General features: G+C 52.0%; 58 protein-coding genes and 1 pseudogene (1 of these 59 cut by a window edge). 45 read left to right on the top strand and 14 right to left on the bottom strand.

Translation table 11 applies throughout. The features are described 5' to 3' along the window. The 6 genes from KQX66_RS28080 to KQX66_RS28105 form a co-directional block, all read right to left on the bottom strand. Window positions 1-795 carry the start of a tyrosine-type recombinase/integrase gene (locus tag KQX66_RS28080; RefSeq protein ID WP_216796169.1) on the bottom strand. It extends 1,248 nt beyond the left edge of the window, so the window shows 795 of its 2,043 coding nt (coding positions 1-795); it begins with the start codon at window positions 793-795; its stop codon lies off the left edge, out of view. After that, on the bottom strand, window positions 792-1,892 hold the full coding sequence (locus tag KQX66_RS28085) for a phage lytic cycle repressor MrpR family protein (RefSeq protein ID WP_216796170.1): 1,101 nt from the start codon (window positions 1,890-1,892) through the stop codon (window positions 792-794). The genes KQX66_RS28080 and KQX66_RS28085 overlap by 4 nt, the downstream gene beginning before the upstream one ends. A gap of 386 nt (window positions 1,893-2,278) precedes the next feature. Then, a complete protein-coding gene (locus KQX66_RS28090) occupies window positions 2,279-3,643 on the bottom strand; it encodes a TcaA NTF2-like domain-containing protein (protein WP_216796171.1) in 1,365 nt (454 codons plus the stop codon). 184 nt (window positions 3,644-3,827) lie between these two features. Beyond that, on the bottom strand, window positions 3,828-4,412 hold the full coding sequence (locus KQX66_RS28095) for a LysE family translocator (protein ID WP_216796172.1): 585 nt from the start codon (window positions 4,410-4,412) through the stop codon (window positions 3,828-3,830). Between the two features lie 40 nt (window positions 4,413-4,452). Continuing rightward, a complete protein-coding gene (locus KQX66_RS28100; RefSeq protein ID WP_216796173.1) occupies window positions 4,453-4,893 on the bottom strand; it encodes an Lrp/AsnC family transcriptional regulator in 441 nt (146 codons plus the stop codon). Window positions 4,894-5,101: 208 nt separating this feature from the next. After that, window positions 5,102-5,611 (bottom strand): SRPBCC domain-containing protein, encoded by a 510-nt coding sequence (locus KQX66_RS28105; RefSeq protein ID WP_216796174.1) that lies wholly within the window; start codon window positions 5,609-5,611, stop codon window positions 5,102-5,104. A 260-nt stretch (window positions 5,612-5,871) separates the two neighbouring features. Here KQX66_RS28105 and KQX66_RS28110 point away from each other — a divergent pair, with 260 nt between their 5' ends. From KQX66_RS28110 to gloA2, 6 genes are all read left to right on the top strand, one after another. After that, complete coding sequence (locus KQX66_RS28110) at window positions 5,872-6,909, top strand: YkvI family membrane protein (RefSeq protein WP_216796175.1); 1,038 nt, start codon at window positions 5,872-5,874, stop codon at window positions 6,907-6,909. A gap of 262 nt (window positions 6,910-7,171) precedes the next feature. Then, window positions 7,172-7,615 (top strand): hypothetical protein, encoded by a 444-nt coding sequence (locus KQX66_RS28115; protein ID WP_216796219.1) that lies wholly within the window; start codon window positions 7,172-7,174, stop codon window positions 7,613-7,615. Between the two features lie 36 nt (window positions 7,616-7,651). Continuing rightward, a complete protein-coding gene (locus tag KQX66_RS28120) occupies window positions 7,652-7,924 on the top strand; it encodes a hypothetical protein (RefSeq protein ID WP_216796176.1) in 273 nt (90 codons plus the stop codon). Between the two features lie 65 nt (window positions 7,925-7,989). Next, window positions 7,990-9,273 (top strand): glutathionylspermidine synthase family protein, encoded by a 1,284-nt coding sequence (locus KQX66_RS28125; protein ID WP_216796177.1) that lies wholly within the window; start codon window positions 7,990-7,992, stop codon window positions 9,271-9,273. A 55-nt stretch (window positions 9,274-9,328) separates the two neighbouring features. Beyond that, window positions 9,329-9,763: a DUF350 domain-containing protein gene (locus KQX66_RS28130; RefSeq protein ID WP_216796178.1), complete on the top strand. Its 435-nt coding sequence runs from the start codon at window positions 9,329-9,331 to the stop codon at window positions 9,761-9,763. Between the two features lie 46 nt (window positions 9,764-9,809). Then, complete coding sequence (gene gloA2, locus KQX66_RS28135; protein WP_216796179.1) at window positions 9,810-10,199, top strand: SMU1112c/YaeR family gloxylase I-like metalloprotein; 390 nt, start codon at window positions 9,810-9,812, stop codon at window positions 10,197-10,199. Window positions 10,200-10,602: 403 nt separating this feature from the next. Here gloA2 and KQX66_RS28140 read toward each other — a convergent pair whose 3' ends face one another. Further along, the gene (locus KQX66_RS28140) at window positions 10,603-10,812 is read right to left on the bottom strand and encodes a YrzA family protein (RefSeq protein WP_063177809.1); all 210 of its coding nucleotides are present in this window, start codon (window positions 10,810-10,812) and stop codon (window positions 10,603-10,605) included. Between the two features lie 655 nt (window positions 10,813-11,467). Between KQX66_RS28140 and KQX66_RS28145 the strand changes: the two genes are divergently transcribed. The 5 genes and pseudogenes from KQX66_RS28145 to KQX66_RS28165 all read left to right on the top strand — a co-directional run bounded on the left by KQX66_RS28145 (window position 11,468) and on the right by KQX66_RS28165 (window position 15,915). Continuing rightward, window positions 11,468-12,814, top strand: a complete 1,347-nt coding sequence (locus KQX66_RS28145) for a lytic polysaccharide monooxygenase (RefSeq protein WP_216796180.1) — start codon at window positions 11,468-11,470, stop codon at window positions 12,812-12,814. Window positions 12,815-13,027: 213 nt separating this feature from the next. Next, a pseudogene (locus KQX66_RS28150) lies at window positions 13,028-14,294 on the top strand (lytic polysaccharide monooxygenase). A gap of 791 nt (window positions 14,295-15,085) precedes the next feature. Continuing rightward, a complete protein-coding gene (locus KQX66_RS28155) occupies window positions 15,086-15,286 on the top strand; it encodes a hypothetical protein (protein ID WP_216796181.1) in 201 nt (66 codons plus the stop codon). A 100-nt stretch (window positions 15,287-15,386) separates the two neighbouring features. After that, a complete protein-coding gene (locus tag KQX66_RS28160) occupies window positions 15,387-15,617 on the top strand; it encodes a hypothetical protein (RefSeq protein ID WP_216796182.1) in 231 nt (76 codons plus the stop codon). Between the two features lie 28 nt (window positions 15,618-15,645). Further along, entirely contained in the window at window positions 15,646-15,915 is a 270-nt protein-coding gene (locus KQX66_RS28165; RefSeq protein ID WP_216796183.1) for a YolD-like family protein, read from the top strand. 29 nt (window positions 15,916-15,944) lie between these two features. Here KQX66_RS28165 and KQX66_RS28170 read toward each other — a convergent pair whose 3' ends face one another. Continuing rightward, complete coding sequence (locus KQX66_RS28170) at window positions 15,945-16,223, bottom strand: hypothetical protein (protein ID WP_216796184.1); 279 nt, start codon at window positions 16,221-16,223, stop codon at window positions 15,945-15,947. A 41-nt stretch (window positions 16,224-16,264) separates the two neighbouring features. Here KQX66_RS28170 and KQX66_RS28175 point away from each other — a divergent pair, with 41 nt between their 5' ends. Beyond that, on the top strand, window positions 16,265-16,477 hold the full coding sequence (locus tag KQX66_RS28175) for an FCD domain-containing protein (protein ID WP_253957487.1): 213 nt from the start codon (window positions 16,265-16,267) through the stop codon (window positions 16,475-16,477). Between the two features lie 171 nt (window positions 16,478-16,648). After that, on the top strand, window positions 16,649-17,290 hold the full coding sequence (locus KQX66_RS28180; RefSeq protein ID WP_216796185.1) for a phospholipase D-like domain-containing protein: 642 nt from the start codon (window positions 16,649-16,651) through the stop codon (window positions 17,288-17,290). 95 nt (window positions 17,291-17,385) lie between these two features. Here the strand turns inward: KQX66_RS28180 and KQX66_RS28185 are convergent, their stop codons facing one another. Beyond that, entirely contained in the window at window positions 17,386-17,622 is a 237-nt protein-coding gene (locus tag KQX66_RS28185; RefSeq protein WP_216796186.1) for a hypothetical protein, read from the bottom strand. Between the two features lie 1,544 nt (window positions 17,623-19,166). Between KQX66_RS28185 and rsmD the strand changes: the two genes are divergently transcribed. Together rsmD and coaD are read left to right on the top strand one after the other, a co-directional pair. Next, window positions 19,167-19,736, top strand: coding sequence for a 16S rRNA (guanine(966)-N(2))-methyltransferase RsmD (gene rsmD / locus KQX66_RS28190; protein ID WP_216796187.1), 570 nt, complete (start codon window positions 19,167-19,169; stop codon window positions 19,734-19,736). 30 nt (window positions 19,737-19,766) lie between these two features. After that, entirely contained in the window at window positions 19,767-20,291 is a 525-nt protein-coding gene (coaD, locus tag KQX66_RS28195) for a pantetheine-phosphate adenylyltransferase (protein WP_216796188.1), read from the top strand. A 14-nt stretch (window positions 20,292-20,305) separates the two neighbouring features. On the opposite strand, the gene KQX66_RS28200 is transcribed toward coaD, so the two are convergent. Further along, window positions 20,306-21,574: a nucleoside recognition domain-containing protein gene (locus KQX66_RS28200; protein ID WP_216796189.1), complete on the bottom strand. Its 1,269-nt coding sequence runs from the start codon at window positions 21,572-21,574 to the stop codon at window positions 20,306-20,308. Between the two features lie 144 nt (window positions 21,575-21,718). Here KQX66_RS28200 and KQX66_RS28205 point away from each other — a divergent pair, with 144 nt between their 5' ends. Continuing rightward, window positions 21,719-22,792: a SepM family pheromone-processing serine protease gene (locus KQX66_RS28205; RefSeq protein ID WP_253957488.1), complete on the top strand. Its 1,074-nt coding sequence runs from the start codon at window positions 21,719-21,721 to the stop codon at window positions 22,790-22,792. A gap of 3 nt (window positions 22,793-22,795) precedes the next feature. On the opposite strand, the gene KQX66_RS28210 is transcribed toward KQX66_RS28205, so the two are convergent. After that, entirely contained in the window at window positions 22,796-24,031 is a 1,236-nt protein-coding gene (locus tag KQX66_RS28210; protein WP_216796191.1) for a nucleotidyltransferase, read from the bottom strand. A 153-nt stretch (window positions 24,032-24,184) separates the two neighbouring features. On the opposite strand from KQX66_RS28210, the gene KQX66_RS28215 reads away from it, so the two are divergent. The 21 genes from KQX66_RS28215 (at window position 24,185) to ylqF (ending at window position 42,931) form a co-directional block, all read left to right on the top strand. Beyond that, complete coding sequence (locus KQX66_RS28215; protein WP_054974199.1) at window positions 24,185-24,712, top strand: YceD family protein; 528 nt, start codon at window positions 24,185-24,187, stop codon at window positions 24,710-24,712. A 40-nt stretch (window positions 24,713-24,752) separates the two neighbouring features. After that, window positions 24,753-24,926: a 50S ribosomal protein L32 gene (gene rpmF, locus KQX66_RS28220; RefSeq protein ID WP_010501119.1), complete on the top strand. Its 174-nt coding sequence runs from the start codon at window positions 24,753-24,755 to the stop codon at window positions 24,924-24,926. Window positions 24,927-25,104: 178 nt separating this feature from the next. Then, window positions 25,105-25,713: a transcription factor FapR gene (fapR, locus tag KQX66_RS28225; RefSeq protein ID WP_010501116.1), complete on the top strand. Its 609-nt coding sequence runs from the start codon at window positions 25,105-25,107 to the stop codon at window positions 25,711-25,713. After that, window positions 25,697-26,692, top strand: coding sequence for a phosphate acyltransferase PlsX (gene plsX, locus KQX66_RS28230; protein ID WP_216796192.1), 996 nt, complete (start codon window positions 25,697-25,699; stop codon window positions 26,690-26,692). The genes fapR and plsX overlap by 17 nt, the downstream gene beginning before the upstream one ends. A 2-nt stretch (window positions 26,693-26,694) precedes the next feature. After that, the gene (locus KQX66_RS28235) at window positions 26,695-27,687 is read left to right on the top strand and encodes a beta-ketoacyl-ACP synthase III (RefSeq protein ID WP_216796193.1); all 993 of its coding nucleotides are present in this window, start codon (window positions 26,695-26,697) and stop codon (window positions 27,685-27,687) included. A gap of 104 nt (window positions 27,688-27,791) precedes the next feature. After that, the gene (gene fabD, locus KQX66_RS28240; protein WP_216796194.1) at window positions 27,792-28,733 is read left to right on the top strand and encodes an ACP S-malonyltransferase; all 942 of its coding nucleotides are present in this window, start codon (window positions 27,792-27,794) and stop codon (window positions 28,731-28,733) included. 27 nt (window positions 28,734-28,760) lie between these two features. Continuing rightward, window positions 28,761-29,501 (top strand): 3-oxoacyl-[acyl-carrier-protein] reductase, encoded by a 741-nt coding sequence (gene fabG / locus KQX66_RS28245; RefSeq protein WP_216796195.1) that lies wholly within the window; start codon window positions 28,761-28,763, stop codon window positions 29,499-29,501. 170 nt (window positions 29,502-29,671) lie between these two features. Beyond that, entirely contained in the window at window positions 29,672-29,905 is a 234-nt protein-coding gene (gene acpP / locus KQX66_RS28250) for an acyl carrier protein (protein ID WP_010501107.1), read from the top strand. A 134-nt stretch (window positions 29,906-30,039) separates the two neighbouring features. After that, window positions 30,040-31,278 carry a beta-ketoacyl-ACP synthase II gene (gene fabF / locus KQX66_RS28255; protein WP_216796196.1) on the top strand — a complete coding sequence of 413 codons (1,239 nt, stop codon included), beginning with the start codon at window positions 30,040-30,042 and terminating at the stop codon, window positions 31,276-31,278. A 105-nt stretch (window positions 31,279-31,383) separates the two neighbouring features. Continuing rightward, on the top strand, window positions 31,384-32,088 hold the full coding sequence (gene rnc / locus KQX66_RS28260; protein ID WP_216796197.1) for a ribonuclease III: 705 nt from the start codon (window positions 31,384-31,386) through the stop codon (window positions 32,086-32,088). 212 nt (window positions 32,089-32,300) lie between these two features. Then, window positions 32,301-35,876, top strand: a complete 3,576-nt coding sequence (gene smc / locus KQX66_RS28265; RefSeq protein WP_216796198.1) for a chromosome segregation protein SMC — start codon at window positions 32,301-32,303, stop codon at window positions 35,874-35,876. A gap of 32 nt (window positions 35,877-35,908) precedes the next feature. Then, window positions 35,909-36,913 carry a signal recognition particle-docking protein FtsY gene (gene ftsY, locus KQX66_RS28270; RefSeq protein ID WP_216796199.1) on the top strand — a complete coding sequence of 335 codons (1,005 nt, stop codon included), beginning with the start codon at window positions 35,909-35,911 and terminating at the stop codon, window positions 36,911-36,913. A 112-nt stretch (window positions 36,914-37,025) separates the two neighbouring features. Then, window positions 37,026-37,376, top strand: a complete 351-nt coding sequence (locus KQX66_RS28275; RefSeq protein ID WP_216796200.1) for a putative DNA-binding protein — start codon at window positions 37,026-37,028, stop codon at window positions 37,374-37,376. A 30-nt stretch (window positions 37,377-37,406) separates the two neighbouring features. Then, a complete protein-coding gene (gene ffh / locus KQX66_RS28280) occupies window positions 37,407-38,774 on the top strand; it encodes a signal recognition particle protein (RefSeq protein ID WP_054974209.1) in 1,368 nt (455 codons plus the stop codon). A 38-nt stretch (window positions 38,775-38,812) separates the two neighbouring features. Beyond that, window positions 38,813-39,085, top strand: a complete 273-nt coding sequence (gene rpsP, locus KQX66_RS28285) for a 30S ribosomal protein S16 (RefSeq protein WP_010501096.1) — start codon at window positions 38,813-38,815, stop codon at window positions 39,083-39,085. Between the two features lie 22 nt (window positions 39,086-39,107). After that, window positions 39,108-39,338, top strand: a complete 231-nt coding sequence (locus KQX66_RS28290) for a KH domain-containing protein (RefSeq protein ID WP_010501094.1) — start codon at window positions 39,108-39,110, stop codon at window positions 39,336-39,338. 78 nt (window positions 39,339-39,416) lie between these two features. Next, window positions 39,417-39,941, top strand: a complete 525-nt coding sequence (rimM, locus tag KQX66_RS28295) for a ribosome maturation factor RimM (protein WP_216796201.1) — start codon at window positions 39,417-39,419, stop codon at window positions 39,939-39,941. Continuing rightward, window positions 39,938-40,705: a tRNA (guanosine(37)-N1)-methyltransferase TrmD gene (gene trmD / locus KQX66_RS28300; protein ID WP_216796202.1), complete on the top strand. Its 768-nt coding sequence runs from the start codon at window positions 39,938-39,940 to the stop codon at window positions 40,703-40,705. The genes rimM and trmD overlap by 4 nt, the downstream gene beginning before the upstream one ends. Before the next feature lie 305 nt (window positions 40,706-41,010). Next, entirely contained in the window at window positions 41,011-41,352 is a 342-nt protein-coding gene (gene rplS, locus KQX66_RS28305) for a 50S ribosomal protein L19 (RefSeq protein ID WP_010501088.1), read from the top strand. A 74-nt stretch (window positions 41,353-41,426) separates the two neighbouring features. Further along, window positions 41,427-42,023: a signal peptidase I gene (gene lepB / locus KQX66_RS28310; protein WP_010501086.1), complete on the top strand. Its 597-nt coding sequence runs from the start codon at window positions 41,427-41,429 to the stop codon at window positions 42,021-42,023. 23 nt (window positions 42,024-42,046) lie between these two features. After that, window positions 42,047-42,931, top strand: a complete 885-nt coding sequence (ylqF, locus tag KQX66_RS28315; RefSeq protein ID WP_216796203.1) for a ribosome biogenesis GTPase YlqF — start codon at window positions 42,047-42,049, stop codon at window positions 42,929-42,931. 122 nt (window positions 42,932-43,053) lie between these two features. Here the strand turns inward: ylqF and KQX66_RS28320 are convergent, their stop codons facing one another. The 3 genes from KQX66_RS28320 to KQX66_RS28330 are packed head-to-tail and all read right to left on the bottom strand — an operon-like array spanning window position 43,054 to window position 45,913. Continuing rightward, complete coding sequence (locus KQX66_RS28320) at window positions 43,054-43,797, bottom strand: MOSC domain-containing protein (RefSeq protein ID WP_216796204.1); 744 nt, start codon at window positions 43,795-43,797, stop codon at window positions 43,054-43,056. Beyond that, entirely contained in the window at window positions 43,794-45,035 is a 1,242-nt protein-coding gene (gene nagA, locus KQX66_RS28325) for an N-acetylglucosamine-6-phosphate deacetylase (RefSeq protein WP_216796205.1), read from the bottom strand. The genes KQX66_RS28320 and nagA overlap by 4 nt, the downstream gene beginning before the upstream one ends. Window positions 45,036-45,061: 26 nt before the next feature. Further along, window positions 45,062-45,913, bottom strand: coding sequence for a MurR/RpiR family transcriptional regulator (locus KQX66_RS28330; protein WP_216796206.1), 852 nt, complete (start codon window positions 45,911-45,913; stop codon window positions 45,062-45,064). Window positions 45,914-46,035: 122 nt separating this feature from the next. Between KQX66_RS28330 and KQX66_RS28335 the strand changes: the two genes are divergently transcribed. The 8 genes from KQX66_RS28335 (at window position 46,036) to KQX66_RS28370 (ending at window position 54,707) form a co-directional block, all read left to right on the top strand. Then, window positions 46,036-47,955: a beta-N-acetylhexosaminidase gene (locus KQX66_RS28335; RefSeq protein ID WP_216796207.1), complete on the top strand. Its 1,920-nt coding sequence runs from the start codon at window positions 46,036-46,038 to the stop codon at window positions 47,953-47,955. Window positions 47,956-48,324: 369 nt separating this feature from the next. Continuing rightward, a complete protein-coding gene (locus KQX66_RS28340) occupies window positions 48,325-49,728 on the top strand; it encodes an MATE family efflux transporter (protein ID WP_216796208.1) in 1,404 nt (467 codons plus the stop codon). A 36-nt stretch (window positions 49,729-49,764) separates the two neighbouring features. Continuing rightward, complete coding sequence (locus tag KQX66_RS28345) at window positions 49,765-50,250, top strand: GNAT family N-acetyltransferase (RefSeq protein WP_216796220.1); 486 nt, start codon at window positions 49,765-49,767, stop codon at window positions 50,248-50,250. Between the two features lie 21 nt (window positions 50,251-50,271). Next, window positions 50,272-51,603, top strand: a complete 1,332-nt coding sequence (locus KQX66_RS28350; protein ID WP_216796209.1) for an FAD/NAD(P)-binding protein — start codon at window positions 50,272-50,274, stop codon at window positions 51,601-51,603. A gap of 86 nt (window positions 51,604-51,689) precedes the next feature. Continuing rightward, window positions 51,690-52,337, top strand: a complete 648-nt coding sequence (locus KQX66_RS28355; protein WP_216796210.1) for a polysaccharide deacetylase family protein — start codon at window positions 51,690-51,692, stop codon at window positions 52,335-52,337. Window positions 52,338-52,591: 254 nt separating this feature from the next. Then, complete coding sequence (locus KQX66_RS28360) at window positions 52,592-53,080, top strand: YhfM domain-containing protein (protein WP_216796211.1); 489 nt, start codon at window positions 52,592-52,594, stop codon at window positions 53,078-53,080. A gap of 32 nt (window positions 53,081-53,112) precedes the next feature. Continuing rightward, window positions 53,113-53,781, top strand: a complete 669-nt coding sequence (gene rnhB / locus KQX66_RS28365) for a ribonuclease HII (protein ID WP_284439855.1) — start codon at window positions 53,113-53,115, stop codon at window positions 53,779-53,781. A 134-nt stretch (window positions 53,782-53,915) separates the two neighbouring features. Continuing rightward, window positions 53,916-54,707 carry a TP0910 N-terminal domain-containing protein gene (locus KQX66_RS28370; RefSeq protein WP_216796213.1) on the top strand — a complete coding sequence of 264 codons (792 nt, stop codon included), beginning with the start codon at window positions 53,916-53,918 and terminating at the stop codon, window positions 54,705-54,707. The last annotated feature ends 25 nt before the right edge of the window (window positions 54,708-54,732 follow it).

Raw genomic sequence — 54,732 nt, forward strand, 5'->3', positions numbered from 1 at the left:
AATATCGGATCTTGAAAGATTCATTAGATCTGTCCAATCAGAATGTTTTTGTTTAATGAATCCAAAAAACAAACGAAGATGTATTAGATAATGAACAGCCGTTATCGGCTTCACAGCTTCTTTAAGAAATACACGTTCATAGATATATTTTTTACACAATTCTCTAAATGTAACCGGAATTGAAGTGAAATCTAGGTAATGTAATCCAGAGGTAATATTGAAGTCAATATTCAACTTACGTATATCCCATCGATCTTTCTCAAACTCCGGAACCTCGTCATACATTTCAGCAAAAAAAGAATAGATGGATCGAAAGGCTGTTAGCCGTGCATTTTCTGACGTACCATAAGATTGCCACCTTGAGTTCGAAGGGTTAAGATATCTTTTTTTTGTTACTGGCTTTCCAATTACCAACAGATATGTCCGAAAACGAGTAAGAAATTCCTCTAACGGTAATTCCGTAATGGATTCCATCGCAGGGAAATGACTTTTCAAGAAATTCCCAAGACATTTCAGCACACTGCAATAATTTCTCCAAACCGTAGTGACTGTCAAATCACCATTTAATAATTTATAGTAAAAATAATATTTAATTTCATTTTTTATTGCGTAATTTTGAATGTAACCAAAATTTATAACCCGAGGGGTCTCGATCCATTTTTCCTTTTCTTTTTCATTTAATAAAGGAAAATCAAGTACCGCCCAAATGTCATTTTCATAATAACTAGTTATCGCCGCATTAATTATTTGCAGATGTTTACTTGACGGTTTTAAATTATGAGTTGGACTTCTCATGATTGTTTTTTTCCTTGTTTTTTTTCTTGAGCTGCTTGATACTCCTGTCTAATTGTCTCATCCGATGGATGAATATACAGTCCAATCGTGGTTTGAACATGAGCATGACCAAGTAATTCTCGCAAAATCGCTACGTCGACTCCGTTTTTATGTAATTCAGTGGCGAAGGTATGTCTCAGCATATGGGGGGTAAAATCTATATCAGATTTCTTTTTAATTCTTTTTACAAAGGAACGTACTGCCCAATCCTTCAAAGGTTCACCCTTATTAGGTCCAGTTAGATTGATAAAAACAAAATTTGTATCGAAATCAGCAGCGTGGATATCAAAGATATACTCTTGAAATAAATTCATTGTATTTTCCGTAACATAAACGATTCTTCCTTCACCAGCTTTTGATTTTGAATCTCTTACTTTTATGCTGTTTCTACTTATATTGAAATCCTCGATCCATAGAGCAAGCGCTTCACCAATTCGTAATCCACCCTCGTATAATACGTGAATTAATAGTTTATCCCGAATATTACTACAGATATTATGTATGTTTTGTATTTGTGCCTGGGTCAATATCTTTACTGTTCGTCTAGGTGGCTTTACTTTTAAAATATTTTTAGCAATCTTTTTACCTTTTGTTATGTGATAGAGGAATGGTTTAAAAGTCACACCCCTTCTTGATGAGTCTTTGGTGACATCTTTCAAAATATCTTGGTTAATTTCATCTGTTCTCATTAAAAAATCATAGAAGCCCACAACACAGGTGATAATAGCATTCACTGTACTCTCAGATCTCTTAGACACAACAGGTATAATAGGTGAGACTTTGTCCGTCTTATAAGGATTTCTTAACCATCCAATAAATTGAGCAAGTAATCGAAGATTTACGTTTGTATATGATTGGTTGGTTTCATTTAAATACTCAAAATATAGTTTCAAATGATAACAATATGCTTTGAGGGTATTAGGTGCTCTACCGATATCATCGAGATATTTGAGATACTTGATTACTGGAATAACCGGAGATCCGTCAGAATCTAATAGCATATATCTAGTTTTACTTTCTCCATTAAAACCGGGAACAGATACTTCATGTACCTTCATAATTTTTCCTTCTCCTAACATAGAATATAAAATCAACTCCCGCGCCTTCGCTTGGGCTACACTCACCACCCTCAAATAGTTTCTATCATTATATACTATAAAAACTATAATGATTTAATATAATTAATAAAAATATGATGAAATAAAAAAGAAGTAATTACTAACGTTATATACGTTAATAACTACTTCTAATTATAGTCTAATTAAATCCGCCATAAGAACAGTTCGTTGCATTTCATCACCTGCGAATATATGTTCGTATGTGGATATTATATACCGAACACATGTTCTTTATGCAAAGGTAAATAATTGAAATTTCCTCACGCTGCATCGTCAAAAAACCTCCGGAATCAAAATCCGGAGGCTGGTATGATTGTCAAACAATCTCAGCTGTCTATGCTTTCCGTTTCTTTCGCTTCGAGCAATTCGTCAATCACGAAGTCATAATCGTCATAGTCGGTTTTCACGACTTTATATTTGGAAGTGAAGCTCTTGGTTTTGCGGCTGCCATCGCCATAGGAGATGTTATACTTTTCCGATGTCGTAACGATGAAGGCGGAATCGCCCGATTTTTCTACCGACTTGGCTTCGGCAAGGGTCATGGATTCCTTGATCCCTTTGCTTTTCAGGTATTGCATGTAATTGGCCTGTTCTTGGTATTTTTTTGAACTCAAATACGGCGTCACGACATGGATGTTGTCTGAGGCAAGGGCCCACATGTTTTTCGTCAGGAAAATCTCGACCATCATCTTGGCCTTTTCCTCATCGCCGGATGGCTTTGCCGGACTCTCAGGAAGCGGCTTGGGATTGATCTCGCTTTTCGTCAAATCGGCCGACTCGGCACCCGTCAATTCCAAATATTTAGCCAGCATGTTGGCGGCTTCGGTTGCATGACTTCTTTGCTCGGCCCCCTTTTTTTCTAAATATTTTCGATTGGACTCCGCGTTATCGGCCGCTTTGTAGGCAGCAGTAATAAATCCGTAGGAATACGTATTATTTTGCGCCAGCTGCTTGTTTTTCTTGATGTCGGCGATATTGCTTTCGTAACTGCTTTCGTTGTATTTATAACTCTCTGCAGCCTCATGCGCAGCTTGCATTTCGGTCAAATATTTGCCGCGGTAGGTCAGAGCATCGACGAACTTGGATTGAATATCTTTTAATTTCGGCGATAAAACTACGCTCAGCACTTCGTCCTTAAGCTTGTTGTTTTTTTCGATGAGAGAGTCAACGGTGCCATAAATGGCATACATATTGTCGTTGGGCTTCTTTAACTGTCTGATTTCCGAATCGATGTTATCGCTTCGCTGGATGACACTCTGAAGCTTTTCGATATCCTTCAACCGGTCTTTGTATTCCGCGATTGCAGTTTCCAAGTTAAGACTGGAGTAATCTTTCTTTTCCGCCGTAAGCGAAGCGTACTTGGGATTGCTATTCAATTCCTTGACTTGGGCTTCAAAATTGATCGTTGATTTGGAGCTTTCATAAAAACCGACGATTTCCTTAAGCGTTTTTTTGTCGACAGGAGGCGTTTCGATCTGTTTTTTGAATGCGGAGCCCGCCGCCTGAATCGACTCAAAATCCTGATTGTACTGCCTGACCAACGAATCGTATTTCATGTTATTCGTAAGCTTGTAGGCAATTCCACCGGTCGCTGCCAATACAACGAGAAGCGAGCTCATGATAATGATCAGCTTCTTATTTGATTTGTTGGCTGCCGTTCCCGCCCCCGGGTTGTTTGTCGCATTGTCCATACTCGTCATTACTCCCATTCCATCTTCCGATTAGTTTCTGTCAGGTTCATAAGTTATGGGAATTTCATGATGTCGGAACCTTCTTTAGAAACAATTTCAATATCAAGTGCAATTTTCCTTCATCATTCGACAAAAAAACTTAACGGATGGAGTATGGATAACGAATGGACAATGAATTTGAAACTCAATCCTTCTTTTGCAAAACCATTTTTAGGGCAAAATAAATAAAGGCTGCTCCTACGAATAGATTCAAAACTTGAAGTACGAAAGGCGAAATGAATTCGCGGGTCAAACTGCCCATGCCTGCGACCAGAGTTAAAAAGAATACAGCTGCAAACCATGCGCCGAAACCGAATACATAAATATCTTTCCGCGCCATATTTTCTTCGGCTACCTTGGTTGACAATACGCCTGCCCAAAAAATGACAGTCAGAGGATTCGATACCGTCAGAAGGAGTGCGTAGACAAATGCATTGGTTGTGTCCCCAAAGTCTGCAATACTTAAGCCGGGCAGGAGACGAATGTCAAGCAAGCTAAGCATCAGGTTTAACCCAAACATGACTAAGACGGCGGCCCCGAACAGTTTCAAGCCCCATCTCATATTTTGTTTCTCCATCACAGTTGCGATGCCGAGAATGGCGGCGACAATAAAGAGCCCGTCAATCAAAGTAACACCGAGTACGCCGGTCTCAGCCGCGAAAAATCCTCGTAAGGAAGCGATTTGAAATATAAAAATACAAATGGGGCCTATGGCCAATTGTAGCATCATTCCCAATTTGAACCCTTTTGCAAAAATATCTAGCACCTCTTCAAATATTTATATTTTCTTTCAAGGAAGAAAGAGTGATGATGGTATTGCTTTTAAGCACGCCCTTGATGTTCTTTAACGTATTGGAAATAAAATGTTCTAACGCCTGGGTATCTTCCACAAGGACTTTTAACAAATAATCATATTCACCGGCAACATGGTGGCATTCCAGGACAGACTTGCATTGAACAATACACTTTCTGAACTCCTCGATATGTTCGGTTTGATCAATATTGACAAAAATAAAGGACAATAGTCGGCAGTTCGTCTTCATCCGATTCATTTTTATGGTGTAGGCTTCAATGATTTCCGCTTCCTCCATTTTTCGAATTCGTTCCGATACGGCCGGAATCGACAGATTTACTCTTTTGCTTATTTCGGAAGCGGTCATCCTGCTATTTTCTTTTAGAGCATCAAGTATCGCAAGATCGATTGTGTCCAAAATAACCACCTCATCATTAAATTTATAAATATAATTATAATCATAGGTTTTATTTTTTAAATATTTTCATAAAAAACATTCGATTTTTAATAAATCTACAATTGGAGCTTTAGTTAATGAACTAAAACGAAGCGAATTTAATGCTTAACTTAAATAAATAAAGCCGCCGGCTCTGGGCCGAACGGCTTTGCTGATAACAAAATTTGTGTTATTGCATGGATTGCAAATGCTCGGCGAGACGATCCCAGGTTTCGGTGATCCCTTGCTCCATCCCCATGTCGATAACGGTTTTGAGCGCTTCGGCAGAAGGGTATTGGGCCCGGTTGACAAGCTTCGTTTTGCCTTCGAATTCTGTGAAAGTCATCGTAATGAGAGACGAGGGCATGCCTTCCGCTTCGTTGCCTTCGGCATCCGAGAAGTAATCCTTGTAGACGATTTTCTCCGCTTCGACGATTTCCTGATAGACGGCTTTGCCCCAGGATTCGAATCCGTAAAAATCGCCCTGATTCTGATCGATACATTTCATACAGTAATGCCAGATGCCGCCTGGACGAAAATCAACGTTGCAAACCGTGAGCGTCCAGCCGCGCGGTCCCCACCAGTGCTTGAGATGCTCGGCCTGTGAGAACGCTTTAAATACAAGCTCGCGCGGCGCATTGAACACACGCTCCAGAATAAGTTCCTGACCTTCCACCTTGATCGTCATTGGGTTCGACATCAAAATTCCTCCTAAATATTCGTTTCGGTACGCGTTACTCCGGTGTCTTGTTTCGGTTGCCGGTACCGTAATCTTGTTTAAAATATACCCCATTGAGAATATTCCTGTCAAGGAATATTTAAAGGGTAATTTTTATGCCCAAGGAAGCCGTAACAAAACGAAAAGTTTGTCCCAAGGAGTCGGACAAAGCGGGAATATACAAGCCTTCCGGACATAAAATGAAGCATAAGATTACTTTATGCGGTACCCCCGGAGGATTTATGGTTAAAAAATCGGTCTCGATCTTGCAAATTGCAGCCACATACGCTGGGACAGTGGTGGGAGCCGGATTTGCTTCCGGACAGTCGATTATGCAGTTTTTTACGGTTTACGGGACATGGGGAACCGTAGGCATCTTGATCAGTACGTTTCTTTTTATGTGGATTGGAACCAAGATGATGGTTTTGGCGCACAGAATTCAGGCGTTTTCTTATCAAGAGCTTAACACCTATCTTTTCGGCAGCGTGTTCGGGAAGGTCGCCAATGCTGCGACGTTCGCGATTTTATTCGGGATGACTTCGGTGATGCTGTCGGGCGCCGGCTCCATTTTTGAGGAACAGCTTGGTCTGCCGTATCAGTGGGGCATTGTGATCAGCATCGTCCTTTGTTATCTGGTCATGACCCGAGACATGCAGGGAATTTTGGCGGTAAACTCGGTGGTAGTGCCTCTAATGCTTGTTTTCATGCTGCTCATTGCCTTGCAGGTGCTCGGGGACAGCGGGACGGCTCCAAGCATCGGTTGGCGAACCTTGCCATGGTCCGATCTAACGTGGCTGATTAGCCCGTTTGCCTACGCGGCATTGAATTTTGCCTTTGTCCAAGCGGTGATGGTGCCTCTCGGCAGCGAGGTACAGGACGAAAGCGCCTTGAAATGGGGCGGCTTTTGGGGTGGCGCAGCTCTTGGATTCATGCTGCTCATCAGCCACTGGGCCATGAATTACAAGATGCCGGAAATTGCAGCGTTCGATATTCCGATGGCCGAAATTATTCGGGATCTGGGCGGAGCGGTTCATATTTTGTTCTTGCTGGTCATCTACGGGGAAATTTTTACGACGATCATCGGCAACGTATTTGGGATCGCGCGTCAAATTCAAAGCTTGTTCGTTCTCCCGACCCACTGGCTGGTGTTAGCGATTCTGCTCGGAAGCTTTCTGATCAGCCAGATCGGTTATACTCCGCTGCTTTCTTATCTTTATCCTCTGTTTGGCTATCTCGGGATGATCCTGCTTTTTTTCTTGGCGTTTAAAAGGATCCGCTGATAAGCGGCTTCAATTTACCACTTTCTCAACACTCTAAAGAGGCACAGGCCTCTTTTTTTTGTTGCTTCACCGAACCCGAGATAAATTTTGCTTGACGTACCGTGTCAGAAACCTATAATCGATGTTGGATGCAGCTTCCGGGCCGGTGAACAAACCGCAAGGGCGGACGGCGAATCCTTTTCCGCCGTTGTGCGTATATGTTTGGTGAATCTCCGTGAGAAGGGCCCGTTTCCGAGAGAGAGAAAAGGAGTGCTGAAGCATGATGACACGATTGGAATACCGTTTGTATGCCGAGGGCAGCGAGACGTTCCCGCTGCTGTATTATTATGACCGGATCGGCCGGGACGAGGTCGCTTTGCGTTTTGCGTGCGACTATTTTATTAAGGACGGCAAGGTGTACGAGAAAACCTCGTGCGCTGTGGAGCCGGAATGTTATGTCGTTTATGTGCAGGAAGCGCTTGACGAGCGGACGATGCTATGGAGCAAGCCGGAAGGTCCCCGCGGCGTTCGCATGGAGCTAAGGGAATACCGTGAATGGACGGCGGATTACCGGCTGGTGCATACGTTTACATTTCCCGATACGCTGGAGGCGATGTTGAACCTTCAGGCGACTTATTTGTATGCGGAGGGCCGGGAATGGCAGCGTACTTCCGCCGAGATCGACGAAGACCGGGAGACGTATGTATATTACGCCGTGCCGGTGTAGCCACAATTCAAACCGGGAAAACAGGAGTGACGAAAAATGGAACAGCAAAAAAGCAGCAGGACACGCAAACTGGTAGCGCTGTTCGTGGCGTCGACACTGGTGCTCGGCGGTACGGCGGGCTGCTCCGATTCGAAATGTACCGACCGTAACGGGGACGGTTACTGTGACGACGGCAGCGGCGGTTCGTCCTCCGGAGGACGTTACTATGGCGGCTCGGGGTCGAGCGGCAGCTCCTATAAAGGATCTTCGGGCAGCTCTTCCGGGATCAGCAAAGGCGGCATCGGCGGCAGCGGCAGCTCAAGCTCCTAGCGCCAGAGCTGCCATGGGCGGTCCGACGACGACAAAAAGCAAGATCAGAGAGGAGGCGTGCGGGCATGAGCATGGCAAAGACGCTGCGGCCGGACGCTTCTTATGCGGAACGCCGGGAAGCGATCTACGGGCCGCTGCGGCAAGAGGGGATATTTACATGGGACTGCTTATACGACCAGGAATACGCGCTCGCCGGCTTGTACCGGTTGGAGCGCACACAGCTGGAAGAAATGCGCAAAGCCGCCGAAGCGTTAGGACGCATCTATGCCAAGACCGTACGGATCATCCAGCAGGGCGAACCGGCGCTTTTGGCTGAATTGGGACTGCCTCCCGCATCGTTCGGCGCCATTCGTCTCCGGTTCGATGAAGACATTCCGACGCTGATCGGGCGGTTCGATTTTGCTTTGACGCCGCAGGGACTCAAGATGCTTGAGTTTAACAGCGATACGCCAACGGGGATCGTCGAAGCCTTTCATGCGAACGGCCGGGTGTGCGCAGCCTATGGCGAAGAGGATCCAAACGAAGGCTGCAGCGGGGCTTTCAGCGAAGGGTTTAAGCGGATGCTAGACCTCTACCGCGAAGCGGGCTATGCGTCCGAGCATGTCGTCTTCAGCTCGCTGGATTGGCATGAGGAGGATGCCGGAACGACTCGCTATCTCCTGAAGCAATCCGGGATTGCCGGCGCGGAATTTGCAGCGCTGTCCGACCTCCGCGTAGAGGGAGACCGGATATGGGCGCAGCCCAATGCCGATGACGAAGAAGCGGCGGGATGTCCGATCGATGTGTTGTACCGGCTGCATGCAATCGAGAAGCTGGCTGAAGACCGGGATACGGACGGCTATCCGACCGGCGAGCATGTGCTGGAATTAATCGCGGAGCGCAAGCTGGCGATCATTAATCCGCCCTCGGGGTTCGCCGCTCAGACGAAGGCGTTCCAGGCGCTGATCTGGAATTTGCATCAAGCGGGGGAGTTTTACACGGAAGAGGAGCATGAGACGATCGAAGCCTACATGCTGCCGACGTTTATGGAGCCGTGCTTCCCCGAAGGCATGCCTTATGTGGCGAAGCCGATTCTGGGGCGCGAAGGCAGCGGGGTCACGATCTATGCGGGAAGCGGAGATATTGCGGAGGCGAGCGGGGAGGACGAATACGGGGATCAGCCGATGGTCTACCAGCAATATGCCGAGCTGCCCCGCATCCGGGTGGAAACGTTAAACGGCCCGTATGACGGCCGGCTGCTCTGGGGCTGCTTTCTGATCGACGGCCGAAGCTCTGCCGTCATTGCGCGCGTCGGCGGGAGCATCACGAACAATTTGTCCTATTATTTGCCTTCGTCGGTCATAGGCTAGGCCTGCAATAAGAACAGCCTTACATAACAACATTTACTTGGGGAGTTGGAGTTCGTTGGATCAGTTCGGAAATATTCTTAACTTTTTGATGTATTTGGGCGTGACCGTCCCGCTTGTAGGGCTCGGCATTTTATTTTTCAACCTGACGACGCCGTACAATGAATTCGCGCTCATCCGGGAGGGCGGCGATTTGTCCGATCCCGCCAAAGCGGCTGCCGCCAAAGCTGCGGCTTACGATCTTGGGGGCAAAATTGTCGGTCAAGTGCTCGTTCTCGCGTCCGCCGTATATCATTCGGTCGGTCTAGTCGATTTAATCATCTGGGGACTCATCGGGATCGCATTCCAGATTATCGTGTTCTACTTGTTCGAACTGCTGACTCCGTTTAAAGTGCTGGCCGAAATTCCGAAGGGCAATGTGTCCGTTGGCATTTTCTCGTTTTGTTTGAGTCTGGCGTCGGGTCTTTTGCTGGCTTCGTTAATCAGCTATTGATCGGACTACATAAAGATTGGTTCCGAAGGAGGCTGTGCTCAACGTCATGCTAAAGCTGAACAACATTCACCATGCCGCGGTCATTTGCTCGGACTATGAGAAGTCGAAGCATTTTTACGTCCGCGTGCTCGGACTGACGGTCATCCGGGAAACGTACCGGGCGGAGCGCCAGTCGTATAAGCTCGATCTGCGGGTTGGCGACAGCCACCAGATCGAACTGTTCTCGTTCCCGAATGCGCCGGAGCGGCCAAGCTATCCGGAAGCAAGAGGTCTGAGGCACCTGGCCTTCGAGGTTGACGATATCGAAGCGGCCGTCAAGGCTTTGGAAGCCGAAGAAATCGCCGTGGAGCCGATTCGTGTCGATGAGACTACGGGAAAACGATTCACGTTCTTTTTCGATCCGGACCGGCTGCCCTTGGAGCTGTACGAAAAATAGATCAAGACTCGTGCGCTGCGCACGGGTCTTTTTTTGCAAGAAGTGGTTTGCTTGCAGATAAAAATGGGTAAAAAGTTGTAGGTTTGTTTCGACCTAGTTCAAAAAGCTCATTGAAATCTAACAAGGACCTAAAAGATTCCAAACATAACTTTGCTATGCTTGCCTTATCATCACAGAAGCTCTTGGGCGCAAGGGGACAATGATGGAGGTGCGGCGTATGGAAGGAAGATTTTCGATAGGAGTCATGTTCGGGGTACTGCTGAGCGTCCCGCTGTGGCTGTCGATGGTCGGTTGGTACAGACTGGTCATGGCGGGCATCGGATTGTTTATTTAAATTCTAGCCATCGGCCGGAGGGGCCGATGGTTTTTTGTGGGCATAAAGCTTTTGTCTTGGCGGGATTCGTTATTTTTTCACTTTAAAATGAACGACGGCGCTGTACAGCATTTTCCCGGCATTCGGATCGAACACTACTTGATGGCTGATCGAGAAAACATCCAGCAGCAGCGCTTTGTTATTCTCGATTTGCGCATCGATTTTGGCTTCGAGCGTTTTCAAATCGTAGGCTTCGAAAAATTCAATTTTATTCTCGATTCGGTCTAAAGTAAAACTCATCGTCATTCGCTCCCGGCTGCGTATTTTGGCTTAAACTAAATCTACCAAGCTCTGTCTTTGATTGCAACTGCGCAAGAGAGCTCCCTTTGCGTAAAGGGCTGGATAGCGCTCTTCGTTTATTAGGCAAATAGGACTTGAGTCTGTCGTTCGATGTTGTTGAATTTGTGGAGAAAAGTAATTTCGTGCTAAATCGTGAACTATATTGTAATTTTTTAAGTAATATATTATTATTACTATATATTTACTATTCATATAATTCCAAGTACTATGAGCGGATTACATAGTCGATCATTTTAACGCAATCGCTTACATCAAGTTCCCCGCATCGCGCCATAATATTTCGAAAGCTACCGGACATGGGAGACGTGCGCAAAGTGTCCGTTCCTCTACTTGACTCTTTCAATTCTACCGGCACCAAGATCGAACCTGGATGACATTCGCGGAATATAGGCATATATAGACTCTTTACGAGTTTATATAAAAACATGGGATAGAAAGGAGGATATGCAATACTTACAAGAGCTTCCACACACGGGATCACAGCTATATTTCAGGTGGAGAGGAGGTTTGATCGAGCTGACGATTGCGAACGATTGAATGGGTAATGTCTAATCGTAGTGTCCTTACCGACCCCAAAAATAAGGAGGTAACATATATGATACAGCTTCGTTTACCCCATCATTCCCTATCCAAATTGCTCGTTGCCAGCGGCATGATGCTGCTGATGGCCGTTATCATGCTGCTGTTCTCGGATCGGGCTTTTGCCCATGGTTATGTGGAATCGCCGGGCAGCCGCGCCTATTTGTGCAAGCTGGGGCAAAATAAGAACTGCGGAGCCATTGTTTATGAGCCACAAAGCTTGGAAGCTCCGAAAGGGTTTCCGCAAGCCGGACCGGCCGACGGCAAAATCGCCAGTGCAGGCGGAGCTTTTCCGGAACTTGACCAGCAATCGGCTACACGTTGGGCCAAGGTCCCGATGACGGCAGGTACGAAAACGTTTACATGGAAGTTGACTGCTGCTCATGCGACATCCACCTGGAAGTATTACATGACGAAGCAAAACTGGGATCAGAACGCCCCGCTTAGCCGGGCTTCGTTCGATCTCACGCCGTTCTGCTCGGTAAACTACGGCGGAAAGCAGCCTCCGAACACTTATTCCGATACGTGCAACGTCCCGAGCCGGACTGGCTATCAAGTCATTCTGGCAGTCTGGGAAATTGCCGACACGGCCAATGCGTTCTATAATGTCATCGACGTGGACTTCGGAGGAGGTTCTTCGGATACTCAGCCTCCTAGCGCACCGACGGGTTTAAGCGCTTCCAACCTTACAGCCACGAGCGTATCGCTGGCATGGAACGCATCGAGCGATAACGTCGGAGTTTCCGGCTACAAAATTTATAACGGCTCGACGCAGATTGCCGCCGTCTCCGGCTCGACTTTAAATTACAACGTCACGGGGCTGACCTCGAATACGTCCTATACGTTTACGGTTCGTGCCGAGGATGCCGCAGGCAACGTTTCCGGCGCAAGCAACGCCGTCACGGTTACGACTCCGGCCGTACCTGTAGACAATGAGGCGCCTACGGCTCCGACCGGCTTGCATGTGATGGGTACTCCGACTTCCTCCAGCGTTCATCTGATGTGGAGCGCATCGACGGATAATGTCGGGGTAACGGGCTACCGGGTATATAATGGAACCACTTTAGTAACTACGGTTTCGGGGACGACGCTCGAGTATACGGTTACTGGGCTGACGCCCGATACGTCCTATACGTTTACGGTTCGCGCAATTGACGCCGCCGGCAACGTATCGGCCGACAGCAATGCTGTAAATGCCAAGACGGCTTCCGGTCCGGCGGTTTCCGCATGGGCGCCGAATGTGGCGTATACGGTAGGCACGCTTGTTACGTACAACGGCAAAACGTACGAGTGCCGTCAGGCCCACACCTCGCTGGTGGGCTGGGAGCCGTCCAACGCAGCATCGTTGTGGTTGTTGAAGTAATCGGACACCTTTCAATTCTACCGACAGCAAGACCGAACATGGATGGCATCCGTATATAGACTAGTTATGAGTTTAAGAGCTTCCACACACGGGATCATAGCTATAATTTAGGTGGAGAGGAGGTTTGAATCGAACGGATAATTGCGAACGATTGAAAGGGTAATGCCTGATCATAGTGTCCTTACCGACCCCAAAAATAAGGAGGTAACATATATGATACAGCTTCGTTTACCCCGCCATTCTCTATCCAAACTGCTCGTTGCCAGCGGCATGATGCTGCTGATGGCCGTAGTCATGCTGCTGTTCTCGGACCGGGCTTTCGCCCATGGTTATGTCGAATCGCCCGGCAGCCGCGGCTATTTATGCAGTCTGGGGCAAAACAAGAACTGCGGGGAGATTATTTACGAACCGTACAGCCTGGAAGGACTGAAAGGGTTTCCGCAGGCCGGGCCCGCCGACGGCAGGAACGAAAACGTTTTCATGGGTTCTTAAAGTCCCTCATGCGACATCCAGCTGGAAGTATTACATGACGAAGCAAAACTGGGATCAGAACGCCCCGCTCAGCCGGGCATCGTTCGACCTCACGCCGTTCTGCTCGGTAAATTACGGCGGAAAGATGCCTCCTAAGACGTATTCCGATACGTGCAACGTTCCAAGCCGGACTGGATATCAAGTCATTCTGGCGGTCTGGGAAATTGCCGACACGGCCAATGCCTTCTATAATGTTATCGACGTGAACTTCGGAGGAGATCCTTCGGATAATCAGCCTCCTACCGCACCGACAGGTTTAAGTGCTTCCAACCTTACAGCCACGAGCGTATCGCTGGCATGGAACGCATCGAGCGATAACGTCGGAGTGTCCGGCTACAAAATTTATAACGGCTCGACGCAGATTGCCGCCGTCTCCAGCTCGACTTTAAATTACAACGTCACGGGGCTGACCTCGAATACGTCCTATACGTTTACGGTTCGTGCCGAGGATGCCGCAGGCAACGTTTCCGGCGCAAGCAACGCCGTCACGGTTACGACTCCGGCCGTACCTGTAGACAATGAGGCGCCTACGGCTCCGACCGGCTTGCATGTGATGGGTACTCCGACTTCCTCCAGCGTTCATCTGATGTGGAGCGCATCGACGGATAATGTCGGGGTAACGGGCTACCGGGTATATAATGGAACCACTTTAGTAACTACGGTTTCGGGGACGACGCTCGAGTATACGGTTACTGGGCTGACGCCCGATACGTCCTATACGTTTACGGTTCGCGCAATTGACGCCGCCGGCAACGTATCGGCCGACAGCAATGCTGTAAATGCCAAGACGGCTTCCGGTCCGGCGGTTTCCGCATGGGCGCCGAATGTGGCGTATACGGTAGGCACGCTTGTTACGTACAACGGCAAAACGTACGAGTGCCGTCAGGCCCACACCTCGCTGGTCGGCTGGGAGCCCTCCAACGCAGCTTCGTTGTGGTTGCTGAAATAATCGGACAAGATTTTCTTAAAAAGGATAGCCCGTCAGAGTTAACCTCTGACGGGCTATCCTTTTTCAATTTAACGAAACATCGTTAACAAAAAGAAGTTCCGCACCGGTAAATGTAAATAAGGAGATTATTGGATAACTTATATAGGAGGTGTTAAAATGACGCATCGATAGCGAATTCAAGCTTTGCTAAAGCAAAAAGGCCGAATTGAAGAAGAACAGGCCAAAGTAAAGGCAAGTCAAGAGCTGGATAGCAAAATAAAAGCGGAACGATTGAAGTCCTTGACAACGGAACAGTAAACGATTGAAGCCCAAATCGCGCAGATTCGAATGGAGCAAGCCCAAAACCGTAAAAACGGTGTTTCGCCAAGCGCGGAATCCCGAGACCCGAAACCGGGCCGTTCATCCGATTCTTCCATGAAGGACATTGTCCGAGCCGACTTCTTGCACCGCCGAGCAGTCGGTATTTAAGCCGAAATTGGAGCAAGAAACGGCTTTAAAAGCCCAAATTGCCGGCTTGGACGGGAAAATCGGGGAAACGATGGCCGAAGCGCAAAAAACTGACCGAAAGAAGGAAGAGACCGACAAAGCGGAAGACGGTCCCCGCCCGAGACCGTTGCGCCGAATCGGGACCCATTTCCTACTATCCACGCTTCGTTTTCGCAACCTCATTATCTCCTCTCCGATGTGCATCATTATGCTGTATTATCCAGTATAAACCAAATGGACTATTGCGTGTTCGCATTTTGTTCGTATATAATACAAACAAATGTTCTTATTTGGAGGCGAACGTAATGGAAAGATACATTGGCCATATTATTGAAGTTATTTATTTGGATATCGACAATAAGACCAAGCAGCGGAGAATTGAGGTCTTGATGGTTGAGAATGGTATCGTCAAAGCATTTTGTCATCAACGGCAAGCGCTGCGGGTGATTCGGATCGAAAATATTTTAGCGGTGAAGCAGGTTTCCGTGTCATCGAGGGTCTCATGAGTTAATTCCGGCAGACTGGCGAAATCGGATCATAGAAGAAAAATGAAGAACTAATGGCAGCTAATTGAGCTCGCAGACGTGAACGGGGTGGCATTCGTTGATGACAGATGTTGAAAAGAAAGTGCTTCGAATTCTGTGGAATTTATACAAAACCGCTTGGGTAAGGCCTGATGTCAAAAGGATTTCGTGGTTATCCGGGCGTACGGTGGAGCAACTGCGAAAAATTGTATTTTGCCTCGTCAAGGACGGTTATGTAGAAGTTCGCAGGGATGAGCTTCGGGTCATCCAAGGCTTGGAGCAAAGGGTACCGCAGTACACAGCGGTGGATTGAAGATGAATTCGAAGAGGAGAGGGAAATCTTGATAGGCTTACCGACGTTAAGCAAGAAATACGCTGCGCAACGCCCGGCAAGAGACGAATTTGAATTGGAGGAGCTGGGGAATCGGTTGTTCGAGGTTCATGAAGAGGGAGCCGAGATTTATTTGACCGTATGGGGAATGGACGAGCAGGTGCGGGGACGAATCACCAACATGGACCCGCGAACCCGGCTGGTACATATAGAGCGTGACGGCGATACGCTGAAAGTTCCTTATTTGGATATCATGAATGTGGAGAGCCCAAGGCATTGATCCTTGGGCTTTCGTGTATAAACGATCCGCTAAGCGATCGATGACTTGCCGGCCTCCCGAATCGATGCCCGCATTTTTTTATCGGAAGGAAGAAAGATCGTTAACAATCCGATCAATGGAAGATAGGCGCAGCAATAAATGACGAAGTCAATGCTGGTCGAATCGGCAAGATTGCCCAAGATGGCCGAGCCAATTCCCCCTAAGCCAAAAGCCAGCCCGAAGAAAATTCCGGAAACCAGACCAACTTTTCCTGGCAGCAGGTCATTCGCGTAGACCATAATAACGGAGAAAGAGGAGGCCAGGATCATGCTTATATCAGGCGGTCGAGTACGACGAGAAGCTTCATAACATGATTGTTGATATTTCGGACAATCCGTATATCGTTTCTTTCAGTTCTTCCTTACAAATGCATATTCGAAGATATAAGTACATTTTTCTAAAACGGCCGCTTGGAGAATCACAAGCCGCTGCCCAGGAACACCGGGAAATTATCCGCGCTCTGGAAGCACATGATGCCGAAGGTGCCGCACATTTGATGAAAAAGAATTTGTTAAGTCTTTGATAAAAGGTACAAAAGAAAAAAGCTCAGGAAACTCGACAATACGAGGTTTCTTGAGCTTTTTATATAGATTTCGATTTGTTTCCAGTAGGCGAAGTTTTTTACATAATGTCGAATTTGTGGAGATAGATGAGTTCGTGATACGATGTGTAAAAAATGTAAAGGAGACAGGCCATGAAGAAGTATCTCGGACTCCTCGCCCTGGTGACAATGATCGTGAATGCAGGCTGTACGCAAGCAGAACCTCCAAAAGCAACTGCAGCGCCTGAGCAGAATACCGCGCCGGCTACGACATCGCAAGATACACCAAAAGAAGCAGCTAAACAGCAAGTAACAATGAATGTAGAGTCTATTTTTACGAAAGCGGACCAGCATCCTGAAAAGGTTCTGATCGATGTCATTAGCTCGGCCAAGGAGACACTGGATGTTGCGATCCACAGCATCACGCATCCGGACATTGTAGCAGCGATCCGGGATGCTAAGAAACGCGGCGTAGCAGTGCGTGTGATTACGGACAAGACCCAATCCGAAGGGAAAGCGCAGGGAGAGGCATTGAAGATTCTTGGCAGCGCGGGGATTCCGATGAAGATCAACAGCCACAGCGGCCTGATGCACCTGAAGGTGACGATTGCAGATAAGAAGGTCGTAACCACCGGCTCGTATAACTATTCCAAGGCAGCAAGTACAACGAACGATGAAGTCCTGGTCGTGATCCGGGAAGAAGGGGCAGCAAAAACATTTTCAGATGAATTCGAGAAGATGTGGAACGATACGAAGGGATTTAAAACGATTGAGAAGAAAACCGCGAAAAAATAATTAACGAAACTCCCGACCTGAATTGTTTGGGAGTTTTGATTTAAAAACAATTTGTTTGATAAACCATAGCTCTGAGTAAGATAGCTGATGGTTGTTCAAGTTAGATCTAAAACTTTGAAAATGATGTCCATGACCAGACAAAAAACTCCCAAGAAGAATAGGATTATGCCATGCCTCTTAAGTTTTTTCCTTAGTCGCTGTTCGTATTGTTGGTCTGTTTCTCCGGGTTGCTGCAATCCTTTAACTACTTTAATATTGTAAGATTTTCTGAAAGAAAGATAAAAATACATAATGCCGGCAATTATTAATAACAAAGCAATAATTAATAACATGATGTACCTCCTCGTAGAATAAATACCAGCAATATAATATCGGCATCCAAAGAGTTTATATTTACCCTGTATTTTCAAAATAATGAGTAATTTATGCAAGATGCCTCGTTCCGTCAGCCTTATTATTTTAAAATTTTTCCGACGGTTGGTTTGAAACTATAAGCCTGCTCCCAGAGGCATATTTACTTATAAATATTGAAAGGTAATATTAAACTATAAATCCATAATTTACATTAAACATTCTCGGAACGCAGGAACACGGGCAAGGCGCCGTCCGTTTCCGATATAACGTATGCAGCTTAACGATTTCAAATCCGAATACGCGGGAGGGTTCCCGAAGGGAAAGTAATTTCATACCATTACAAGGATGATAGAACGGAAGAACCCTTTGATCATTCATACACGGAAATTATACTTTCATATCTCAATGATAAGGGTCAAGTAGAACAAGTTGCTTCTTTCAGTGTCCGTAGGGAGGACGAGGCCGGAGGAGAGCTGACTGCGCCGAAATCAAATTGGTATTATCTTACTATGCAATGTTATCATACAGCTTGGGACGAATGTAGCGGCTCAGGTTACTTACGCACATTGAAATGAAATGATACGCCTGGTAAAAGGGGTGCTCCGTTGTCTTTGATACGAAATGTATCTATTTGCAATATCTAAAATGGTTTTCAGTACGATCGTTCTTTCGTGTATACGGATGATATTACGGTCAGTTCATTCATTGTCTCCAAAACAAATGGATCATAAATATCATGCCGCTGCCAATACAGGCTGGTACAGTGTTCATCTTATATTTTAAATTGTCTATACATTATTTTTAGAAGGGAGATTTATATGAAAAAAAATATGTTTACACCGTAGAAGATGTATACAAGAACGAAAACGATGTTCCGGAGGAACTTGCATTCTGGTATGGTAAGTGTAGTGGTATTTTGAAAAAATATAAACAACGCTATGAGCCACAATATGGTGGCTGGGTTGGTAGTATAGAGGGTGGCTTTATTACCCGGAGATATGATCAGAGAGGGTATACATCCCACTGGTTGAGATCCGGAAGGCAGAACCCGTCTATCGTAATGTGGAAGAAGGACGACTGCGTCCTGCTGGAATTATTGAACTTGAGGTAACTTCAACTCTGGGACAGAAAAGAAGTAAAACGCCTTATCGGGACGATGCAGATTGCTGTTATTGCAGCAGTTTTGCGACGTCCTATTTTTATTATCTTATCTCGCTTCCTGAAGAAAGCGGCCAGATATTGAACAAACCCTTATTAATAAAGGGAATCAAAAATAAAATCGGGGCCCGTCTCACGACGAGCCCCTTTCATGGGAGAGGAGAAACCGGACGAAGAGCTTATGGGGAACGTAAGTCTTCTCCGCGGTTGTCTACGACATTTTCGGATGTCGATGATATAAGGATGATCCTTTTTGCAGAAAGATATACATCCACTGGGAAAATTTTTTTGGATTTTTTGTGCAAAAGATTCCGTTTGTGATACGATATCAATATTAAGTTTGGCGGAAAGAAGGCTATACAGCATGAGAGTCATATCGGGAAGTGCCAAAGGGCGGCCGCTGAAGGCGGTACCGGGCATGGGGACCCGGCCCACGACGGACAAAGTGAAAGAAGCGGTATTCAGCATGATCGGCCCTTATTTCGACGGCGGACAAGTGCTGGATTTGTTTGCCGGCACCGGTGGGCTGAGTATCGAAGCGTTGAGCCGGGGGATGGACCGTGCCGTGCTCACGGACGTTGACAAAAAAGCCATCGACACGATTCGCCACAATCTTCAGGCGACCGGGTTGACGGAGCGGGCCGAAGTGTATCGCAATGATGCGATGCGCGCCCTCAAAGCGCTTTCCAAGCGGGAAGCGCGTTTTGATCTGGTGTTTTTGGACCCGCCGTACAAGCTGAAGGTGATCGGAGAGCTGCTGGAGGAGCTGCAGCAGGGCGGATTGCTGGCCGACGGAGCGCGGATCGTGGTCGAGCATGACGCGGAAGACCGCCATGAGGGGGACTTCGGAGAGCTCGAGTGGCTGAGGCGGGCTGAGTATGGGGATACTGCCATTACGATTTACCGTACCCGCTCCGAGGGTAAAGAGACTTAAACTCGACATTAGAGGGAGTTGACTGTACCAATGAATCCAATTATCGAGATTGGCGATCATCCCGGGATGCGGGTGGCTGTGTATCCCGGCAGCTTTGATCCGGTGACGAACGGGCATCTGGATATTATTCATCGCGCGGCTAAAGTGTTCGATATGCTGATCGTCGCCGTGCTCAATAATACGAGCAAAAATCCGCTGTTCTCGGTGGAGGAGCGGACGGAGCTGCTGAAGCAGGTGACCAGAGACTTGCCGAACGTCGAGATCGACAGCTTCCGGGATCTGCTCATTAATTATATGAAGCAAAAAAACGCGCACCTCATCGTTCGAGGACTGCGGGCGGTTTCCGATTTCGAATACGAGCTGCAACTGGCTTCCACCAACCGCAAGCTATGCGAAGACATCGAGACGTTCTTTATGACGTCGACGCCGAAATATTCATATCTGAGCTCGAGCATTGTGAAAGAAATCGCCCGTTTCCATGGACCCGTGGTCGATCTGGTTCCGCCGGAAGTGGAGCAGGCGCTGCGCGGCAAATACGGCAGCGGAAGCTTGTAGTTCGGAAGGAAGGCTTACCGCGGATGACGGCGGCGGTGGAAGAGAAAAGCGGCAAATACCGAAAGCAATAGCAGGACAAGCAGCATCGTGCCGAACTGCAGCATCATCGGGCTGATCAAGGGCCACAGACTGTCGCGCTCGAAGGACCAACCGATGTGAACCGCGGCATAGTGCGCAAGCACGGGCTTCTCTCCGCCCAGCGAATCGGTGAGCGGTTTCCAAGCTAAGCAGGTGAGCACAAAAGCAATCCCGCCATGCTCAAGCCGGGAGCGCAGAAAGCGCAGATAGCGCAAGTCGGAAGCCGCAGTCAAGCTTTTGACTTGGGCGTGCGTGGACAAGCCTCCCCACGAGAGCAGCAGACTGAGCAGCGCATACGGCAAGGCCGACGAAGCGGCTTCTGTATATTGCGATAAGGCGTACGCTCCGAGATGCGGTTCGAAGAAGCCGGCCAGCAGCGCCTGGGCAAGCGTCAGAGCGCTGTCGCGGTTAAGGCCAAATGCGGAGGCGAGGGAAGCGGCAGCGGAGACAAGCCCCGAAAGCGAAACGGCGTGAAGCAGCACGGAGAACATCATCATGCATCCGCCGATTAGAAAAAGCTGCTGAATGCTTGACGTCACCGAATCTCCCAGCAGCTTCCCGAACGTCCGGCCGTCGCGCGTCCGGGCCTCTTGAAATGCGTCGAAGCTCCGGCTGAGCCACCCTGAGCTTTCCTTGTCCCGTGCTTTCGTTTTCGGCAGTGGGTGAGGTACAGAGGCGCTGCGAAAACGGTGGAGCAGAGCCAGGAGCAATGTGGAGGCATAATGGATGACCGCCAGCGCAAGTCCGGCGGTCGCGCTTTGCAGGAAGCCGACTCCGACCACGCTTACGAGGAAAACCGGGTTCAGCAGGTGAGAGACCGAGAGCAGCCGTTCTCCTTCGTCGCGGGTCAGCGTGCCGTCCTTACGAAGCTGGCCCACGGCTGCGGCACCGGCCGGGATGCCGGCAGTGAAGCCGAGCGCCACAATCCATCCGGCGACTCCCGGGAGCCTGAATAAAAGGCGCAGCAGCGGCTCAAGCAGCACGCCAAGTCCGTGCAGCACGCCCATGCCGCGCAGCAGCTCGGTGACGATCAGGAAGGGCAGCAAGGCCGGGAACACAAGCTTCCACCAGAGCTGCAGCCCCTGGAGCGACGAGCGAAACGCTTCGTCGGGAAATGCGATGATGCTGACGACAAGAGCAAGCGCCGCGGCGCCCAGCAGCAGCGTCATAAAGCGCGGGGAGAAGAGAACCTGTAACCGATGCATCCGAATCATCACTCCAGCTTGGGTTAGTGGTACATGTTTACGCTTTGTCCGCATGGAATAGACCTGACAGGCGTACGTTACCTATAGAGAATAACATTTGCGAACGGCTGGGGGGGAAAGCTGCCAATGGGAGAGGCAAGACACATGAAACGCGCGTCACGCGTCGTTTTTTCCGTTTTTATAGCGATAGCACTTTTGTACATTGTTTATTTTATGCCTTTGCCGCTCTATATTTTTAAGCCGGGGACGGCCGAGGACATTCATCCAATGGTTCACGTCAAGCAGGCTTCGGAAGAAAAAGGCAAGTTTATGCTGACTACGGTGCAGGTGGCGGACGCAACCGTTTTCGGCTATTTGATGTCCTACGTCCGGCCCTACGAAGAGCTGCGGCTGAAGCGGGATCTGCTTCGCAACAACGAGACCGAGGCGGAATATTCGCAGCGTCAGGAAGTCGTTATGCTCACCTCGCAGGCGGATGCGATTCAGGCGGCGTATAACCGGCTGAAAATTCCTTACCATATCAGCAAGGACGGCGTCGTCATCCAGCAGGTGTATCCGGATGTTCCGGCGCATGACGTGCTTCAGGCCGGCGATACCATCGTGAAAATCGGCGACAAACCGATCCAAACGATGGATGAGGTGCGGGGCGGCGTCACAGGCAAAAAAGCGGGAGACAGCGTCTCGATCAGCTACAAGCGCAAAGGTGTGATCCAGACGAAGGATATCGCTTTGTCCGCGCTGCCTGCCGATCCAAGCGCACAACCGGCAGAAGCTTCGCGGGTCGGGCTTGGAGTCGTATTGGCGGAATTGCACAGTGTGAAGGCCGAGTCGGAGGAGCAGCAGGTAACCATTCAAGCGGGAGACATTGGCGGGCCGTCGGCGGGACTGATGTTTTCGCTGGAAATTTACAACCGGCTGACGGCCGGCGATATTACGAAAGGCTACAAGGTGGCGGGAACCGGAGAGATCGATCCGGACGGACATGTCGGTGTTATCGGGGGCATTCAGCATAAAATCGTAGCGGCCGACCGGGCGGGCGCCGAAATCTTTTTCAGCCCCGCAGACTATAAGGCCCCGAACGGGCAGACGATCCCCAATTATTCGGACGCGAAGAAGCGCGCTGCTGAACTGGGGACCAAGATGACCGTCGTTCCGGTGGCCACGATGGGCGAGGCATTGGACTATTTGGCGAAGCTGCCGGCGAAAACGGGAAGTTAGGGATTAATCCGTCACAACGACCGGCGGTTCGTAGTAATCCGCGAACCAATCGCGGGGAGCAGGCGTTTCATATCCGAGCGCATAGACAGATGTAGCGCGAATATCCATCGCAAGCAGCGGCGAAAGCGTGTCCGTTACTTTGGTGACAACGGGCACCTTCGCCGTTGTTTTCATTCGTCGGAGCAGCTCCCTTCCTTTCGGACGAAAGCCAAGCACGCGAAGGTACGGCACGCCTTGGCCGAGCGTTTCGGCAGAGAGCTCATCCTTGGTATGATTCAGCAAAATGCGCAGCAAGGTGCGCTGCAGCTTGGTCCGCGTATAGCGCTTCGTTTTGAGCCGGTCCAGCAGTGAAGCGACGCAGCCCTCTCCAGGAGCTGCCGTCTCGGTCAGCGCTTGCCGGATGCGGTGCTCCAGCCCTTCCGTTACCTCATGGAATGTCGCTAGCTGCCCCGGGGTATGATTCATGAGCTGCAGCATCAGGGGCTTCGCAAAGCGCTCCCAATCGACCGGCGCGCGTCCGGCCTGCCATTCCCGCTCCAAAATATCCAGTGTCGCCGCGGGCGCATAAGGGCGGAGGGCGTGCAAAGTACGTTCCTCAAAGAGCAGCTTCCGCAGAGCGGTAGCGCTTGCAATCCGACCGTCCGTAATGTCGGTCTGATTGTATTCGGCTTTCGTCCTTGCAATTGTTTGCGGCCGGATGCCGCTGCGAAGCCGCCGCAGGGCAATCAGATAATGCAGCCCGAGCGTATTGTTCGGCTTGGCGAGCTCGCTTTCGTCCGCGCCCGGCACGAGCTGCGCTACGGCGCGGCTGTAGGCGGCCGGATACGGGACGCCGGCTTTCAGCTCCTGCTGCAGCAGCTCCCGCAGCGGAGCGGGCTCGTCCTGCAAGACATCGGCTGCCGCTTCAAGCCAGCCGATGTCGCCGCTTTCGCTGCCAAAGCAGAGGCTGTCGACGAGCCCGGTAGCGTCGAGCGCGGAGACGGCGCCGAAGGCGAACCATTCCGCCGGCTGGGCGCTGTAGGCGACCGGCAGCTCCAGCACAAGGTCGGCTCCCATGCGGAGCGCCATCTCGGCCCGTGCCCACTTGTTCACGACCGCCGGTTCGCCGCGCTGAAGAAAGTTCCCGCTCATGATGCAAATCGCGCTGTCCGCTCCCGTTACCTTTTTCGATTGTTGGAAATGATAGTAGTGACCGTTATGCAGCGGATTGTATTCGACGACGAGACCGACGGTTGACATGCGTAATGATTCCTCCCGATCAGCGGTTCAGGCTTCTTTTGCCATGAACGATTTTGTTTAATCACTATAGCATGAACATAGCATGAACTGAAAATGTTGACAAAACGGAACCGAAGTCGATATAATAATCTTTGTTTGTTTGGGGTGATACTCATGTTTATACATTTGAAAGATTTGGCATCCAAAGGCACGATCCGGATCGAAGGCACGGAAGATATGACAGACATTCTGCCGAAGTCCGGAAGTCTGCTCGGGTATGGCCCGCTGCAGGTGCGTTTGGAAGCTCGGGACAAGGCCGGCACGGCCGAAGTCACGGGCGAACTGGACATCGACGTGGAGCAATCGTGCTCGCGCTGCTTGTCCCCGGTCGGACAGCATTTGACGATTCCGTTTCATGAGACGTTTGTGAAGGGCGAAGAGCAAGAGCTGGAAGAGTCGGAGGATGAGGACCAGGACGAGGAAGACGTGCTGTATGTCTCCGAGGACCGGTTTGAGCTGAAGCCCTATTTGGCGGAAAGCGTCCTGATGGCGCTGCCGTTCATCCCGCTGTGCAGTGAAAATTGTCAAGGACTGTGTCCCGTGTGCGGAACGAACCGGAACGAGAAGGCTTGCGAATGCAAGACGGAGAAGGTGGACCCGCGTTTGGCCGGACTTGCGGATTTTTTTAAAGACCGATCGTAACCAGGAACGCAGGCTGAATTCGTTGAAGGAGGTGGGAAATATGGCAGTACCTCAAAGGAGAACATCCAAAACGCGCCGCGACAAGCGTCGTACTCATTTTAAATTGGAAGTACCGGGCATGGTAAAGTGTGACAATTGCGGTGAATTGAAATTGGCTCACCGAGTTTGCAAAGTTTGCGGTCAATACAAGAAAAGAGAGATTATTAGCCAATAATCTTTCTGCAGACAAAAGAGATAGTACTCCACCGTTAGGTGTAGTGCTATTTTTTTTGTCTGCTTGCGCTTCCCTTTTTATGCAGAATCCAGTATACTTTGCTTTGTGACTTGGTCATAAGAGATAGTGCCATGTCCTATGCATCAGGTGGGGACCTCCCTAGTTAAGCTAAAAAAAGGTGGTGCTCGTTATCGAACGCCTTCCGAAACGACAGCGCCAGCAGCAGTTGGCCAAAGCGATCGAAGAAAACCCGTTTATAACGGATGAAGAGTTGACGAAGCTGTTTCAAGTCAGCATCCAGACGATTCGTCTGGACCGGCTCGAGCTTGGCATTCCCGAGCTGCGAGAGCGGATGAAGCTGATGGCGGAGCAATCGTACGATCAGGTGCGTTCGCTTCCGCTGCATGAAGTCATCGGGGATGTCATTGATCTGCAGCTCGACAAGAGCGGCATTTCCATGTTCGAAATTCGAGAAGAGCATGTGTTTTCCCGGACGAAGATCGCCCGGGGTCATCATATATTTTCTCAGGCCAATTCCTTGGCCGTCGCGCTGATCAACGATAAGGTGGCGCTGACCGCCGCTGCGGACATCCGCTTCGTACGGCCGGTTAAACTGCAGGAGAAGTGCATTGCCAAGGCTTATGTCCGTTCGATCTCCAAAGGCAAGGCGAAGGTCGAGGTTTTTACATACGTCGGAGACGAAGTGGTATTCCAAGGGAATTTCATTATTTATCATGCAAGCAAAGATCGGCATGAAGGAGGAGAGCTTCATGCGGATAGCGATTGACGCGATGGGCGGAGACCATGCGCCGCAGGCAGCGGTGGATGGCGCGATTGCGGCGGCCGAAGAATGGCCGGATACGACGATTGTGCTGGTTGGAGATACAAGCGTGCTGGAGCCGCTCGTTCAAGGCAAGAAGCTTGCGAATCTGGAATTGAGACACGCAAGCGAGACGATCGAAGCGGATGACGAGCCGGTGAAGGCGGTGCGGCGCAAAAAGGACGCTTCGATGGTCGTCGCCGGCCGTATGGTGAAGGAGCAGGAAGTAGGCGCCATGATATCGGCGGGCAACACGGGAGCGTTGATGACGACGGGCCTTCTGGTTGTCGGTCGAATCAAAGGAATCGAGCGCCCGGCGCTCGCGCCGATGCTGCCGACGGTGGACGGGGAAGGCATTCTTGCGCTCGACCTCGGAGCGAATATGGACGCGACGGCGGAGCATCTGGTGCAGTACGCCATCATGGGCAGCTTGTATCGAAGTAAAGTGCACGGGGTGGCCGAGCCGCGCGTCGGTCTCCTTAACGTGGGTACGGAAGCGATGAAAGGCAACGAGCTGACGAAGGCGGCATTTCCGCTGCTGGAGCAGGCGCCGATCCGTTTCATAGGCAACGTCGAGTCGCGCGACGTGCTCCGGAAGCCTTGCGACGTCATCGTATGCGACGGCTTTGCGGGGAATATTATGCTTAAATCGATGGAAGGGGCGGCCTCGGTCATCTTCTCCGTCTTAAAAGAGCAATTTATGCGTACGTGGTACACGAAGCTGGCGGCGGCGGCGGTAAAGAAGGGCCTCGGCCAATTCCGCAAAAAAATGGATTACACCGAACATGGCGCAGCGCCTTTGCTGGGCATTAACGGTCTGGTGCTCAAAAGCCACGGCTCGTCCAACGGCGTAGCTTTTAAAAATGCGGTGCGTCAAGCCCGGGTCGCTTTAAAAAACGATTTGGTCCGCAGCATTTCTGCGGAAATTAGCAACGGGAGCGAGTAGTTATGAATAGCAGCTTAAAGCCTGTAGGCATTCTCGGAACGGGAAAATATGTGCCTGAGAAGGTACTGACCAATTTCGAGCTGGAACAAATGGTGGACACAAACGACGAATGGATCGTCACCCGCACCGGCATCCGCGAACGCCGTATCGCTTCCGCGGAGCAAGCGTCGTCGGACTTGGCCTATGAAGCATCGAAAATCGCCCTGAAGAATGCGGGCATTACGCCGGAAGAGATTGATTTAATTATTGTGGCGACGGTTACCCCGGATATGGCGTTCCCGTCAACGGCATGTATTTTACAGGACAAGCTTAGGGCCAAAAAAGCGGCCGCCTTTGATCTGTCTGCTGCTTGTTCGGGATTTATCTACAGCCTGGCCAACGCCGCCAATTTCATCGCCACCGGAACGTATAAATATGCGCTTGTCGTAGGCGCGGAATGTTTATCCAAAATTACGGACTACACCGATCGGAACACATGTATTTTGTTCGGAGACGGTGCAGGCGCGGTCGTGCTGGGAGAGGTGCCGGAAGGCCGCGGATTTAAATCGTTCGAGCTTGGCGCGGACGGTACGGGCGGCTCGCTGCTGAACGTTGCCGCCGGCGGTTCCCGTTGTCCGGCATCGCCGCAAAGTCTGGAAGGCAAGCAGCATTTTATCTTCATGGCCGGTAGCGAGGTGTTCAAATTCGCGGTCCGCATTATGGGAAGCGCTGCGGAAGAGGCGCTGCGCAAGGCGGGAATCGACAAGTCCGAGGTGGATTTGCTCGTCCCGCATCAGGCGAACATCCGCATCATTCAGTCCGCGCTGCAGAAGCTGAATTTGAGCGAGGACAAATGCATGATCAACCTGGACAAATACGGCAACGTGTCGGCAGGATCGATTCCGATCGCTCTTGCGGAGGCAGTGGAGTCCGGACGGGTCAAAGAGGGCGACTGCCTGGTGCTTGTCGGCTTCGGCGGCGGCTTGACTTGGGGCGCTTCCGTCTTGGTATGGTAAGTGAATGATCCGGAATATGGAGTTCAATCTTAATATCTCTGTGCAGGACCGGCCGTTTCGGTCCATCCGAACGGCTTGCTGTCGGTAATAAAGGAGAATCGGATATGGGGAAAATCGCATTCGTCTTCCCGGGCCAGGGGGCTCAGGCGGTAGGAATGGGGAAAGACGTTTATGAAGCGGATGCCGCCGCACGGGGCATTTTCGAATCGGCCGATAAGGCGCTCGGCTTCCCTCTCAGCCGCATCGTCTTCGATGGTCCGGAGGAAGAGCTGAAGCTTACCGTTAATACGCAGCCTGCGCTGCTGACAACCAGCATAGCCTACCTTGAGCTGTTTCGCGCGCGCCACGGTCTTCAGCCGGATTATGCCGCCGGGCACAGCCTCGGCGAGTACAGTGCGCTTGTGGCGGCAGGCGTGCTGAGCTTTGAAGACGCGGTCCGTACGGTACGTGCGCGCGGCGAGTTTATGGAACAGGCGGTGCCGAGCGGACAAGGCGCTATGGCAGCCGTGCTCGGCGCCGAGCGCGAAGCGCTGCGCCAGCTATGCGCGGACGTTAGCGGGCAAGGAACCGTCGTCGAGCTTGCGAACCTGAACTGCCCGGGACAGATCGTTGTTTCCGGCAGCAAGGAAGGGGTGCAGGCCCTCGCTGAGCGAGGCAAAGAGGCCGGCGCGAAACGCGTGATTCCGCTTGAGGTTAGCGGGCCGTTTCATTCCTCGTTGATGAAGCCCGCTTCCGAGCGTCTCGGCGGCGTGCTGGAGTCCGTTGAAATGAAAGCGGCGGCCGTTCCGGTCGTTGCCAACGTGACGGCGCTGCCTGTGCAGGAGCCTGCGGAAATCAAGCAGCTGTTGATCGATCAAGTACATTCCTCCGTGCTGTGGGAAGACAGCGTCGCATGGCTGCTCGGACAGGGTGTGGACACGTTTGTCGAAATCGGCAGCGGCACCGTTCTGGCAGGTCTGATCAAGAAAATCGACCGCAGCGCGAAAGTGTATTCCATCAACAGTCTGGAAGCCATCGAGAAATTTCAGCTGGAAACGACGGAATAAACGATTATTCATGGGAGGGATTAGCGCATGCTAACGGGTAAGGTAGCACTGGTTACCGGCGCATCTCGCGGCATCGGCCGGGCCATCGCCATCGGTCTCGCCGAAGCGGGTGCCGATGTGGTGGTTAACTACGCGGGCAGCGAAGCGGCGGCGGCGGAAGTTGTGCAGACCATCGAAGCGCTGGGACGCAAGTCGTTTAAGGTGAAGGCGAACGTCGGTTCCGTGCAGGAAGTCGAAGAGATGTTCAAGCTCGTTCTGGAAGCGTTCGGCCGGATCGATATTTTGGTCAACAACGCGGGAATTACGCGGGATAACCTGATTATGCGCATGAAGGAAGAGGAGTTCGATCAAGTAATCGAGACGAATCTGAAAGGCGTATTCAACTGCGTAAAAGCGGCTACGCGCCCGATGATGAAGCAGCGTTCGGGACGGATCATCAACATCTCGTCCGTTGTCGGAGCGATGGGGAATGCCGGTCAAATGAACTATGTCGCCGCCAAAGCCGGCGTCATCGGTATGACCAAATCGGCGGCAAAAGAGCTTGCTTCGAGAGGCATTAATGTCAACTGTGTGGCTCCCGGCTTTATCGAGACCGATATGACGGACAAGCTGGCAGAAGATCTGCGCTCGCAGCTTGCGTCGCAAGTTCCGCTGGCCCGCTTGGGGCAACCGGAAGACATTGCCAAAGCGGTGATATTTTTGGCGTCCGACGATTCGTCCTATATGACGGGGCAGACGCTTCATGTCGACGGCGGCATGTATATGTAGCGCGGCTTGCGGCAACAATGGGCGGAGGTGCGGGCGCTTGCATCGCACTGCCAGAGTTGCCGCAAAAATTGAATTTTTTGGCGAAAATAGTTTTTTTTCGCACTAAACGAGGCTTTACTATGGCATTTTGTCCATAAGTTAAGTATAATACCAAAGAGGAGGTGAACCGGATGTCCGACGTTTTGGATCGCGTAAAACGCATCGTTGTGGACCGTCTCGGCGTTGACGAAGCGGAAGTGACCCTTGAGGCTTCTTTTAAAGATGATTTAGGTGCCGATTCTCTCGATGTCGTGGAATTGGTTATGGAATTGGAAGATGAGTTTGATATGGAAATCTCTGATGAAGATGCAGAGAAGATCACTACTGTAGGTCAAGTAGTTGAGTACATAAAATCTCATACGTAAACGCATAAGTCCCGTTTTTCTTGGATAAACGGGACTTATCTCCATTCCGTGCCTGACTGCGCGCACCAGTGAGCTTGACCCCTTACGAATGAAGTACATAACGAAGGTTATTTACGATAGAGGTGAATTACAGCATGAAACAAAGAGTTGTTATTACGGGTCTCGGCGTGATGTCTGCGCTCGGACGCGATCTTGAAACCTTTTGGGGGAATCTGTTGGCCGGAAAGTCCGGTGTCAGCGCGATTGAGTCGTTTGACGTCAGCGAATATCCGACACGGATCGCCGCCGAAATTAAAGATTTCAATCCGGAAGATTATTTTGACAAGAAAGAAGCCCGCCGCATGGACCGCTTCGTGCAATTTGCCGTAGCCGCCACTATAACGGCCTTGAAGGATGCAGGACTGAATGTCAAAGAGGATACCGATCCGGAACGGGTCGGCGTTTATGTCGGCTCGGGAATCGGCGGCTTGTCGACTTGGGAAGAGCAGCATAAAATTTTGCTGGAAAAGGGACCGAAGCGGGTCAGCCCGTTCTTTATTCCAATGATGATCGCCAATATGGCATCAGGTCAAATCTCGATGATAACGGGTGCCAAAGGACCGAACAGCACGGCCGTTACCGCCTGTGCAACAGGTACGCACTCCATTGGAGACGCCTTCAAGACGATCCTGCACGGCGATGCGGACGTCATGATCTGCGGCGGCGCGGAAGCGACGATCAGTCCGACGGGCGTTGCCGGCTTTTGCGCGCTGCGCGCCATGTCGACCCGCAACGACGAGCCGGAAAAAGCGAGCCGTCCGTTCGATACGGATCGCGACGGGTTTGTCATGGGTGAAGGCGCCGGCATTCTCATTCTGGAATCGCTGGAGCATGCGCAGAAGCGCGGCGCCCGCATTTACGGTGAAGTGATCGGCTACGGCATGAGCGGAGACGCGCATCATATGACCGATCCGGACCCGGACGGCGCTGCACGCTGCATGGTCAAAGCCGTGAAAGACGCCGGCATTCCGCTTGAAGCGATCGATTATATCAACGCGCACGGTACTTCGACGCCGATCGGGGATAAATCGGAGACGGCCGCGATTAAGCAGGCATTCGGCGAGCACGCTTACAAGCTGGCTGTCAGCTCGACCAAGTCGATGACCGGTCACTTGCTCGGCGCAGCGGGGGGCGTGGAAGCGCTCATCTGCGCACTGGCCTTGAAGCATGGCGTTATCCCGCCGACAATCAATCTCGACAATCAGGACCCCGAATGCGATCTGGATTACGTGCCGAATACGCCGCGCCCGTCCGATCTGCGCATCGTGATGTCGAACTCGTTCGGCTTCGGCGGCCACAACGCAACGGTCATCCTGCAAAAGTACGAGGCTTAAGGGCATAGACTTCACGAGGTTGGCCAAACTATAACATTGTTTCGTGGGGTTGGCTGCACAATTCAATCTCCACGAAACAAATTGCTTATACGAAGGTGATTAGATATGCATCGGAACTTAAAACAGCTGCAAGCGGACCTGGGGATTTCGTTCCGGCGTCCCGACCTTCTACGGCAGGCATTTACCCATTCTTCCTACGTGAATGAGCATCGAATCGGTCACTGCAAGGATAACGAGCGCCTGGAGTTTCTCGGCGACGCTGTCCTGGAGCTAACTGTGTCGGAATATTTGTTCGACAAGTATCCGGACCGCACGGAAGGCGAGTTGACCAAATTGCGGGCCTCCATTGTCTGTGAGCCCTCGCTCGTCGGCTTCGCCGAGCAGCTCGACTTCGGATCTTATGTGCTGCTCGGCAAAGGAGAGGAGCAGACCGGCGGTCGAACCCGTCCGGCACTGCTCGCAGATGTGTTCGAATCGTTCATCGGTGCGCTTTACTTGGACCAAGGCTTGGAGCCGGTGCGCGCTTTTCTAAGCCGCCACATGTTCCCGGGCTTGCCACAGCAAGGGCGTCTGTTAACAGCGGATTACAAAACGATTCTGCAAGAGCATACCCAGCAGCATAATATGGGCCCCTTGGAATACAAAATCGTAGACGAACGCGGACCTGCTCACGAGCGGGAGTTTGCGGCGGAAGTATATCTTCATGAGGAAATGCTTGGTCGGGGACTCGGCCGCTCCAAGAAGGAAGCGGAGCAGCACGCGGCCGCAGAAGCGCTTTCGAAGCTGGAGGTCAAGGTGGATCAGTCATAAAGCAAGTTCGCAGAAGGTGACGGCCGTATAGCGGGCCGTCACTCTTTTTTTTGCAGGCGGGCGGGACCGTTAGTCAAAAACCGATCTCGTCGTTTAGGTTCAGACGACAGCAAGTCCATCGCAGCCTGCGTATAGATCGCCGGACTGCTGAAGCGGACGGTATCTACTATAGGTCCGGAATATGGTACAATAGCCGTAAGAGGTGAGCCAAGTTGTTTTTGAAACGTATCGAGCTCTCGGGCTTCAAATCGTTTGCGGATCGGACCGAGCTGGAATTCGTACAAGGAATTACGGCGGTGGTCGGGCCGAACGGCAGCGGAAAAAGCAACATCTCCGACGGCATCCGCTGGGTGCTTGGCGAACAAAGCGCCAAGTCGCTGCGCGGAGGCAAGATGGAAGATATTATTTTCGCCGGAAGCGATGCCCGCAAAGCCGTCAATTACGGCGAAGTATCGCTAACGCTCGATAATGCGAGTCAGTCGCTGCCGCTGGATTACAGCGAAGTGACGGTTACCCGGCGCGTGCACCGCAGCGGGGAAAGCGAATATATGATCAACAAGCAGCCCTGCCGGCTCAAGGATATTACCGAGCTCTTTATGGACACGGGAATCGGGAAGGAAGCTTACTCGATTATCGGGCAGGGGCGCATCGAAGAAATTTTGAGCACGAAATCGGAAGACCGCCGAGGTATTTTTGAAGAAGCTTCGGGGATCGTCAAATATAAATCGCGGAAGCGCGAAACGGAAAAGAAACTGCAGGAAACGGAGCAAAACTTGCTGCGTATCCACGATCTGGTGTCGGAGCTGGAAGACCAGTTGGAGCCGCTGCGCGTGCAGTCGGAGAAGGCGGTGCGCTTCAAGGAGCTGAAGGAAGAGCTCAAATCGAGCGAAATCGCGATGTATGTCCATCAGATCGAGCAGATTTACGCAAGCTGGACGGATACGAACGCTCAGCTTGAGAAGCTTCGCGAATCGCAGCGCGAATTGTCCGGCGTGATCAGCAAGCAGGACGCCGAGCTGGAGAAGGAACGCTGGGAAACGCGGCGGCTGGAGGAAGAGATCGAAGGATTGCAGCAGCACCTGCTTCAGCTGAGCGAGGATTTTGAGAAATGCGAAGGCCAGGGCGAGGTACTGAAAGAGCGGAAAAAAAATTACGCTTCCAATAAAAACCAGATCCGGCTTGCCGTTGTCCAGCAGGAGCAGCGGGTGCTTGATAAAGAGGCTGAAATTGCCCAGCTGCGCGAAAAAATCGCCGCGATCGGAGCGGAGCTTGCAGAGACACAGGCCAAGCTGAAGGCCGAGGAAGATCGGCTGCTCGGCGTAACGGGAGGCATCAGCAGCGCTGAGGAAGATCGGCTGAAGGGCGAGCTGCTTGAAGTGCTGAACGACTCCGCCAATGCCCGCAATGAAGCGCGGTATGCCGAGCAGCAGCTTGAAGCGCTCGGCCGCCGGCTGGACCGGCTCGACGACGAGCACCGCAAGTGGCAGGAGCAGCAGGAGAGCATCGCGGAGCGCAAAGCGGCTTTGGAGAAGAAACTGGAAGAAGCCGTGGCCGCGATCGCGGAGGTGCGGAATCAGTATCTGGAGCTCAGCCAAGGATTGAAATCGAAGCAGACGCTGTCGGAAGAGGCGCAGGCCGCCGTCCGCAAGTGGGAGCAGAAGATCGATTCGATGGTGTCGCGGCGCGATACGATGCGCGAGATGGCGAACGACTATGACGGCTTTATGCACGGCGTCAAGGAAGTGCTGAAGGCGAAGGACCGCGGCGATCTGCGCGGCATTCGCGGCGCGGTGGCCGAGCTCGTCAAGGTGCCTGCCCATGTGGAAGTCGCCATAGAGACGGCGCTGGGCGGCGCGCTTCAGCATATCGTCGTGGACAACGAGGCGAACGGCAGGGATGCGATCGCTTTTCTGAAGCGCCGCCAGCTCGGCCGGGCGACGTTTCTGCCGCTGGACGTTATTCGCAGCCGGTCCATTCCGGAAGGTGAACAGCGTCAGATTCAAGGCATGGAAGGCTTTGTCGGCATCGCCGTCGATTTGGTGCAGTTTGAAGATACGTACCGGCAAATTGCCGGCAGCTTGCTCGGCAATGTCATCATTGCGAATACGCTGGAGGTTGCCAACCGGATCGCGGCCCGGGTACAGTACCGGTATCGCGTCGTTACGCTGGAGGGCGATGTCGTGAACCCCGGCGGTTCGATGAGCGGGGGCAGCCAACAGAAGAAAACGACAAGTCTTCTGAGCCGTCAACGGCAAATCGAAGACATGGATAAGGACATCTCGCTGTCCGAAACCCAGCTGAAAAGCTTCCGGGCCAAAGCGGAGGAGCTGCGCCGCGAAATCGGCGAAACGACGCGCAAGCTGGACGAACTGCGGGCAGAAGGCGAGAACCGGCGGATCGAGGAGCAGCAGATTCGCGCTTCACTTGAGCCGTTGGAGCATGAAGCGAAGCAGGTGGCCCAGCAGCTTACGCTGTACGGCGCCGACGGCGAAACGCTGGCGGCCGAGCGCAGCGATCTGGAGCGCCGGCGGACGGAAGCTCTCGAAGCGCAGGAGCGACTGCAGCGGCAGGAGGCCGAGCTGCAGCAGGCGATCCGCGACGCCGAAATCCGCCGCAAGGCGAGCGAGTCGGAGAAGGAGGAGCTGCAAACGCAGCTCACGGACCTGAAGGTGAAGGTCGCGGCGCAATCGCAGGAGAAGCAGTCGCTGCACGAGCAGGAGCGCCGTTCCCGCAATGAGCTGGAAACGATCAAGCACGAGCTGGAAACGAACAGCGAGATGGAGCGGCAGCTCGACTCCGACATGGCGAATCACGAGCAGGAATCCGTGCTGCAGATCGAGCAGCTTAATGATTTGAAGCTGAAGAAGCAGCAATGTGCGGAGCAGCTGGATATGAAGCGCGCGGAGCGGGCGCAGTGGGTGGCCAAGCTCGAAGCCGAGGAAAGCAAAACCAAGGAGCAGCGCACCCAGCTGCGGCAGATCGAGGAGCAGCTCCATCAGACGGAGGTTCGCGTGAACCGCTTGGACGTGGAGCTGGAGAACCTGCTCAAAAAGCTCTCCGAAGATTACGAGCTCAGCTATGAGCTGGCGAAAGAGCGCTATCCCGTACCAGAGGACGTTCCCGGTACCCAAAATAAAGTTCGCGAGCTGAAGCGCGAAATCGCCATTCTCGGGGAAGTCAACCTCGGGGCGATTGAAGAGTACCAGCGTGTTAACGAGCGATACTTGTTTCTGGCGGAGCAGAAGAACGATCTGGTGGAGGCCAAAACGGCGCTTTATCTCGTGATCCGCGAGATGGACGAGGAGATGGGACGACGTTTCCGTTCCACGTTCGATGCGATCCGTTCGCATTTTGTCGTCGTCTTCGGCAAGCTGTTCGGCGGCGGCCGGGCCGACCTCATTTTGTCGGAGCCGGACAATTTGCTGGATACGGGCATTGAGATCGTAGCGCAGCCTCCGGGCAAAAAGCTGCAAAATTTGCAGCTGCTCTCCGGCGGCGAACGGGCGCTGACCGCCATTGCGCTGCTGTTCTCGATCATCCGTGTCAAGCCTGTGCCGTTCTGCGTGCTCGACGAGGTCGAAGCGGCGCTGGACGAGGCGAACGTGACGCGCTTTGCCGAATATTTGCGCGAGTTTTCGATGTCGACGCAATTTATCGTCGTCACGCACCGCAAAGGCACGATGGAAGAAGCCGACGTGCTGTACGGCGTGACGATGGAAGAGGGCGGCGTCTCGAAGCTCGTATCCGTCCGACTGGAAGATGACGAAGCCATTATGGAAGCCGGCTGATGCCGATATATTGAGATTGAGGTAGGTGCCCCGTGAGCTTTTTTAAACGATTGAAAGAAGCGATTTCGACCAAAGCCGAAACGGTGACGAACAAGTTCAAGGAAGGCTTGGCCAAAACGAGAGACGTGTTTGTCGAGCGCGTTGAGGATCTGTTCTCCCGCCGCAAAAAAATCGACGAAGATTTTTACGAGGAGCTGGAAGAAATTCTGATCGGCGCCGATGTGGGTGTAAACACGGTGCTGAAGCTGATCGAGGATCTGCGGGCCGAAGTCCGCAAACGCAAAATCGAGAATCCGAGCGAGCTGCAGCCGATTTTGTCCGAGATGCTGATCGCGCTGCTCAAAGGGCAGGAGCAAACCGGGCTGCGCATGGCCGAATCCGGCCTCACGGTCATTTTGTTCGTAGGCGTCAACGGCGTTGGCAAAACGACGACGATCGGCAAAATGGCCCATATGCTGAAATCCCAGGGCAAAAAAGTGCTGCTTGCCGCCGGAGACACGTTCCGTGCCGGAGCGATCGAGCAGTTGGAAGAATGGGGACGCCGCGTAGGCGTCGACGTGATCAAGCAGCAGGCGGGCTCAGACCCGGCTGCGGTCATGTACGACGCGCTGCATGCGGCCAAATCGCGCGGCGTGGACGTGCTGCTCTGCGATACGGCGGGCCGGCTGCAGAACAAAGTCAACCTGATGGAAGAGCTGAACAAAATTTACCGCGTCATCCGCCGCGAGGTTCCGGAAGCACCGCACGAGGTGCTGCTGGTGCTCGATGCGACGACCGGACAGAACGCTTTGCAGCAGGCGAAGCTGTTCGACGAGAAATCCGGTCTGAGCGGCTTGGTGCTGACCAAGCTGGACGGAACGGCAAAAGGCGGCATTGTCGTCGCGATCCGTCAGGAGCTGCAGCTGCCTGTCAAATTCGTCGGCCTCGGCGAGAAGATGGACGATCTGCAAGCGTTCGATTCCGATCAATTCGTGCATGCGCTGTTCAGCAAATGGATTGCCGAGTCGGAAAAGGAAGAGGAAAAAGCCGGTCAATAAGCCGGCTTTTTGCCTGACAAGGAGAAAAGCTTGACATCCCTCTTCAGTTTCAGTATGATAAGTGAGGTTGATTTGCTGTAAAGTGTTTTACCTTAACGGGGGTGAGGCACGAATGACGGAGGAACATGTCCTTCAAAAGACGAATCGGATTAATCTGCTGTTCGATTTCTACGAACGGCTGCTGACGGAAAAGCAGCAAATGTTTTTGAAGCATTATTTTCACGATGATTATTCGCTTGGCGAGATCGCATCGGAATTCAGCATCAGCCGTCAAGCGGTTTACGAGCATATTAAACGGGCCGAATCGGTACTTGAGGATTACGAAGGCAAGCTGCGGCTTCTGGAGAAGCACGAAGAGCGGCAGCGGCTTCTGCGGCAGCTTGAGGCGCTTAGCGGCGGTCTGCCGGAGCCTCAACGTATGGAGATTCAGGCCGTCATGGAAAAGCTTAACGAATTGGATTAACATATTCCCTCCGGAAGGTGGTGACGACCTGTGGCATTCGAAGGACTATCCAGCCGGCTGCAAAGTGTATTCAGTAAGCTTAGAGGAAAAGGCAAGCTGACCGAGGACGATGTAAACGAAGCGCTGCGGGAAGTACGGCTTGCGCTCCTTGAGGCGGATGTCAACTTTAAGGTCGTCAAGGAATTCATCGCCAAGGTGAAGGAACAGGCGATCGGACAAGAAGTGCTGCAAAGCTTTACCCCGGCGATGGTTGTCGTCGATATTGTAAATAAAGAGCTGACGGCCCTGATGGGCGGGACGCAGAGCAAGCTGGCACGGGCGAACAAGCCGCCGACGGTCATTATGATGGTCGGTCTGCAGGGCGCGGGGAAAACGACGACGACCGGCAAGCTCGCGAAGCTGCTGCTCCAGCAAAATCACCGGCCCCTGCTGGCGGCAGGCGACATCTACCGTCCGGCTGCGATCAAACAGCTTCAAGTGCTGGGCGAGCAGTTGAAGGTTCCGGTGTTCTCGCTGGGCGACAAAGTAAGCCCCGTCGAGATTGCGAAGCAGGCGCTGCAGCATGCGAAGGATCATAACAACGATTATTTGATCGTCGATACAGCGGGCCGTCTTCACATCGATGAAAGCTTGATGGACGAATTGAAGCAAATCGTCGAAGCGGTTAGCCCCGACGAGATTTTGCTGGTAGTCGACGCGATGACGGGGCAAGATGCCGTCAACGTGGCCGAAAGCTTCCATAAGCAACTGGAGCTGACGGGCGTCGTGCTGACGAAGCTCGACGGCGATACGCGCGGGGGGGCGGCGATTTCGGTCAAAGCCGTCACCGGCTGCCCGATCAAGTTTGCTGCCATGGGTGAGAAGCTGGATGCGCTCGAACCGTTCCATCCGGAACGGATGGCTTCCCGGATTCTCGGCATGGGCGACATGCTCACGCTGATCGAGAAAGCGCAAGCGAGCATCGACGCCGACAAGGCGAAGGAAATGGAACGCAAGCTGCGTACCGCGGAATTCACGTTTGACGACTTCCTGGAGCAGATGGAGCAGGTCAAGAAGCTGGGTCCGCTGGACCAATTGCTCGACATGCTGCCGGGCGCAGGCAAGATCAAGGGTATGAAGGACGTCAAGGTCGACGATAAGCAGATGGCTCGCGTCGCCGCCATCGTCAAGTCGATGACCAAGGAAGAACGGCAAAATCCGGATCTGCTTAGTCCGAGCCGGCGCAAGCGTCTGGCTGCGGGCAGCGGCAATTCCGTGCAGGATGTCAATCGGTTTATCAAGCAGTTCGAAGATATGCGCAAGATGATGAAGCAGTTCTCCGGCATGATGGGGCCCAAAGGGGCCAAGCAGCTGAAGAACCTCAAGAAGCTCGGACGCGGGATGAAATTCCCGTTTTGAGATAAATGATGTTTAACTCTATTGGGGAGGTGATATACATGGCAACTCGCATTCGTCTGAAGCGTATGGGCGCTCACAAAGCTCCTTTCTACCGCGTAGTGGTTTCGGATTCCCGTTCCCCGCGTGACGGTCGTTTCATTGAAGAGATTGGCACATACAATCCGGTTGCTCAACCAGCCGTTGTGAATATTGACGAGGAAAAAGCACTGAAATGGCTCCAAAACGGTGCACAAGCTTCCGATACGGTTCGCAGCCTGTTCAGCAAAGCTGGCATTTTGACAAAATTTCACGAGTCTAAACTGCAGAAGTAATCTGTAAGATTCGGAGGGTACGATGAAGGATCTTATTACCGTTATCGCCAAGGCGTTGGTGGATCATCCTGAAGAAGTACGCGTGAATACGGTCGAGGACGACCGCAGCATTACGTTTGAGCTGTCGGTACACCCCGACGATGTCGGCAAGGTCATCGGCAAGCAAGGACGTATTGCCAAGGCGCTTCGCACCGTAGTCACATCCGCTGCAGTGAAAGAACCGAAACGTGTTTCGGTTGAAATCGTGTCATAAGGGAAACATGAGAGTTAGGAGCTGCTCCTAACTCTTTTCTCTTCCTATAAGCTCCTATTCCAAACCCGGGAGGGTCCTATGAGCGAAAAGTTGTATACGGTTGGAAAAATTGTAAATACGCATGGCATCCGCGGCGAGCTTAAGATCGTCCCGGAAACGCATTTTCCGGACGAACGCTTTGCCAAAGGCAGCAAGCTGGTATTTGTCCATCCCGAGCAAGGGATGCAGCTCCCCGTTACGGTAGAAGCGGCCCGTGAACAAAAAAACATGTTCATCATCAAATTCCAAGGCTTCACGAACATCAACGAAGTGGAAAAATATAAAGGCTGGCTCTTAAAAGTCGAAGAGCAATACTTATCCGAGCTTCCCGAAGACGAGTATTACTACCACGAAATTATCGGCAGTACGGTTATTACGGAAGAAGGCGAAGAGCTGGGTACGATCTCGGAAATTTTGTCGCCTGGGGCAAATGACGTATGGGTTGTCAAGCGTCCGGCCGGCAAACCGCTGCTGCTTCCTTATATCGACGATGTCGTGCTGAACGTCGACGTAAACGAGAAGAAGGTTACGGTCCGCCTGATGGAAGGCTTGCTTGACCTATGAGAATCGATGTGCTGACGCTTTTTCCAGCGATGTTCGACGGGGTTTTTACTTCGAGTATTTTGGGAAAGGCACGGGAAAAAGGTTTAGTCGAGCTGAATACGGTCAATTTTCGCGATTACGCGAACAACAAGCATAATACGGTGGACGACTATCCGTACGGCGGCGGCGGCGGAATGGTGCTGAAACCGGAGCCGCTGTTCGCCGCGGTTGAAGATGTAACCTCCGGACTGGAATCGAAGCCTCGCGTGATCCTGATGTGTCCTCAAGGCGAGTCGTTCTCACAGAAAAAAGCCGAGGAGCTTTCGGCAGAGCGGCATTTGATCTTCATCTGCGGACACTACGAAGGCTATGATGAGCGAATCCGCGAGCATTTGGTGACAGACGAGCTGTCCATCGGCGATTATGTGCTGACCGGGGGAGAGCTGCCGGCGATGGTCGTGATCGACAGCGTCGTGCGTTTGCTTCCCGGCGTGCTGGGCAACGAAACGTCGGCGGTGACGGATTCGTTCAGCACCGGCCTGCTGGAATACCCTCATTATACTCGTCCCGCGAACTTCCGCGGCTGGGAGGTTCCCGAGGTGCTGATCTCCGGCCACCATGGGAATATCGAGGAGTGGCGCAGAAAGCAGTCGCTGGAGCGCACATGGAGGAAACGTCGGGATTTGCTGGCGGGGATCGAGCTCACGCCTAAAGAGCGCCGCTGGCTTGAGGAATGGGAAGCACAGGAGCGTTCCGGGCAAGAAGCCGCAGGTAAGCCGGAATGACGGGCCCCAGGAAAAACCGTTTTGCGTCATGCGCAGAAGCATGAGACAAGACGGTTTTTTAATTTGGAGGCTGGAATACATTTTCGTTTTAACGGGAATAATGTGGCAATAACGGATCGATTTGCAATAATGGAACGATCCTTCATCTTACAGCAAAGAACTGGTTGTGTTTCCCTAGAGTTTATGCTATGATATAAAACGTTGTGGCAATTTGCTTGAATACGGTGGTCCTCTGCGCGTGACATCGAAGAACCGACATCTAATAGCAGCGGCATGAACACCTGTGTGGAAGGAGGGAGTCATCCATGAACTTGATCCAAGAGATTACGAAGGAACAACTGCGCAGCGACATTCCGAGCTTTCGTCCTGGCGACACTTTGAAAGTGTATGTTAAGGTTATCGAGGGTTCGCGCGAGCGTGTCCAGCTGTTCGAGGGCGTTGTTATTAAGCGCCGCGGCGGCGGAATCAGCGAAACGTTCACAGTAAGAAAAATTTCTTATGGCGTTGGCGTTGAGAGAACGTTCCCGATTCATACTCCAAAGATCGATAAGATTGAAGTGGCTCGCCGTGGTAAAGTCCGTCGCGCGAAGCTCTACTATCTTCGCGGTCTGCGCGGTAAAGCAGCAAGAATTCAAGAGATTCGATAACGAAAACAAAGGGGCTTGCACACCAAGTCCCTTTTCGTTTTTTACCCCACTCTGGCGAAAGGGCAGGAAAGCTAATGGAGCAGGATCAAACCGTAGAAAAAACGAATCCCGTCAAAAACGAAGCTTGGGAATGGATCAAAGCGCTGCTGATTGCGGCGGCTCTCGTGTTTTTTATACGCTGGCTCGTTTTCGCCCCGTTCATTGTGGAAGGGCCCTCCATGGAGCCGAATTTCTATACGGGAGAGCGGCTCATCGTCAATAAGTTTATTTACAAGTTCGGGAAGCCGGAGCACGGGGAAGTCGTCGTGTTTCATGCGACCAAAGACAAAGATTACATAAAGCGCGTCATCGCCTTGCCGGGCCAAAAGGTCAAAGTCGAAGGCGACAAGGTGTATGTGGACAACCAATTGGTGGACGAAACCTATCTGAAGCCGGCGCTGGATAAAGCCGCCTCGGAAGGGAGACCCTATAACACAAGAAATTTCCCGGAGCAGACAGTTCCCGAGGGCAGCGTATTCGTGATGGGCGACAACCGTTCGAACAGCTCGGATAGCCGCGACCCGTCTGTAGGCTTTGTCAACTATGATAAAATTGTCGGACGTGCCGACTTGATCTTCTGGCCGTTCAATAAAATCAGCCTGGTTCATTTCAATAGTCCGAACCGGCAGTAGGTAAACAGATTGAGGTGACTCAGATGACGATCCAATGGTTTCCGGGTCACATGACACGGGCAAGGCGGCAAATCCAAGAGAAGCTGAAGCTGATTGATATGGCGATCGAGCTTTTGGATGCGCGGGTACCGTTATCCAGCCGAAACCCGATGATCGATGAAATTTTGCAAAATAAACCGCGTTTGGTTCTGCTGAACAAGCATGATTTGGCGGACCCGGAGGTTACCCGGCGGTGGATTGAGTTTTTTGCGGAACAAGGGTTGAAAGCGATCCCGATCGATTCCGTAGGCGGCAATCCGGTGAAAGAAATTATGCAGCGCAGCAAGGAGCTGCTGTCGGAAAAAATTCAGGCGCAACTGCGCAAAGGAATGAATCCGAGAGCGATCCGCGCGCTGATTGTCGGAATTCCGAACGTCGGTAAATCGACCCTGATCAACCGGATGGCCGGACGCAAAATCGCCGCAACCGGAGACAAGCCGGGGGTAACCAAAGGTCAGCAATGGATTAAGGTCGGCACGGAGATGGAGCTGCTCGATACACCGGGTATTTTGTGGCCGAAGTTCGAAGATCAGTCGGTCGGACTGCGGTTGGCAGCGACCGGAGCGATCAAGGAAGAGATTTTGCAGGTGGAGGAAGTTGCTCTGTTCGCCATGCGTTACTTGACGGAGCATTATGCGCAATCGGTCAAAGAACGTTTCGGCGTAGACGAGATTCCGCAAGACCCGGCAGACACCGATGCCATTGTGGCTCTGATGGAAGCCGTAGGCCGCAAGCGCGGCGCTCTGATGAGCGGGGGACGGGTGGATCTGGAGAAGGCTTCACTCGCCATTCTGCGCGAGCTGAGAGCAGGCAAGCTGGGACGCATTAGTCTCGAAGCGCCTGACGATGCTGCACTACCCGACCAATAATGAGTGACCATAAACGCCGTAAGGCGCGCAGGGAGAGACGCAAGCGCACATCGGGAACGTTATAAAATTTACCGTATAGAGCGAATTCGTAAAGGAACGAATCGCTCTTTTTCATTTGAAATTCAATCGAGCAAATAAACGGGATCGTTAACGGTAACGGTTCCGGTCCGAATGACTCTGGCATACACCCCGAAGCAGGCATTCAGATGCTTGGCAATATGCTTTAGGAAGGTCGGGCTGACGGTGTTATAGTCCGGATCTACGTTCACCATACTGCATCGATGACATTTTTTGTATATCTCCAGTTTCGTATCTCCGATTTGGACGATTTTCCCGATCCAATCGAATTCCTCAAAGGGCTGCGGTTCGTCGTAACGAATGACGAAGTTGGGCCTGAACCTGCGCATGTCGGTCTCCACGCCAATGATTTTTTCCAGCTCGTTCAGAGAAACATCCGTAGTGATCAAAATGCTTGCTTCATCCACCCCCAGCAGGTCGTCATGGTCAGTCGAATATTTCCGGGGAGAAATTTCCCGCGGAGAAACGACGGCCCGAATTTCTTCAAAAAGCTTCTCATCCCATTGAAATATCCGGCCGTCGGGGGCCGTTACCTGGATTGGCGGAAATTCGTTGTCAGATCTGTCCGCGACGTATTTGCTGGAGTAAGCGAGCAGCTTCGGAACAAATTTGGCGTTCAGCTTTTTGTTGGACCGGGAAGCATCGGTTGAACGCGTATGATCGATAAAAGCGTACCCTCTGTCTCCGTATAATCCGTATCGCTCGATATCGACCGCGGTCAGGCGTTCCCCTTGAAAGGACTTAACGGGATAACGGTAAATGGACTGAATGACACCAATGGATTTCAAAGCAAGCCCCTCCTTGAAATGTAGGCAAAATCATGGGTCTCGGGATCATACCAATCCCCGCCGAGCATGACACGCTTCACTTGCAGGCCCTCCGGCTCCAGCACGACAAGGTCCGCATCGTACCCGGCTTTTAAAAGTCCCTTGCTATGCAATTTTACGATTCCCGCCGGAATCGAGGTCGCATGCTTCACCGCCTCCGGCAGCGATTTTCCGTGCATCTGCACGAGATTTCGTACCGTTTGCACCAAAGGAATGGTGCTTCCGGCGATCGTGCCGTCGGCGAAGCGGGCGGCCCCTTGTTCGACGTGCACCTCCAGTCCGGCCAAATGATAGACGCCGTCCGTCATTCCCGCGGCGCGCATGGAATCCGTAATGACACAGACACGGTCCTGTTTCAGTCTTAAAATCAATTCCACTGCCGCCGGATGCAGATGATATCCGTCTACATTGATTTCGGTGCTCAACTCGTCGTGCAGAAGCACCGCTCCCACAACCCCCGGTTCCCGATGATGAAACGGACGCATGGCATTGCAGCAGTGGACGGCATGGGAGATTCCCCAGCCGATGGCGGTCCGCACCTGATCGTAGGTAGCGTCGGAATGTCCGCAAGCGGCGATGATACTATGCTCCAAGGCATAAGCGACGGCTTCTTCGGCACCTTCCAGTTCGGGGGCGAGCGTCAGCATGCGAATGAATCCGGGAAAGCGGGAAGTCCAGTCGCGAAGCCATGCGGTCTGCGGGTTGCAAATCCACTGCGGATGCTGGGCGCCAGGCCATTTGGGACTAAGGAACGGCCCTTCGAGATGAACGCCCTGGATTACCTGGCCAATGCGCTCCGTTTGCTGCACGGAAAAAGCGGCGGCAAGCGCGCGGTCAATGTCCAGCTTCGGGGCCGTCAAGGTGGTGGCGAGAATCGAGGTGGTGCCATGGGCGAGATAGTAGCGGAGCATCCGAATCAGGCTGTCGGCGCTGCCGTCCATGACATCCGCACCAGCGCCCCCGTGAAGATGAATGTCGATCAAGCCGGGGGTCAGGTATGCGTTGCCGAAATCAAGCACCTGTGCGTCTGTAGAATCAAGCTGAGACATAACTTCTGCAGGTGCTTCTTCTTCGGGAAATACGCTTGCGATCCTACCCTGCTCGACGGTCACATAACCGCTAAAAGGCTCTCTGCCGCTCCCGTCGAGGATCGTCCCTTTGAGCACCAGCCGGCCGGCGCTCCGTTCGCGTTCCGTCATGGGCAACGCCTCCATTTGCTCTTGGTTTAGTCCTTCCTTTTTTGGCGCACCATGGTGTAGGTTTCTTCCAGCTGCATGACGGCGTCGGTAAAGTTACGGCTGATCATGGACATGTATAAAATATCGATCACATGGGTTTGCGCCAGGCGCGAACCGATGTCGCCCCGTTTCATCCCCGCTTCGGTCGCCGTGACCCAAAGCCCGATATCCGCCATCTGATGAAGCGGATTGTTGCCGACCTGTGTAATGCTGATCACCGTGGCCCCATGCTCCTTGGCCATCGCAGCCACTTCGAGCGTTTCCTTTGTTTTGCCGGAATAGGAGATAGCGACCAGCACATCCCCCGGCTGAAGCATGACGCCGGAAAGCAGCATGACTTGAGGATCGCTGTAAACAAAGCTCCACCGGTTCAGACGAATCCATTTGAAAGAGGCGTCCATCGCGACGAAAGAAGAGCTGCCTACACCGAAAAAAGCCGTTTTCGAAGCGTTAAGCAGCGCAGTGACAGCCCGGTCCACCTGTTCGGGGGAAAGAACCTGCGCGGTATCCTCGATGCATTTCTTCGCCCAGCAGGTAAGCTGCTGGATCACTTGAGCGGAATCCATGCCGGGACGAATATCGTCAAAATGGTCGTCTTTCTTCGGAATGGCGGCTGCGGCGGAAAGCAGTGCGAACTTTAATTCGCGGTATCCGCTGAAGCCGGCGCGCTGGGCAAGCCGGGCGACCGTCGCTACGCTGGTTTCGGTGTCCTCGGCAAGCTTTTGCACGGAAATTTGGCTAATTTGCTGTTGATGCTTAAGAATATACTCGGCTACCCGTTTTTCAGCCGGATGCAGCGTATCGAGCATGCTTTGCAGCAATACACCGGCATTGTTCATGACCTTCACCTGCTTGTGATTTATTCATTGACGTAATATAATTCCTCTGAATATAATAATATACGTAATAATGTTACATATCAATGTTTTTTTGTATCCATACCAGTTTGGAGGGATAAGCGATGAGAATAAAGTTTGAAGGGCAAACGGAAGAGCTGTCTGCCGGGATCGGGCTGTTGGCGGAGGAACTGCGGTTTACGCTGTCTAATGACGGAATTCCGGTGCGTGTAGAGCGGACGCCGAATGTGCTGGAGGTTCGTCTGGAACAAGGGCAAGGAACGATCCGCTATGGGAAAAAGCATGAATTTTTTCGCGCTTTAGGGTTGTTTATTCAGCATTACGGCGAGAAAGAATCGTTCCATATCGAGGAGCATCCGCAGTTCGATGCGATCGGGCCGCAGTTCGACTTGTCCCGCAATGCGGTATTGACGGTAGACAGCTTTAAAGAATGGATACGCAAGCTCGCGCTGATGGGGCTCAATTCGATGGTTCTTTACATGGAAGACGTGTATGAGCTTGAAGGCGAGCCTTATTTCGGCTACATGCGGGGGAGATATTCGTTCGCCGAGTTGAAAGCGATTGACGACTACGCCGACATCTTTGGTATCGAAGCTTATCCCAGCATCCAGACTTACGCGCATCTGGAGGAGTTTTTGAAATGGGAGGAAGCGGCGCACTACCGGGACACGAGGGGCGTGCTGCTGTCCGATTACGAGCCGACGTACGAGCTGATTGAGAAAATGCTTGCAACCGCTACCGCTCCGTTTCGCAGTAAAAAAGTGAACATCGGCATGGACGAAGCGGAGGAACTGGGAAGGGGGAAATACCTGGACCGTTTCGGTTATAAGGACCGGTTTGACGTGATGATCCGGCACTTGTCCAAGGTGCGCGAAATTGCGCACAAGCTCGGCTTGGAGCCATGCATGTACGGAGATATGTTCTTGAAGATGGCCTCCAAGGCCCATGGCGATCATTACGTGTTCGTGAAAAACGTGGAGCTTCCCGAGGAAATGGTGAGCGTAATTCCGAGCGACGTGCGGTTAGTTTACTGGGACTTTTTCCATACGGAAGAAAAGGACTACTCGTATCTGATTGATCTTCATCGTCAATTGGGCCGGGGGCAAAATCCAATTTTCCTCGGCGGTATCTGGACGTGGAACTGCTTCGGCACGAACTACGGGCTTTCTTTGAGAACGTCCGATGCAGCCTTGAAAGCATGCAAAAAAGAGGGCGTGAAGCAGGTGCATGCGGCCATGTGGGGCGACGATGGCATGGAAAATAACCACTTCAATGCGCTGCTCGGCATTCAGCTGTATGCGGAACATGCTTACGCGGAGGAAGTGAGTACGGAGCAGCTGCATCAAAGAGTGAAGTTTTGTACGGGCATGGATGCCGAGGCGTTCCTCAATCTGAAATATTTGGATGAAACGCCGGGGAGCGTGCCGGACAATACGGAGCAGAGCAATCCGTCCAAGTTTTTGCTGTGGCAGGATGTACTGTTAGGGCTGTTCGACAAGCAGATCGAGGGTTTGGAGCTGTCGGAGCATTATGCGCAGCTGGAACAAGCGATTCATGAACGGCGCAATCCCGAGGCGGAGCTTGATTATTTGTTCGAGGTACCGGAACAATTGTGCAGGGTGTTGGCGTTAAAGAGCCAGTTAGGCATCGAACTGAAGCAGGCGTACGACAACGGTCAACCGGAAAAGCTTAAAGAGGCGGCCCTGAATGTGCTTCCCGAGCTTTCCCGGCGCGTGAACGCGCTGCGGATCGCCCATCGGAACCAATGGCACGCGATGTATAAGCCTTTTGGGTGGGAAGTGCTCGATATCCGGTATGGCGGCGTCTTGACGAGGCTGGAGAGCGCAAGCGCGCGACTGCTGGATTACGCGGAGGGCAGAGTCGATAAACTTGAGGAATTGGAACAGGAGCGGTTGGTGTTCGGCCAGCGCAATCGGTTTAACAATAAAGGCGCGGGCTGGAGCAGCTACTATTTTCGAATTGCTTCGCCGAATGTGTTTTTCCATGTGCTGCCGATTTTTTGACCGGAAAAAAGCGCGTTTGATTTTCGAGAGTCCGCCTCTGCGCTATGGCGCAAGAGGCTTTTCTAATTTTCAACCCTCGGTGAACAACGGTTCTCTTCGTAAAAATTATACATTTTAAATCCATAAAAACCTATTGATCCAATGGGAAATATTTGATAATATCCTTTTAATAAATAGTGTTTACTATTTATTGGATTATAAGAAAAAGTTTCCCTGATGGAGGTGAGGGGGAACCGGAGATGGAGAATAAACCATAAAAAGGAGTGAATGCTTGGCGGGAAAACGAGAGCTAGTGACGGCGATAAAGTTTCGCCGATCTGCAAAACAGTCGGCGAGAGGATGAAGAGACATACGATAGGGAGAACCGGAATGAAAATAAGAAAGCTTTTTGGCTTTGAAAAAGCATTTTTCGTCAGTTTTATTGCGACGGCGATTCCTGTCATTATTCAGGTGCTAATGCTGTCGTCGCGGAATTTGTCGGATGTCCTGATGGTCGGGACACTGGGACAAACCGAAGTGGCTGCGGTCGGTATTGTCAGCAAAGCGATGATGATTCCGATTGTGCTGCTCGTCGGCCTCAGCAGCGGTTGCGGCGTTCTGGCCGCCCAATACTGGGGAGCGAACGATCTTTCCGGCGTCAAAGGAATTCTGGGTCTGAGTTTCGGTATGGCGTTTGCGCTTGTCGTGCTGCCGGTTCTGCTCTTCTTTACCGCCAATCCGGCGGTCGTTATGGGGCTGGCCACTTCCGATAGTCATCTTGCCGATATCGCATCGAAGTTTTTGGGCGTCATTTCGTTAAGCGTCATTTTTTTAGCGATTGTCAATGTGTTTGGCGTCGGTCTTCGAGCCATCGGACAAGCTTCCACAGCGATGTACTTCAGCATCGGAGGCGTCGCCTTGAATGTACTGCTCAACTACCTGCTTATTTTTGGAAAAGTCGGGTTTCCCCAGTTAGGCATCATGGGGGCTGCCTATGCTACGCTGATCAGCAGTGTGGCGGAGGCCTTGCTGCTCGCCGCAATGATTTACTTCACAAAACACCCCCTGGCGTTCGTTCCGAACGATTTCGTCCGATATATCAGCAAAGATCGTTTAGTACAGTTTGTCCGAATATCCGTGCTGGCTACCGTCAATGGTTTCATCTGGTCTACGGGTATCTTCTTGTATCATGTTATTTACGGAAAGATCGGTACCGAAGCGTTAGCTATTATGTCGATGATGGCAACCGTTGATTCGTTCAGTGCCGCTTTTGAACAAGGATGCGCAACGGCGACAGCTGTGCTTCTGGGACATACTCTTGGACAACAACGCTTTAATGCGGTAATTGAGCAGGCCAAAGGGATGCTCATCATCAGTCTTTTGCTGTCGTTGGCGCTTGGTTCGCTGCTGCTGCTGTTTTATCGCCCGATTATCGGGTTATACGGGGCGATCGACGACTCGTTAATCGATACGGCGTTCCAAGTGTATCTGATCATGGCGCTCACGTTTTGGCTGAAAACGATCAATGCCGTCGGAATTAGCGGGGTGCTGCGCAGCGGAGGAGATTTGCAGGCGGGATTGGTGATTGATTTTACCGGACAATGGCTGATCGGCATTCCGCTTGCTTTAGTGGGCGCATTCGTCTTGAAGTGGAGCTTGCCGCACATTTTTATTCTGGTCATCATGGAAGATCTTGTGAAGGCGTGCATGACGCTTTACCGCATCCGGCAAGGCAAGTGGGTTCGGAACCTTGTCACGGTTGAGACGCGCAAGCAGACGTATTCGGCGATGTAATATTGAATATCATTTTGAGGTGAAGCGATCGTGGAAATGATGGACAGATTAGTGAAGCTTTATGAATTGCCTCCGTTGGAGGACTATATTAACGCGCTGCGCGAGAAGGGTATCCTGGTGCGTCGTCCGAGAGCTTATGAAAAAAATCAGGTGCTGGAATGGGTGCAGACCAATTTCAGCAAAGGCTGGATGAGCGAATGCGACGTCACGTTTTCCAATTCTCCGGTCAGCAGCTTTATCGCCACCCGGGACGGCGAAATTATCGGGTTTGCTTGCTACGAAGCGACATACCGGAATTTTTTCGGTCCGATCGGGGTGGGCGAAGCTTACCGGGGCGGACAGGTAGGCAAAGCGCTGCTGCTGCATTGCTTGCATGCGATGGCGGATATGGGCTACGCCTATGCCATTATCGGCGGTCCCAAGGAGGCGGCTCCGTTCTATGCGCGGGTCGTGGGCGCTATCGATATCGAAGGGTCGAATCCGGGAATTTATATCGACAGATTGCGTGGCAAAGATAGTTAGAAAAGGAGCGGGAGAGAAACGATGATGAACCTTAATCATGCCGACGTGGTTATCGCAGGCGGAGGCTTGTCGGGAAGCCGTGTGGTCATTCAGATATTGAACCGGTTGCTTGAAGCAGGCAAGGAAGCGGGAGAAAAGCCGATCGAAATCTTGATCATTGACCGAGTCGGCGAATTCGGGCGCGGGATTCCTTACGGGAAACAAAGCCCGTCCGGATTTTTGCTGATTGAACCGGCTGCCCAGTCGACGCCGAAACCGTTTCGGGATTGGCTGTCGCTGCATTATAAGGAGTTGGTCCATGAAGGCGTGCATCATGAAGATCGGCTCCTGCAAGCCTGGGTATTTCGCTACAAGGAGCAGCTCGAGAACGGGCAAGTAGACGAGCTTTATGTGCCCCGGAAGCTGTTCGGCTTCTATGTCGAGCGCTTGCTTCGCCAAACGGTGCAGCTGGCGGAAGAGCGGAATTTGGCCAAGGTCGGGTTCGTTACGGGAGAGGTAACGGATGTCGAGCCGGAGGCATCGGGCTTTACGATCCGACTGGCTGATGATTCAAGCTTTCATAGCCGGGCGTTCGTGCTGGCAACGGGGTGCATTCCGCGCAGCAATAGCTGCGGCTTGAGCGTGGACGAGGGATACATCCACGATTTGTACGAGGATGCCTATGCCGGTCTGGAACAGGCGGTCGCGGAGCGCGCCAAATCGTTCGGCCGGAAGCTGGACATCTTGATCGCAGGCTCGAACGCTTCGGCGATTGAGGCGATTTATTTTCTGTCGAACCGTGCGGAGCTGCTCTCTGCCGTGCGCAGCATCAATGTCGTTTCTTCCAGCGGATATTTGCCGGGCGGCGTCTTCGAAGGGGAAGAGGACGAAGCTCTGACATCAGGCGGCCAGCGTCCTTCGGCCCGCGAGTATATCGAGATCGCTGCCCGATTTGTAGCGGAAGGGCTTGTCACCGCCACGCAGGCGAAAATTGTCCGTATTGACAGCCGGGCGGACCGGCGGTTGTATATTGAAGCGGATGGACAGGAGGGGAAGATCGAGCTGACGGCGGATATCGTGGTGAACTGCACCGGAGCGGGACGCGTGAATCGGACGGATTCTCCACTGATTAGCAATTTGCGGGCCCGCGAAAATCATTTTAAAACGAACGCTTCCTTGCGGGGGTTCCAATTGCGGCCGAATTCTTACGAGCTTGAGGGAGCGGATAACGGCTTTGTCATCGGCCCTTTATTGAATCAGGATGCGCTTGAAACCCACGTCGAAAGTATACTGGCCGTGTACCGGGTAGCGGAGGAGTTAGGCAACGTCTTGTACCAACGATTATCCGATTCGGCGATGGCATCGAAACGTTAGCGACGATCCGACCCGAGGACCTCGTGCTTTCGGAGAGGAAGCGAACGCCTCTCCTTGCTATTTTCCTCTTTGGAAGGAGTGTTACGATGATCATCTATCAATTGCCTTCGCGGGAACGACAGCTCGCGCTCACGTTCGATGACGGTCCGAATCCGGTTTATACTCCGCAAATTCTGGATTTATTTAAGAAACACCAAGCTTATGCCACTTTTTTCGTCATCGGTTCCTATGCCAAGCAATACCCGGATCTTCTTCGCCGGATTGTTGAAGAAGGGCATGAAATAGGAAACCATACGTACAGCCACCCTGCTTTGCCCGAATGCGAAAGGCAGGATGTTTACAACGAGCTGGAAACGACGAACGGGATTATTCGAGAAATTACGGGAACAGAGCCTTCCTTGTTTCGTCCCCCTTATGGCGAATTCAATAAGCACACCGTCGAGGCGGCCGACCGGCTCGGGCTCCATACGGTGATATGGCCGGATCATCAAAACACGAAGGACTGGAGTCTCCCGGGTGCCGATACGATTGTGGAGCGGGTGCTGGAAACGCTGCAAAAAGGCGATATTATTTTATTTCACGACGGCAGCGGAGACGATCCGGACGAGGAACGCAGCCAGACGGTACAAGCTATTGAAATGCTGCTTCCGCATTTAACTGGAAATAACTATAAATTGGTAACCGTGTCCCAGATGATGCGCAGTTATAATGAAGCGATGATTTTGCAAGTATAAGATTTTTGTATCAACTGATGAATATTTATTCAAAAACATGTATTTATATTAACGCCTTTCGTTCTCTCCTCTTGCAGCAGAGTTTGGCAATAGCGTTCATGGACTTGATTATGGTTTTCCATAATCGGGTCCTTTTGTATTTTTGGGGAGCCGAAAGGGACAGGTCCTGAAAATTTTTGGTTGGGGACAAGAAACAAAACGGTTGCGTGCGACGTCCTTTATTTATAATGAGGGCTGCTGAAAGGCGTGAGAAAATGAACGGAATGAACGGGTGGAAAGTAAAGATGCGGATGGCCTTTGCCGCCGCTTTATTCGGCATCGGAGTGCTCAGTGCTTGCAATCACGAGACGGGAAAAGATTTGGCCGTCGGAAAACGGACTTGGGGCCAGCCTTATCATATTCGGGCGGAGGATATTGCGAGCCTGATCGTTACCGATTCGTCGGGCAATACAGGTTCGATCTTTTCCCGGGATGCGATCGGACGGTTTCTCGAAGCGATACAGGAAGCGACTGCGGAAACGGCCAAGCTGGACAGTCGGCCCCCCGACATGTCGATTGCCCTGAGCTTGAAGGATGGCAGAGAGCATCCGCTGTATTTTTGGCTTGCTCATAATAACGACCGTTTGTTCGTGGATCTGGGTCGTTCCACAGAGTACTATACGTTAACGGCAGAAGGGAAAAGCATGATTTTACATTTATTGGACGAGACGAGAAAAAGCTTGAATGCGCGGTTTTATGCGTAAGGGGATAGGCAGCTCCCGAATCCTGCGGTATAATGGAACATCATGGCGAATCGCCAAGGTCGAATTTTGACGCAGGAAATGCGGGTGAGGAAATGCTGGAATACGAACAAGAGCTCTGGGGTCAAGGAAGGACGCTCGTGGCCGGAGTTGACGAGGTCGGACGTGGCTGCTTATTCGGCGATGTGGTGGCTGCGGCGGTTATTTTGCCAAAAGGTCTGGTGCTCGAAGGCGTCGACGATTCGAAGAAGTTAAGCGAGAAGAAGCGGGAAGCGTTATATGATGTGATCCGGCAGGAGGCCCTATCCATCGGAATCGGGGTTGCGGACGTCGATACGATCGAACGGATCAATATTAAGCAGGCGGCACGACTCGCGATGAAACGTGCGGTCGAACAGCTGGACCCCGTTCCCGATTCGCTGCTTGTCGATGCCGAGAAGGTCGATGTGGACATGGAACAGCTTGCCGTTATACACGGCGATGCCTTAAGCCAGTCGATCGCAGCCGCTTCCATTATTGCGAAGGTGACACGGGACCGCATGTGCCTGCAATGGGATATGAAATTTCCGGAGTACGGCATTGCGATACATAAAGGATATGCGACAAAAGTGCATCGGGAGCGTCTGGCAGAATATGGTCCGTCGCCGATGCATCGCAAAACGTTTCTAAGAAACATCGTTTACGAACAGCAGGTACTGTTCTAGTCGTTGCAAGTCTGCGCTGAAAAAAGCCCGGCGGTTAGCCGATATATACATTGAACCGGAAATGCAGCCGGCAGGGAGACGTACATGCGGTGCCCAGGCCGGCTTTATTTGTATAGATGGAAGGAGCGGCAGCGATGAATATCAGCGGATTGATCCGGGGATTGACGGGTGATGCGCAGGCGGCGGAGCCGAAAGCTTTGGAGCTCAAGGTCGGGCAAGTGGTGAAGGGCATGGTGCTTCAGGTTGGACCGGAGCAGGAGGCTCTGGTCAATATCGGCGGGGTGCAGGTGCGGGCACAGCTCGAAGCGCCGCTGAAGCCGGGTGAAGTGACGATGCTTCAAGTGCAGCCGGAATCGTCGGGCGGACAGGTGGTCCTCAAGCCACTGCAGTCGAACGTGCAAATATCGGATGGATCTCTTGGGGATATCGTGAAAACGATGGGACTTCCCGATTCTCCGGCAAACCGGCAGTTGGTGCAGCTTTTAAATCAGGCCGGAGTTACGTTGACGAAGGAGAATGTGCAGGCGTTTGCGAACCTTCAGGCCCAAATGCCTCCGAATATGCCGCAAGAGGCATGGCTTCCTTCGGCAGTTATCGCGTTTCAAAAAGGATTGCCGCTGACTCCGGAGACGGTCGTTTCGGTGCGGCAGGCGGTGCAGGGTCCGCCGTTTCATGAGGTTTTGGATCAGCTCGGACAGCTTGCAGGACGCGAGCTGGAAGGGAACGCTTCGCTGTCGCCACAAAGCCGCGAGCTGCTGCAAAACGTGCGGCAGCTTGTTCAACAGCTTCGCGATACGGCGAGCTTGCTGATCGGGGCGAAGCCCGACGGCGGAGCGGGGACGCCGGCCGGGACGCAGCCGGGCGCAGGCGCGGGAGCGCAAGCAGCGGCGCAGCCGGGCGCAGGGCTGGCCCTTATACACATCTGACGCGTCCGACGGTAATCAGTGGGGG

The sequence above is a fragment of the Paenibacillus oleatilyticus genome, from assembly GCF_018998565.1.
GTDB lineage: Bacteria > Bacillota > Bacilli > Paenibacillales > NBRC-103111 > Paenibacillus_G > Paenibacillus_G oleatilyticus.

Coding starts and splice junctions, on each gene's coding strand:
- fabD (WP_216796194.1), top strand. CDS start 27,792: ATGGGGAAAATCGCATTCGTCTTCCCGGGCCAGGGGGCTCAGGCGGTA.
- KQX66_RS28185 (WP_216796186.1), bottom strand. CDS start 17,622: ATGTTATTAATTATTGCTTTGTTATTAATAATTGCCGGCATTATGTAT.
- KQX66_RS28275 (WP_216796200.1), top strand. CDS start 37,026: ATGACGGAGGAACATGTCCTTCAAAAGACGAATCGGATTAATCTGCTG.
- fabG (WP_216796195.1), top strand. CDS start 28,761: ATGCTAACGGGTAAGGTAGCACTGGTTACCGGCGCATCTCGCGGCATC.
- KQX66_RS28110 (WP_216796175.1), top strand. CDS start 5,872: ATGGTTAAAAAATCGGTCTCGATCTTGCAAATTGCAGCCACATACGCT.
- KQX66_RS28175 (WP_253957487.1), top strand. CDS start 16,265: ATGATTGTTGATATTTCGGACAATCCGTATATCGTTTCTTTCAGTTCT.
- rpsP (WP_010501096.1), top strand. CDS start 38,813: ATGGCAACTCGCATTCGTCTGAAGCGTATGGGCGCTCACAAAGCTCCT.
- rplS (WP_010501088.1), top strand. CDS start 41,011: ATGAACTTGATCCAAGAGATTACGAAGGAACAACTGCGCAGCGACATT.
- plsX (WP_216796192.1), top strand. CDS start 25,697: ATGCGGATAGCGATTGACGCGATGGGCGGAGACCATGCGCCGCAGGCA.
- rnhB (WP_284439855.1), top strand. CDS start 53,113: ATGGAACATCATGGCGAATCGCCAAGGTCGAATTTTGACGCAGGAAAT.
- KQX66_RS28120 (WP_216796176.1), top strand. CDS start 7,652: ATGGAACAGCAAAAAAGCAGCAGGACACGCAAACTGGTAGCGCTGTTC.
- ylqF (WP_216796203.1), top strand. CDS start 42,047: ATGACGATCCAATGGTTTCCGGGTCACATGACACGGGCAAGGCGGCAA.
- KQX66_RS28330 (WP_216796206.1), bottom strand. CDS start 45,913: ATGAACAATGCCGGTGTATTGCTGCAAAGCATGCTCGATACGCTGCAT.
- rimM (WP_216796201.1), top strand. CDS start 39,417: ATGAGCGAAAAGTTGTATACGGTTGGAAAAATTGTAAATACGCATGGC.
- KQX66_RS28160 (WP_216796182.1), top strand. CDS start 15,387: ATGACAGATGTTGAAAAGAAAGTGCTTCGAATTCTGTGGAATTTATAC.
- KQX66_RS28370 (WP_216796213.1), top strand. CDS start 53,916: ATGAATATCAGCGGATTGATCCGGGGATTGACGGGTGATGCGCAGGCG.
- KQX66_RS28350 (WP_216796209.1), top strand. CDS start 50,272: ATGATGAACCTTAATCATGCCGACGTGGTTATCGCAGGCGGAGGCTTG.
- KQX66_RS28145 (WP_216796180.1), top strand. CDS start 11,468: ATGATACAGCTTCGTTTACCCCATCATTCCCTATCCAAATTGCTCGTT.
- nagA (WP_216796205.1), bottom strand. CDS start 45,035: ATGACGGAACGCGAACGGAGCGCCGGCCGGCTGGTGCTCAAAGGGACG.
- KQX66_RS28340 (WP_216796208.1), top strand. CDS start 48,325: ATGAAAATAAGAAAGCTTTTTGGCTTTGAAAAAGCATTTTTCGTCAGT.
- KQX66_RS28170 (WP_216796184.1), bottom strand. CDS start 16,223: ATGATCCTGGCCTCCTCTTTCTCCGTTATTATGGTCTACGCGAATGAC.
- rpmF (WP_010501119.1), top strand. CDS start 24,753: ATGGCAGTACCTCAAAGGAGAACATCCAAAACGCGCCGCGACAAGCGT.
- KQX66_RS28205 (WP_253957488.1), top strand. CDS start 21,719: ATGAAACGCGCGTCACGCGTCGTTTTTTCCGTTTTTATAGCGATAGCA.
- coaD (WP_216796188.1), top strand. CDS start 19,767: ATGAATCCAATTATCGAGATTGGCGATCATCCCGGGATGCGGGTGGCT.
- KQX66_RS28095 (WP_216796172.1), bottom strand. CDS start 4,412: ATGATGCTACAATTGGCCATAGGCCCCATTTGTATTTTTATATTTCAA.
- KQX66_RS28235 (WP_216796193.1), top strand. CDS start 26,695: ATGAATAGCAGCTTAAAGCCTGTAGGCATTCTCGGAACGGGAAAATAT.
- acpP (WP_010501107.1), top strand. CDS start 29,672: ATGTCCGACGTTTTGGATCGCGTAAAACGCATCGTTGTGGACCGTCTC.
- KQX66_RS28125 (WP_216796177.1), top strand. CDS start 7,990: ATGAGCATGGCAAAGACGCTGCGGCCGGACGCTTCTTATGCGGAACGC.
- gloA2 (WP_216796179.1), top strand. CDS start 9,810: ATGCTAAAGCTGAACAACATTCACCATGCCGCGGTCATTTGCTCGGAC.
- KQX66_RS28335 (WP_216796207.1), top strand. CDS start 46,036: ATGAGAATAAAGTTTGAAGGGCAAACGGAAGAGCTGTCTGCCGGGATC.
- KQX66_RS28200 (WP_216796189.1), bottom strand. CDS start 21,574: ATGCATCGGTTACAGGTTCTCTTCTCCCCGCGCTTTATGACGCTGCTG.
- KQX66_RS28355 (WP_216796210.1), top strand. CDS start 51,690: ATGATCATCTATCAATTGCCTTCGCGGGAACGACAGCTCGCGCTCACG.
- KQX66_RS28115 (WP_216796219.1), top strand. CDS start 7,172: ATGACACGATTGGAATACCGTTTGTATGCCGAGGGCAGCGAGACGTTC.
- fabF (WP_216796196.1), top strand. CDS start 30,040: ATGAAACAAAGAGTTGTTATTACGGGTCTCGGCGTGATGTCTGCGCTC.
- KQX66_RS28360 (WP_216796211.1), top strand. CDS start 52,592: ATGAACGGAATGAACGGGTGGAAAGTAAAGATGCGGATGGCCTTTGCC.
- KQX66_RS28105 (WP_216796174.1), bottom strand. CDS start 5,611: ATGTCGAACCCAATGACGATCAAGGTGGAAGGTCAGGAACTTATTCTG.
- KQX66_RS28140 (WP_063177809.1), bottom strand. CDS start 10,812: ATGAGTTTTACTTTAGACCGAATCGAGAATAAAATTGAATTTTTCGAA.
- KQX66_RS28085 (WP_216796170.1), bottom strand. CDS start 1,892: ATGAAGGTACATGAAGTATCTGTTCCCGGTTTTAATGGAGAAAGTAAA.
- KQX66_RS28345 (WP_216796220.1), top strand. CDS start 49,765: ATGATGGACAGATTAGTGAAGCTTTATGAATTGCCTCCGTTGGAGGAC.
- KQX66_RS28155 (WP_216796181.1), top strand. CDS start 15,086: ATGGAAAGATACATTGGCCATATTATTGAAGTTATTTATTTGGATATC.
- KQX66_RS28090 (WP_216796171.1), bottom strand. CDS start 3,643: ATGGACAATGCGACAAACAACCCGGGGGCGGGAACGGCAGCCAACAAA.
- lepB (WP_010501086.1), top strand. CDS start 41,427: ATGGAGCAGGATCAAACCGTAGAAAAAACGAATCCCGTCAAAAACGAA.
- KQX66_RS28215 (WP_054974199.1), top strand. CDS start 24,185: ATGTTTATACATTTGAAAGATTTGGCATCCAAAGGCACGATCCGGATC.
- rnc (WP_216796197.1), top strand. CDS start 31,384: ATGCATCGGAACTTAAAACAGCTGCAAGCGGACCTGGGGATTTCGTTC.
- rsmD (WP_216796187.1), top strand. CDS start 19,167: ATGAGAGTCATATCGGGAAGTGCCAAAGGGCGGCCGCTGAAGGCGGTA.
- trmD (WP_216796202.1), top strand. CDS start 39,938: ATGAGAATCGATGTGCTGACGCTTTTTCCAGCGATGTTCGACGGGGTT.
- KQX66_RS28180 (WP_216796185.1), top strand. CDS start 16,649: ATGAAGAAGTATCTCGGACTCCTCGCCCTGGTGACAATGATCGTGAAT.
- KQX66_RS28210 (WP_216796191.1), bottom strand. CDS start 24,031: ATGTCAACCGTCGGTCTCGTCGTCGAATACAATCCGCTGCATAACGGT.
- KQX66_RS28290 (WP_010501094.1), top strand. CDS start 39,108: ATGAAGGATCTTATTACCGTTATCGCCAAGGCGTTGGTGGATCATCCT.